Annotated in this window: 52 protein-coding genes and 1 tRNA gene (1 of these 53 running past the window's edge); 28 read left to right on the top strand and 25 right to left on the bottom strand. The window is 63.2% G+C overall.

Translation table 11 applies throughout. The features are described 5' to 3' along the window. Window positions 1–654: the 5' portion of a threonine ammonia-lyase IlvA gene (ilvA, locus tag LB520_RS02675; RefSeq protein ID WP_224543785.1), read on the bottom strand. Its footprint begins 603 nt before the window's first position; 654 of the gene's 1257 nt are visible here — the first part of the coding sequence; its start codon is at window positions 652–654; the stop codon falls past the left edge of the window. Window positions 655–885: 231 nt separating this feature from the next. Here ilvA and LB520_RS02670 point away from each other — a divergent pair, with 231 nt between their 5' ends. Both LB520_RS02670 and LB520_RS02665 read left to right on the top strand, forming a co-directional pair. Beyond that, the gene (locus tag LB520_RS02670; protein ID WP_140840540.1) at window positions 886–1962 is read left to right on the top strand and encodes an alpha/beta hydrolase; all 1077 of its coding nucleotides are present in this window, start codon (window positions 886–888) and stop codon (window positions 1960–1962) included. A 117-nt stretch (window positions 1963–2079) separates the two neighbouring features. Further along, complete coding sequence (locus tag LB520_RS02665; protein WP_224636324.1) at window positions 2080–3228, top strand: alpha/beta hydrolase; 1149 nt, start codon at window positions 2080–2082, stop codon at window positions 3226–3228. Between the two features lie 7 nt (window positions 3229–3235). Here the strand turns inward: LB520_RS02665 and ade are convergent, their stop codons facing one another. Next, a complete protein-coding gene (ade, locus tag LB520_RS02660; RefSeq protein ID WP_224636323.1) occupies window positions 3236–5053 on the bottom strand; it encodes an adenine deaminase in 1818 nt (605 codons plus the stop codon). A gap of 160 nt (window positions 5054–5213) precedes the next feature. On the opposite strand from ade, the gene LB520_RS02655 reads away from it, so the two are divergent. Then, entirely contained in the window at window positions 5214–5870 is a 657-nt protein-coding gene (locus tag LB520_RS02655; RefSeq protein WP_224636322.1) for an outer membrane protein, read from the top strand. Between the two features lie 229 nt (window positions 5871–6099). On the opposite strand, the gene LB520_RS02650 is transcribed toward LB520_RS02655, so the two are convergent. Next, a complete protein-coding gene (locus LB520_RS02650) occupies window positions 6100–6351 on the bottom strand; it encodes a hypothetical protein (protein WP_224601500.1) in 252 nt (83 codons plus the stop codon). Between the two features lie 165 nt (window positions 6352–6516). On the opposite strand from LB520_RS02650, the gene LB520_RS02645 reads away from it, so the two are divergent. Continuing rightward, a tRNA-Leu gene (locus tag LB520_RS02645) sits at window positions 6517–6602 on the top strand. Between the two features lie 82 nt (window positions 6603–6684). Here the strand turns inward: LB520_RS02645 and LB520_RS02640 are convergent. Further along, the gene (locus LB520_RS02640) at window positions 6685–7263 is read right to left on the bottom strand and encodes an NUDIX domain-containing protein (RefSeq protein WP_095765140.1); all 579 of its coding nucleotides are present in this window, start codon (window positions 7261–7263) and stop codon (window positions 6685–6687) included. A 189-nt stretch (window positions 7264–7452) separates the two neighbouring features. Between LB520_RS02640 and LB520_RS02635 the strand changes: the two genes are divergently transcribed. From LB520_RS02635 to LB520_RS02625, 3 genes are all read left to right on the top strand, one after another. After that, window positions 7453–8556, top strand: coding sequence for an NADH:flavin oxidoreductase/NADH oxidase (locus LB520_RS02635; protein WP_224636321.1), 1104 nt, complete (start codon window positions 7453–7455; stop codon window positions 8554–8556). A 165-nt stretch (window positions 8557–8721) separates the two neighbouring features. Beyond that, window positions 8722–9000, top strand: coding sequence for a DUF982 domain-containing protein (locus tag LB520_RS02630; RefSeq protein WP_095765138.1), 279 nt, complete (start codon window positions 8722–8724; stop codon window positions 8998–9000). Between the two features lie 25 nt (window positions 9001–9025). Then, window positions 9026–9265 carry a DUF2188 domain-containing protein gene (locus LB520_RS02625; RefSeq protein WP_095765137.1) on the top strand — a complete coding sequence of 80 codons (240 nt, stop codon included), beginning with the start codon at window positions 9026–9028 and terminating at the stop codon, window positions 9263–9265. 70 nt (window positions 9266–9335) lie between these two features. Here LB520_RS02625 and LB520_RS02620 read toward each other — a convergent pair whose 3' ends face one another. Further along, the gene (locus LB520_RS02620) at window positions 9336–9608 is read right to left on the bottom strand and encodes a hypothetical protein (protein WP_224525477.1); all 273 of its coding nucleotides are present in this window, start codon (window positions 9606–9608) and stop codon (window positions 9336–9338) included. Window positions 9609–9784: 176 nt separating this feature from the next. Next, window positions 9785–10804 (bottom strand): alpha/beta fold hydrolase, encoded by a 1020-nt coding sequence (locus LB520_RS02615; RefSeq protein WP_224636320.1) that lies wholly within the window; start codon window positions 10802–10804, stop codon window positions 9785–9787. A gap of 78 nt (window positions 10805–10882) precedes the next feature. Between LB520_RS02615 and LB520_RS02610 the strand changes: the two genes are divergently transcribed. The 4 genes from LB520_RS02610 (at window position 10883) to LB520_RS02595 (ending at window position 13988) form a co-directional block, all read left to right on the top strand. Beyond that, entirely contained in the window at window positions 10883–11623 is a 741-nt protein-coding gene (locus tag LB520_RS02610) for a competence/damage-inducible protein A (protein ID WP_224636319.1), read from the top strand. Window positions 11624–11703: 80 nt separating this feature from the next. Then, entirely contained in the window at window positions 11704–12537 is an 834-nt protein-coding gene (locus LB520_RS02605; protein ID WP_224525470.1) for a universal stress protein, read from the top strand. A gap of 263 nt (window positions 12538–12800) precedes the next feature. Continuing rightward, window positions 12801–13301, top strand: coding sequence for a xanthine phosphoribosyltransferase (gene gpt / locus LB520_RS02600; RefSeq protein ID WP_095765134.1), 501 nt, complete (start codon window positions 12801–12803; stop codon window positions 13299–13301). 198 nt (window positions 13302–13499) lie between these two features. After that, window positions 13500–13988: an NUDIX hydrolase gene (locus LB520_RS02595; RefSeq protein WP_224525466.1), complete on the top strand. Its 489-nt coding sequence runs from the start codon at window positions 13500–13502 to the stop codon at window positions 13986–13988. A 5-nt stretch (window positions 13989–13993) separates the two neighbouring features. Here LB520_RS02595 and LB520_RS02590 read toward each other — a convergent pair whose 3' ends face one another. From LB520_RS02590 to LB520_RS02570, 5 genes are all read right to left on the bottom strand, one after another. Further along, window positions 13994–15151, bottom strand: a complete 1158-nt coding sequence (locus LB520_RS02590) for a hypothetical protein (RefSeq protein WP_224636317.1) — start codon at window positions 15149–15151, stop codon at window positions 13994–13996. A 309-nt stretch (window positions 15152–15460) separates the two neighbouring features. Further along, entirely contained in the window at window positions 15461–17266 is a 1806-nt protein-coding gene (locus LB520_RS02585) for an ABC transporter ATP-binding protein (RefSeq protein ID WP_224636315.1), read from the bottom strand. Between the two features lie 373 nt (window positions 17267–17639). Beyond that, on the bottom strand, window positions 17640–18047 hold the full coding sequence (locus LB520_RS02580) for a GNAT family N-acetyltransferase (protein WP_224636314.1): 408 nt from the start codon (window positions 18045–18047) through the stop codon (window positions 17640–17642). A 7-nt stretch (window positions 18048–18054) separates the two neighbouring features. Further along, entirely contained in the window at window positions 18055–19734 is a 1680-nt protein-coding gene (locus LB520_RS02575; protein ID WP_224636313.1) for an NAD+ synthase, read from the bottom strand. A gap of 122 nt (window positions 19735–19856) precedes the next feature. Then, on the bottom strand, window positions 19857–20570 hold the full coding sequence (locus LB520_RS02570) for a DNA-3-methyladenine glycosylase I (protein WP_224636312.1): 714 nt from the start codon (window positions 20568–20570) through the stop codon (window positions 19857–19859). Between the two features lie 91 nt (window positions 20571–20661). On the opposite strand from LB520_RS02570, the gene LB520_RS02565 reads away from it, so the two are divergent. Together LB520_RS02565 and LB520_RS02560 are read left to right on the top strand one after the other, a co-directional pair. Further along, window positions 20662–21225, top strand: a complete 564-nt coding sequence (locus tag LB520_RS02565) for a DUF1003 domain-containing protein (protein ID WP_140840289.1) — start codon at window positions 20662–20664, stop codon at window positions 21223–21225. Beyond that, the gene (locus LB520_RS02560) at window positions 21222–21821 is read left to right on the top strand and encodes a DedA family protein (RefSeq protein WP_224636311.1); all 600 of its coding nucleotides are present in this window, start codon (window positions 21222–21224) and stop codon (window positions 21819–21821) included. Before LB520_RS02565 ends, LB520_RS02560 begins: the two co-directional genes overlap by 4 nt. Before the next feature lie 14 nt (window positions 21822–21835). Here LB520_RS02560 and LB520_RS02555 read toward each other — a convergent pair whose 3' ends face one another. The 4 genes from LB520_RS02555 to LB520_RS02540 all read right to left on the bottom strand — a co-directional run bounded on the left by LB520_RS02555 (window position 21836) and on the right by LB520_RS02540 (window position 24336). Then, a complete protein-coding gene (locus tag LB520_RS02555; protein WP_095765126.1) occupies window positions 21836–22195 on the bottom strand; it encodes a diacylglycerol kinase in 360 nt (119 codons plus the stop codon). 78 nt (window positions 22196–22273) lie between these two features. Then, the gene (locus LB520_RS02550; protein WP_224543771.1) at window positions 22274–22693 is read right to left on the bottom strand and encodes a GFA family protein; all 420 of its coding nucleotides are present in this window, start codon (window positions 22691–22693) and stop codon (window positions 22274–22276) included. Between the two features lie 538 nt (window positions 22694–23231). Further along, window positions 23232–23546, bottom strand: a complete 315-nt coding sequence (locus tag LB520_RS02545; RefSeq protein ID WP_224636310.1) for a hypothetical protein — start codon at window positions 23544–23546, stop codon at window positions 23232–23234. Window positions 23547–24060: 514 nt separating this feature from the next. Further along, window positions 24061–24336, bottom strand: coding sequence for a hypothetical protein (locus LB520_RS02540; protein ID WP_224636309.1), 276 nt, complete (start codon window positions 24334–24336; stop codon window positions 24061–24063). Window positions 24337–24633: 297 nt separating this feature from the next. Between LB520_RS02540 and LB520_RS02535 the strand changes: the two genes are divergently transcribed. From LB520_RS02535 to LB520_RS02520, 4 genes are all read left to right on the top strand, one after another. Beyond that, window positions 24634–25296, top strand: a complete 663-nt coding sequence (locus LB520_RS02535) for a hypothetical protein (protein WP_224636308.1) — start codon at window positions 24634–24636, stop codon at window positions 25294–25296. A gap of 342 nt (window positions 25297–25638) precedes the next feature. Beyond that, window positions 25639–26709 (top strand): GGDEF domain-containing protein, encoded by a 1071-nt coding sequence (locus tag LB520_RS02530; protein WP_095765125.1) that lies wholly within the window; start codon window positions 25639–25641, stop codon window positions 26707–26709. 63 nt (window positions 26710–26772) lie between these two features. Next, window positions 26773–27150, top strand: coding sequence for an antitoxin Xre/MbcA/ParS toxin-binding domain-containing protein (locus tag LB520_RS02525; protein ID WP_027166494.1), 378 nt, complete (start codon window positions 26773–26775; stop codon window positions 27148–27150). Beyond that, the gene (locus LB520_RS02520) at window positions 27110–27877 is read left to right on the top strand and encodes an RES family NAD+ phosphorylase (RefSeq protein WP_224631861.1); all 768 of its coding nucleotides are present in this window, start codon (window positions 27110–27112) and stop codon (window positions 27875–27877) included. The genes LB520_RS02525 and LB520_RS02520 overlap by 41 nt, the downstream gene beginning before the upstream one ends. An 88-nt stretch (window positions 27878–27965) precedes the next feature. On the opposite strand, the gene LB520_RS02515 is transcribed toward LB520_RS02520, so the two are convergent. Then, window positions 27966–28670 (bottom strand): hypothetical protein, encoded by a 705-nt coding sequence (locus LB520_RS02515; RefSeq protein WP_140840299.1) that lies wholly within the window; start codon window positions 28668–28670, stop codon window positions 27966–27968. Between the two features lie 213 nt (window positions 28671–28883). On the opposite strand from LB520_RS02515, the gene LB520_RS02510 reads away from it, so the two are divergent. Continuing rightward, entirely contained in the window at window positions 28884–30443 is a 1560-nt protein-coding gene (locus LB520_RS02510; protein WP_224636307.1) for a glycosyltransferase family 39 protein, read from the top strand. An 85-nt stretch (window positions 30444–30528) separates the two neighbouring features. On the opposite strand, the gene LB520_RS02505 is transcribed toward LB520_RS02510, so the two are convergent. The 3 genes from LB520_RS02505 to LB520_RS02495 form a co-directional block, all read right to left on the bottom strand. Next, window positions 30529–31902 (bottom strand): class II 3-deoxy-7-phosphoheptulonate synthase, encoded by a 1374-nt coding sequence (locus tag LB520_RS02505; RefSeq protein ID WP_095765121.1) that lies wholly within the window; start codon window positions 31900–31902, stop codon window positions 30529–30531. A 212-nt stretch (window positions 31903–32114) separates the two neighbouring features. Beyond that, window positions 32115–35612 (bottom strand): transcription-repair coupling factor, encoded by a 3498-nt coding sequence (gene mfd / locus LB520_RS02500; protein WP_224636306.1) that lies wholly within the window; start codon window positions 35610–35612, stop codon window positions 32115–32117. 13 nt (window positions 35613–35625) lie between these two features. Then, window positions 35626–35913: a succinate dehydrogenase assembly factor 2 gene (locus tag LB520_RS02495; RefSeq protein ID WP_140840305.1), complete on the bottom strand. Its 288-nt coding sequence runs from the start codon at window positions 35911–35913 to the stop codon at window positions 35626–35628. Window positions 35914–36006: 93 nt separating this feature from the next. Between LB520_RS02495 and recG the strand changes: the two genes are divergently transcribed. After that, a complete protein-coding gene (recG, locus tag LB520_RS02490; protein WP_224636305.1) occupies window positions 36007–38115 on the top strand; it encodes an ATP-dependent DNA helicase RecG in 2109 nt (702 codons plus the stop codon). On the opposite strand, the gene LB520_RS02485 is transcribed toward recG, so the two are convergent. From LB520_RS02485 to glmU, 3 genes are all read right to left on the bottom strand, one after another. Then, the gene (locus LB520_RS02485) at window positions 38067–38819 is read right to left on the bottom strand and encodes a DUF502 domain-containing protein (RefSeq protein WP_224525452.1); all 753 of its coding nucleotides are present in this window, start codon (window positions 38817–38819) and stop codon (window positions 38067–38069) included. The genes recG and LB520_RS02485 overlap by 49 nt on opposite strands. Window positions 38820–38935: 116 nt before the next feature. Then, window positions 38936–40759: a glutamine--fructose-6-phosphate transaminase (isomerizing) gene (glmS, locus tag LB520_RS02480; RefSeq protein ID WP_224525450.1), complete on the bottom strand. Its 1824-nt coding sequence runs from the start codon at window positions 40757–40759 to the stop codon at window positions 38936–38938. Between the two features lie 356 nt (window positions 40760–41115). Then, window positions 41116–42486, bottom strand: coding sequence for a bifunctional UDP-N-acetylglucosamine diphosphorylase/glucosamine-1-phosphate N-acetyltransferase GlmU (gene glmU, locus LB520_RS02475; protein ID WP_224636304.1), 1371 nt, complete (start codon window positions 42484–42486; stop codon window positions 41116–41118). A 295-nt stretch (window positions 42487–42781) separates the two neighbouring features. Between glmU and LB520_RS02470 the strand changes: the two genes are divergently transcribed. Continuing rightward, the gene (locus tag LB520_RS02470; protein ID WP_224636303.1) at window positions 42782–44605 is read left to right on the top strand and encodes an adenylate/guanylate cyclase domain-containing protein; all 1824 of its coding nucleotides are present in this window, start codon (window positions 42782–42784) and stop codon (window positions 44603–44605) included. Window positions 44606–44782: 177 nt separating this feature from the next. On the opposite strand, the gene LB520_RS02465 is transcribed toward LB520_RS02470, so the two are convergent. Further along, window positions 44783–45529, bottom strand: coding sequence for a cytochrome c biogenesis CcdA family protein (locus tag LB520_RS02465; RefSeq protein ID WP_224543763.1), 747 nt, complete (start codon window positions 45527–45529; stop codon window positions 44783–44785). 164 nt (window positions 45530–45693) lie between these two features. Between LB520_RS02465 and LB520_RS02460 the strand changes: the two genes are divergently transcribed. From LB520_RS02460 to rpmG, 8 genes are all read left to right on the top strand, one after another. Then, window positions 45694–46071: a hypothetical protein gene (locus LB520_RS02460; protein WP_224636302.1), complete on the top strand. Its 378-nt coding sequence runs from the start codon at window positions 45694–45696 to the stop codon at window positions 46069–46071. A 279-nt stretch (window positions 46072–46350) separates the two neighbouring features. Then, the gene (gene topA / locus LB520_RS02455; RefSeq protein ID WP_224636301.1) at window positions 46351–48918 is read left to right on the top strand and encodes a type I DNA topoisomerase; all 2568 of its coding nucleotides are present in this window, start codon (window positions 46351–46353) and stop codon (window positions 48916–48918) included. A gap of 6 nt (window positions 48919–48924) precedes the next feature. Then, window positions 48925–51231, top strand: coding sequence for a ribonuclease R (rnr, locus tag LB520_RS02450; protein ID WP_224636300.1), 2307 nt, complete (start codon window positions 48925–48927; stop codon window positions 51229–51231). After that, complete coding sequence (locus LB520_RS02445; protein WP_224631849.1) at window positions 51231–51674, top strand: DUF983 domain-containing protein; 444 nt, start codon at window positions 51231–51233, stop codon at window positions 51672–51674. Before rnr ends, LB520_RS02445 begins: the two co-directional genes overlap by 1 nt. Window positions 51675–51766: 92 nt before the next feature. After that, window positions 51767–52507, top strand: a complete 741-nt coding sequence (locus LB520_RS02440) for an NUDIX hydrolase (protein ID WP_224636299.1) — start codon at window positions 51767–51769, stop codon at window positions 52505–52507. A 20-nt stretch (window positions 52508–52527) separates the two neighbouring features. Next, a complete protein-coding gene (locus LB520_RS02435; RefSeq protein WP_095765107.1) occupies window positions 52528–53703 on the top strand; it encodes an MFS transporter in 1176 nt (391 codons plus the stop codon). A 238-nt stretch (window positions 53704–53941) separates the two neighbouring features. Further along, complete coding sequence (locus tag LB520_RS02430) at window positions 53942–54400, top strand: hypothetical protein (protein ID WP_224601585.1); 459 nt, start codon at window positions 53942–53944, stop codon at window positions 54398–54400. 155 nt (window positions 54401–54555) lie between these two features. Then, window positions 54556–54723 carry a 50S ribosomal protein L33 gene (gene rpmG, locus LB520_RS02425; RefSeq protein WP_006201775.1) on the top strand — a complete coding sequence of 56 codons (168 nt, stop codon included), beginning with the start codon at window positions 54556–54558 and terminating at the stop codon, window positions 54721–54723. A gap of 440 nt (window positions 54724–55163) precedes the next feature. Here the strand turns inward: rpmG and LB520_RS02420 are convergent, their stop codons facing one another. Together LB520_RS02420 and LB520_RS02415 are read right to left on the bottom strand one after the other, a co-directional pair. Further along, complete coding sequence (locus LB520_RS02420; RefSeq protein ID WP_224636298.1) at window positions 55164–56537, bottom strand: PleD family two-component system response regulator; 1374 nt, start codon at window positions 56535–56537, stop codon at window positions 55164–55166. A gap of 31 nt (window positions 56538–56568) precedes the next feature. Then, entirely contained in the window at window positions 56569–56940 is a 372-nt protein-coding gene (locus tag LB520_RS02415) for a response regulator (protein WP_027166515.1), read from the bottom strand. Between the last annotated feature and the right edge of the window lie 121 nt (window positions 56941–57061).

The raw sequence follows: 57061 nt of genomic DNA, 5'->3' as shown, positions 1-57061 counted from the left end.
GCGCAGGCTCGGCGCGCCCGCCGGCTCGCAGAACACGAAACGCGGATCGCGATGCTGGTCGGCGAAATAGTGGGTCACACCGGCGGCGAGGCCGCCGCCGCCCACCGGCAGCATGACGATGTCGGGCACGCGCCCGCCCGGCATCTGGGCCGCGATCTCGTAGGCAACCGTCGCCTGGCCCTCGATAATGTCCTTGTGGTCAAAGGGCGGCACCATATGCGCGCCGGCGGCTTCGGTGAATTCGAAGGCGGCGCGGTAGCAATCGTCGAAGAAGTCGCCGACCAGCCTGATCTCGACGAAATCGCCGCCGAACAGCCGCGTCTTGTCGATCTTCTGCTGCGGCGTCGTCACCGGCATGAACACGACGCCCTTCTTGCCGAAATGGCGGCAGACGAAGGCAAAGCCTTGGGCGTGATTGCCTGCCGAGGCGCAGACGAACAGCTCGGCATTATTGCCGGCGGCGAGCGCCTTGCGGAAGAAGTTGAACGCGCCCCTGATCTTGTAGGAGCGCACCGGCGTCAGATCCTCACGCTTCAAAAGGATGCGCGCGCCTGTCTTCTTGGACAGATAATCGTTCTCCTGCAGCGGCGTTTCCGGAAAGATTTCGCGGATCGCCTCGGCGGCAGCGGCGACGCGAGAAGAGAAGCTGTTCAATAGAAGTCCCTCATTTGGTCTCGGCGGTACGCCAGGACAGCCATATCCCGCGCCTGCAATCTTCCTGCCGCCGTTTTGGCTTTCGCGCAACAGTGCGATGGCCGTCGCCCGACGCTGAGCCAATTTCCGCTGGACACGACTTACTTTAGCCGCACTTCGGCTGTCCGGGAGATTTCCGCGGAGGTGGACGGCCAATCGTGGCCGGAGTGGAATGCCAGTGAAAGTGTCGACGTGCGGTTGAAGACAATTCTGATCATCGCCTTTGCCCTGCTGATAGCAGGCTGCGCGGGCCAGCAGACGCAGGAAATCCTGGGCAGCGTCGTCGTGCCGACGACGGCGACCGAGATCGCCGGCAACCACTCGATCTTCATCGCCACGACCCGCAAGCGCTCCGACGACCCGAACAAGGTTTTTGACGGCGAACGCTCGGCGACCCTCAACTATGCGCGTGTCAACGTCACCGTTCCCCCCATTCACCAGACCGGCCAGATCGAGCGCCGTTCGCGCGGCAAGTCGAACGACCCGACGAAATATTTCATGGCCTCCGAAGTCGTCGGCTACGACACGCAGCCGAAATTCGCCAGCGCCCTCAACACCGACATCGACGCCCGCGGCGGCCGCGTCATGGTTTTCGTCCACGGCTACAACACCGGCTTCGACGACGCCGTCTACCGGCTGACTCAGATCGTCCACGATTCCGGCTATCCGGGCACGCCGGTGCTGTTTTCCTGGGCCTCCGGCGCCAAGACCACCGACTATGTCTATGACAAGGAAAGCGCCGCCGCCGCCCGCGACCAGCTGGAGGTGACGTTGCGGATGCTGGCGCAGACCGGCGCCCGGCGCATCGACATTGTCGCCCATTCGATGGGAACCTGGGTGACGATGGAGACGCTGCGCCAGCTTGCCATCACCGGCGACCGCGATCTCGGTGGCAAGCTCGGCGACGTTGTGCTCGCCTCGCCCGACATCGATGTCGATGTGTTCAAGAGCCAGATGCGCCGCTACGGCAAGCCGGACAAGCCCTTCATCCTGCTCCTGTCGGACGACGACCGGGCGCTGCGGCTCTCCGGCCTGATCGCCGGCGCGCGGCCACGCGTCGGCGACTATCGGGATGCCGCAGATCTCGCCTCCTATGGCGTCACGGTGGTCGACCTCTCCAAGATCAAGGGCGTCGACAGTTTCAACCACACCAAATTCGCCGACAATCCGATGATGGTGCAGATGATCGGACAGCGGCTGCGCGAGGACGATGGCTTTGCCAGCGATCGTGATGTGACGGACCGCATCCGTCAGCTCGCTGCGCAGTAACCGTATCGGTGCGGGTTCCGCGCCGCAGGGACTTTGAACTGGACCCGGCCGCTCTCTGGCTTTATCGCAGTAGCAAGAGATGTTGCCGCCCTTGGGGGACCCCGGGTGATTGCGCATGTGAAGATCGTTGTCGGCCTTGCCTTCACGCTCGCCCTCGCCGGCTGCGCCGGTCCCACGCATGATCTTCTCAACCGCAAAACAGTTACAGCGCCTGCCTCCGACATCGCCGCCACGCATGAGATCTTCGTCGCCACCACCCGCCAGCAGGCGACCAAGGATCCGCGCCAGGTCTTCGACGGCGACCGTTCGCTGACCACCAGCTACGCCCGCATCGACGTCACCGTGCCGAAGATCCACCAGGTCGGCGCGATCGAGCGCGCCAAGGGCTCGGCAGACTCCAATCCGGCCAAGCAGTTCACCGCCACCGATGTCGTCCACTATGGCGACGCGCGGCAATTCGCCAAGGCGGTCGGCGCCGACATTTCCATGCGCGGCGACCGTGCCCTGGTGTTCGTGCACGGCTTCAACAACGGTTTCGACGACGGTATCTACCGCATCACGCAGATAGCGCATGACACCAAATATCCCGGAACGCCGGTGCTGTTCTCATGGGCATCGAGCGCCAAGGCGACCGGCTACATCTATGACAAGGACAGTTCGACCGCCGCGCGCGACGATCTCGAGGCGACGCTGCGGATGCTTGCCAAGACACGCGTCAAGAGCATCGACATCATCGCCCATTCAATGGGCACCTGGCTGACGATGGAGGCGCTGCGACAGCTCGCCATCACCGGCGACCGCGATCTCGGCGGCAAGCTCGGTTACGTCATCCTCGCCTCGCCCGACATCGACGTCGATGTCTTCAAGAAGCAAATGATCCGCTACGGCAAGCCGGACAAACCCTTCGCCATCCTGCTTTCGGGCGATGACCGGGCGCTGAAGCTGTCGAGCTTCATTTCCGGCGACAAGCCGCGCGTCGGCGACTACGGCAACGCGGCCGATCTTGCCGATTACGGCGTGACGGTCGTCGACCTGACCCACGCCAAGGGCGGCGACGGCCTGAACCACGCCAAATTCGCCGATAACCCGATCCTGGTGCAATTGCTGGGCAACCGGCTGCGCACACCGGCCGGGCTTGCGTCGGACGAGCCCGACCCGACGCAGCTCAACGATATCGGCCAAGGCCTCGGCAAGGCGGTCGGCTCGGTCGCCGAGGTCGTCATCACCACGCCGTTCAGGGTCTTGACCATCGCTACCGGCGGATAGCTGACGCTCAGATAAAAAGATCGACCTTCTGGAACGTCGTCACGTCGACCAGGCCGACGTCCGAGATCCTGAGCTCCGGAATGACCACGAGCGCCAGCAGCGAGTGCTGCATATAGGCGTTGTTGAGCGAGCAGCCGACCTTGCGCATCGCCTCGGTCAGTTGATCGGCCTTGGCCGCGACGATCTCGGCGCGTTCGTCGGACATCAGGCCGGCGATCGGCATCTCGACGAGCGCCAGTTCCTTGCCCTCGGAATAAAGCACGACGCCGCCGCCCACCTCGCTCAGCCGGTTCACGGCCAAGGCCATATCCTCCTTGTTGGTGCCGACGACAATGATGTGGTGCGCGTCATGCGCCACGCTGGACGCCATTGCGCAGTCTTTCACATAGCCGAAACCGGAGACGAAGGCGTTGGTGACGCCGCCCGTGCCGCGATGCCGCTCGACCAGGGCGATCTGGCAGATGTCGTTGCGGCGATCCATGGCGACCAGCCCGTCCTCAACCGCCAGATCGGCTTCCAGAGCCCGCGTCGGCGCCTGGTTCTCGATCACGCCGATCACCCGCGCCCGCACCTCGTTGGCGCCCGCCGGCGCGGAAATGTCAAAATCCTTCGCCGCGAGCTTCTTGCCGAGCTTGACCGTGTTCTTTGCGGATTGCGGATAGTCATAGGCGGGGATGTCGATCTCGAGCTTGCCGGCCTTGGCCACCCGGACGCCGCGGGCATAGACCTCGTCGATGGTCATCCGGGCAAGGTCCGAAACGATCAGCAGATCGGCCAGCCGTCCGGGCGCGATGGAGCCGATCTCGCGCTCCAGCCTGAAATGCTGCGCGGTGTTGAGCGTCGCCATCTGGATCGCCGTCACCGGCTTCAGCCCCTGGCTGATGGCATGCCGCACCACGCGATCCATATGGCCTTCATGCACCAGCGTGCCGGAGTGGCTGTCATCGGTGCACAGGATGAAGTTGCGCGGGTCGATGCCGCCCTCGGTCACCGCCTTGATCTGCGAAGCGACGTCGTACCAGGCCGAGCCCAGCCTCAGCATAGCCTTCATGCCCTGGCGCACCCGCGCGATCGCGTCCTCCGCGCGCGTGCCTTCATGGTCGTCCTCCGCTCCGCCGGCGACATAGCCGTGGAAGGGCAGGCCGAGATCGGGCGATGCATAATGCCCGCCCACCGTCTTGCCCGCCCTGACCGTCTCGGCGATCTCGCCCGACATCACCGGATCGTTGGCAGCGACGCCGGGGAAATTCATCACCTCGCCAAGCCCGATGATATTTTCCCAGGTCATGGCCTCGGCGACGTCGGCGACCGTCAATTCGGCGCCGGCATGCTCCAGCCCCGGCGCCGACGGCACGCAGGACGGCATCTGCACATGCACGTTGATCGGCATCGCGACCGCCTCGTCATGCATCAGGCGCACGCCCGGCAGTCCAAGCACATTAGCGATCTCGTGCGGATCGATGAACATCGAGGTCGTGCCGTGCGGGATGACCGCGCGGCAGAACTCCGTCACCGTCACCATGCCGCTTTCGACATGCATATGCGCGTCGCAAAGGCCGGGCACCAGATAGCGCCCGCCGGCATCGACGACCTTCGTCCCCTGCCCGATGGCATGGCTGGCGTTCGGCCCGCAATAGGCGAAGCGGCCGGCTGCGATCGCGATATCGGTGCCGGGGATGATCTCGCCCGAATGGACGTTCACCCAGCGACCGTTGCGGATGACCAGATCGGCCGGCTTTCGGCCCATCGCGACGTCGACCAGATGTGTCGCCACTTCCGTCCACGGCTTTGGCTTTGCGGCGCTGGTCGGCTTGGCGTTCGTCATGGGCTTGAGTCCTCTGCGTAGGTCACTTTGGCAAATGTCGGCGTCCGGAGCCAGAGCATCAGGTCGTAAACCACTGTTGCAGAGATGCAATTCCGTTTCGCGGCGAATGGGGCTAGTCTGCTTCGAGGAGTCGTTCGAAACCGCCATTTCGGAGCGATCGATGCGTCGCCTGACGCTTGCCAGTGCCGGTTTTCTTGTCCTGCTGTCCGGCTCCGCTTGGGCGGCGGATCTGGGGGCTGATCTGCCGATGACCGCGGCCGGCTTCGATTGGACCGGCTATTACGCCGGCCTGCAGGCCGGCTATGGCTGGGGCCGGTCCGACATCAGCGTCGAGGGCGGTTCGGTGAAGCCCGATATCGATGGCGGTTTCGTCGGCGGCCATGTCGCGGGGCTCTGGCAGTTCGACCAGGCCGTGATCGGCGCCGAAGCCGATCTGAACTACGCCTCGATCAACGGCACCGCCGAGGCCGGCCCGGCAAACACATTCGGCACCGACATCAAATGGTTCGGATCGATCGATGCCAAGGCCGGCTACGCCACGGATCGCGTGCTGATCTACGGCATCGGCGGCGTGGCTTTTGCCGGCATCGAGACCTCGCAGGCAGCAGGCACGGCCTTTGCCCAAACCCACACCAGCACCGGCTGGACGCTCGGCGCCGGTGTCGACTATGCCTTGACCAACAATGTCGTCGTCGGCGCGCAATACCGCTACTACGATTTCGGCAAGGAGCATTTCGATGCGCCGGACACCTTCGCCGACCGCGATCAGGACGTGAAGCTGCAGACGCTAGGCGTGAATTTCAGCTATAAATTCTAGGGTTTGCGGCACCGCGACGACGCGCCCCCCCTCTCGCATGTCTTGAAAATTCAGGGTGGCCGGCGCCCGCAGGGGGCGGGGGAATGGGTAGGGGCCTGATAGACGCCGGCCTCGGCGGATCGATCCGCCACGGCGCAAACATTAGCGCTCCCAGGGCAGGCCGTAATAGCGTGATCGCGCCACTTTCCCACCGCCCTGCCCCGCCTAGCGGACATGCTTGGCTGAACGGTCAAGACCGGTCCGAAGCCCTCTTTCCTTCAGGCATGACCTCGAGGCATTCCTCCAGCCGCCGCAGCCGGGCCTTTTGCCATCGCAACGTGTGCGCAACCTCGTGCAGGTTCCATTTGGCCTTCGAATTGGCGGCCTCGATCAGCCCTCGTTCGAGCCGACCGATCTCCCTGCGCAGCTGCTGCGCCTCCTCCTCCCGCAGTCCCCTGATCCAGCCTGGCCCACGCATGGTTCCACCATCAAAGCCGGCCATAGACTCGCACATAAAGGCTAATGGGATCAGTTCAGAGAAGTTGGCATTTTAAATATCACTAATATTAAATCTGCACTTGAGAACGGGCCGGACGGCGGCACAAAGCGCAGCCGATCCGAAACATGGCTTGACGGCTCATATCTGGCATCTGAAAAGGGCACGCCTGCGGACGTGGCGGAATTGGTAGACGCAAGGGACTTAAAATCCCTCGATCTCTGATCGTACGGGTTCGATTCCCGTCGTCCGCACCACCCTTCGCTCTTCGACGAGTCCTCCGAAGCCTTGGCGAAGGAGGAGCTTCGGATGGCAGGCCACCTCCAACGCGCAATCGGCTCAACCTTTCATCGGGTTGAGCTTCAAATGCTGAATCAGAATAATCGTCTTGGCATCGACGATGCGGCCGTCGGCGATGCCGGCCAGCGCCTCGTCCAAGGGCATTTCCAGAACCTCGATGTCCTCGCCTTCTTCCGGCGCACCGCCCCCGTCGGAAATACGGTCGGCCGGCGAATAGCGCGCGGTGAAGAACCAGAGCCGCTCCGTCACGCTGCCCGGGCTCATGAACGGCGAAAACAGCCGCTCGACATCCTTCAGGTGATAACCCAGTTCCTCCTCCGCTTCCTTGCGGATGGCGGTTTCGGGATCGTTCTCGTCGAGCAAGCCGGCGCAAGCCTCGATCAGCGGCTCGTGGTGGCCTACGGCGTAAGCCGGGAAGCGGAATTGACGCACCAGGAGGACGGTCGAGCGCTGCGGATCGAAGGGCAGGATCACGGCGCCGTCGCCGCGATCGTAGGTCTGGCGGGTCTGCGTCTCCCATCGCCCGTCGCGGCGGCGATAGTCGAGCACCGTCTTCTTCAGCACCGCCCAGTCGTCCGAAAGGACCTCCTGCGAACGGATGCGAATGCGATCTTCCATGACGACCTCCGTATTGGTTGCAAAGGCGTAGCGGTGAAAGGTGTCGCAGGCAATCCAGGAAACCGACTGGCCTGGTATCCGACTGGCCTCGAAACCGATTGGTCCAGCGGGGGAGTCTCACCGGCTCGTGTCTGGCGCGTCGCGTCGCGACTGCCTAGATAGCGGTATCTCTCCAGGAGCCCGTTTCACATGACGTCATCGCTTTTCCAGCCGATCACCCTCGGCGGCCTCACCTTCCCCAACCGCATCGCGGTTGCCCCCATGTGCCAGTATTCGGCCGAGGACGGCTCGGCCAGCGATTGGCATCTCCATCACTGGATGAACTTGGCAATGTCGGGCGCCGGCATGGTGACCGTCGAGATGACCGATGTCGAGCGACGCGGGCGCATCTCGCATGGCTGCCTCGGCCTCTATTCGGACGACAACGAGGCGGCCGCGAAGCGTACGCTCGACGCCGCCAGACGCGTCGCCGCGCCCGCCACGAAATTCGGTGTCCAGCTTGCCCATGCCGGCCGCAAGGCCTCCAACCGCAAACCCTGGGAAGGCGGCGGTCCGCTGCAGCCGGGCGAAGATCCCTGGCAGACGGTTTCTGCCTCGGCCATCGCCTACGACACGGGCTGGAACGTGCCGCATGCGTTGGAGGAGGACGAGATCCTGGAGCTCATTGCACGTTTTGCGCAATCGGCCGTGCGCGCCGAACGGGCCGGCTTCGACTTTGCCGAACTGCACGCCGCGCATGGCTATCTGATCTTCCAGTTCCTCTCGCCGCTCTCCAACCAGCGTACCGACCGTTGGGGCGGGTCGCTGGAAAACCGCATGCGCTTCGCTCTCGAAATCGCCAGGGCGGTGAGAAAGGCCGTCCCGTCCATGATGCTGGGGGCGCGCCTTTCGGTTAAGGAATGGGTCGAAGGCGGTTTCGACATCGAGGACGCAATCGAAGTGGCCAAGGCGCTGAAGGCCGAGGGCATCGCCTATATCTGCTGCTCCAGCGGCGGCAATTCGCCCCTGCAGCAGGTGCCGCCCGGTCCCGGCTACCAGGTGCATCTGGCGGAGGCCGTGCGCAACGGCGCCGGCATTCCGACGCGCGCCGTGGGGCTGATCGACGATCCCAGCCAAGCCGAGGCGATCGTCGCCGACGGCCGTGCCGACATGGTGGCGCTGGCGCGCGCATTCCTCGCCGACCCGCGCTGGGGCTGGCGCGCGGCCGCCGCCTTCGGTGAGGAAATCCATCCTGCGCCGCAGCTGGCACGTTCGGTGACGACGATGCGGCATTGGGTGAAGGCCGCCGGCTAAAGCAATTCCAGGGAAAGTGTGACACGGTCAGCCTCGGCGGCTTCGCCGTGGCTTTCCGTCCGAATTGCGTCAAAACAAAACCGGAAATCGGCCGGGTCCTGAGACGTTTGGGCGCAGGATCCTCGCCACAACTGCAACCAATTTGGCCGCTTTACGTTGGCGGCCATGATGGACAACAAACCCTTTGAAAAGCCGGTGGTGGTCGAGCTCGGCCATGTCGGCAAATACCGCCAGATAAGCAGCACCCGCGAGGCCGCCGAGTGCCTGATGACCGTTTGGCCGCTCAATCGCGGCGATCGCCATCGTTATGCTCTCGACACTTGCCTCAAAGCGCTGGAAGGTTATCGTTCGACAGCGGACGCGCGTCGCGCCCTTGTCGAGGCAGCCAGGGAATCGGAAGTTCTGGTTCCCGAAGACAGGCTGCCCGACGGAAAGCTGCACTGAGCACGCTTCTTAACCGGAGGATTCCATGGCGAAGCTGACTTACAAGATCGTCGAGCATGATGGCGGCTGGGCCTACAAGGTCGGCTCGACATTTTCCGAGACTTTCCGCACGCACCAGGAGGCGCTGCGCGCCGCCGAGATCGCCTCGTCCGAACAGCAGGTTGCCGGTACCACCGACGGCATCCAATATGAGGACGCCGAAGGCACGTGGCACGACGAACTCGCCGACGGCCGCGACCGCCCGCAAACCGAAGTCTCCGACTAAGCGAGTTGGAACCGCCCCGCGACCGGCGAAGCCGGAAGGCCTCGCACCGGCCGCTGGTGGCTATGCGGCACTACTTACCGCAGTAGTTATCGTTGACGTTCTGTTGCGAGTTGGCATCCGGACCGGGTGTGTTGTGGGCGCACGGCCCCATGCCACCGGTATTCCCGTAGGTGGTCAGCCCGGAGCCGCCATTGATGCTGCCAGTGGTATAGGGATCTACCTGCTGCCTCGTGTCGGGACGATGATCGCGGTGCCACCACCACCAGTCATCGGATGACTGCGCCATGGCTGCGCCACCCATGGCCAGCACCAGCGCCGAAGCTGCAATGAGTCTTGTAATCATTGGATTCTCCATTCTCTTGATCGCCAAAAAAACGGGCGCCAAGGCCCTGGCGACACCAACGAAACCCTGGGTTGGGTGCGAAGGTTCCCCTGGAAATTCCGGGTAGGACAGAATGTCCGACACATTTGCGTGACGCCGCGTGAAGAGCCGCGAGCCCCCGCCAAGGTCAATTGCGGTCAATGCGCGAAAGCGCGCGCCGCGATACGCTGGACGAAGGCCACGACCCGTTCAGGGTCCGTAAATTGCGGCATGTGGCCCAGGCCTTCGATCCGCTCAAAGTCGAGGCCGTCGATCTTGTCCAGCATCGGTTGGCCATGGACCGCCTCGCCGATTACCTGGTCGCCGGTGCCGAACAGAATGCCTGCCGGCATCGCAATTTCGCGGTAAGACCGTTCGATTTCGCCAAGATCCCGTTCCACGGCCACGACGTCGGTGGACGTGGCGAAATAGTGGGAGGGACGCAGCCCCAGCCATCCGCCGCCGCCGATCATGTAGTCTGCCGGAACCGCTTGCGGCGCGAAAATGAACTGCAGCGTCGGCTGCGCGTAACGGAGGCTGAGCGGTATCGCCACCGTATAGGCCAGGACGCGGCGCAGCAGCCGTGACGGAACATAGAGCAGGTCAAATCTCTGACGCCCCCTCGCTTCCAGATGCGTCAGTGGCGAGAGCAGCGCAATGCCGGAAATCGCGGTCGGATGCCCGGTCGCCAGCGCAAGCGCAACGGCCCCGCCGAGCGAATGGCCGACGACCAAAGGCCGCTCCAGGCGCAATTCCTCTATGAAGCGCCGCACGATGTCAGCCTGCTCGGGCAGCCGGCCGGTGGCCCCGGTTGCCCGAACTGAATAGCCCGACCCCGGCCGGTCGAGGGCGATCAGCCGGTAGCCAGGACCGAAGCGGCCGAACAGCGTCTGGCGGAAGTGGTGGAGTTGAGCGCCCAGCCCGTGCACAAAGACGATCGGCCTGCCGTCGCCCTCTTCCACATAGTGGATGCGGTTGCCGTCGATCTCGACGAATTTGCCGCAAGCCGGCACCAGTCTTTCGGCCTTTGCCGCAATCCGCCAGGTCGCAACTGTCACGGCCAGCACGGCAAGCGCCGCCGCGATGAGTAAGCCGACGAGCAACCACAGGACAAACGACATCAGCATGTTTTCACCCCAGCCGACCGACCGCACCATATCCGCAACGGCCGCCGCCACAAGCACTGATCCGGCTTTCGCATTGCGGCCGGCCGCGGGCCGCGTTATCTCAGGCGACCTTTGCTGCCGGAGCCCGCCATGCCTGAAATCGTCACCGCCGCCATGCTCGTCATCGGCGACGAAATCCTCTCCGGCCGCACCAAGGACAAGAACATCGGCCATCTCGCCGATATCATGACGGCGATCGGCATCGACCTGAAGGAAGTGCGCATCGTCCCTGACGAGGAAGACGAGATCGTTGCGGCGGTGAACGCCTCGCGTGCCCGCTACACCTACGTCTTTACCACCGGCGGCATCGGCCCGACGCATGACGACATCACCGCCGACTCCATCGCCAAGGCCTTTGGCGTGCCTTGCGAATACGACGCCAAGGCCTATGCGCTGCTCGAAGCAAGCTATGCCGGGCGCGGCATTGAGTTCACCGAAGCGCGCAAGCGCATGGCGCGCATGCCGCGCGGCGCCGACCATATCGACAATCCCGTCTCGGTCGCGCCGGGCTTCCGCATCGGCAACGTCCATGTCATGGCCGGCGTGCCGTCGATCTTCCAGGCCATGCTCGACAATGTGGTGCCGACGCTCAAGGCGGGCACCAAAATGTTGTCGGCCACGGTGCACTGTCCCTTCGGCGAGGGCCTGATCGGCGGGCCGCTGGCCGAGATCCAGAAGGCGCATCCAGGCACCATCATCGGCTCCTATCCCAAATATGGCGACGGCAAGTTCTGGACCGAGCTCGTTGTCCGCGCCCGCAGCGAGGAAGCGCTCGAGGCCGCGCGCAAGGACGTCGAGGCGATGGTGGCGGGCTTGGCCGAGGCAGGCTGATCCGCGGCTGGAACCAGTCAATGCGCTGAGGCGTTCCCTTGCCGCGCAGATGCGCGGGGTAAACAATTGAGGGACCAGCCATGCGCTTCAAGACGATCGTGGCCATTTTGCAGAACGAACAGGACGCCGAGCGCGTTCTCGATTGCGCCCTTCCGCTTGCCGAAAGATTCGAGAGCCATCTCGTCGGCATCCATGCCGAGGCGCTTCCCGTGCCCTACACATCGGCCACGGGCTTTCCCGACACCGAATTCCTGCAGGTCTCGGCCGAGATGAACAAGGAGCGCGCCGACAAATTGCAGGCCTATTTCCTCAAGCGGATCGAGGAATCCGGCCTCTCCTTCGAATGGCGAAGCCTGGAGAGCTTTTCCGGCGACAGCGCGCTGACCGGCATATCGAGCGTGCGCGCCGCCGATCTGATCATCGCCGCGCAGCGTGACACCGGCGGCGATCCGAGCGCCGATGTCGACACGCTGGTCTACGATGCCGGCCGGCCGGTGCTGGTCGTGCCGCATGACGGCCCGCTGGTGACAACCTTCAGGCGTGTGTTGCTGGCCTGGAACGGCAGCAAGGAAGCGGCCCGCGCGGCCTTCGACGCCCTGCCCTTCATTGCCGAGGCCGACAAGACCGACATTCTCGTCATCGATCCGCCCGAGAGCCTGGACGAATCCCCCGAGGCGGCCGGCGCCGAGATCGCGGCCGCCCTGTCGCGCCACGGCGCCAATGTCAGCGTCTCGGTGCAGAAGTCGGATGGCTCGGCAATCGACGATATCATCCAGTCGAGGATGGCCGAATCCGGCACCGACCTGCTCGTGCTCGGCGCCTACAGCCACTCCTGGCTGCGCCAGCTCCTGTTCGGCGGCGTTACCCGCACGGTACTGCGCAGCACGAATGTAGCCGCTTTCCTGTCGCGGTGACGCCGGAGCAACTCCGGGAAAAGCGTGACACGGTTCTCCGTCCGCGATGATATCTCAGTCGCGCTCTCGAAACGGAGGTCCACCGGTCTCCCGCGGAAGATCGTCGGAAATTCAGGTCGAGGGCCGTCCCACCTGCCGTGGTCAAACATCATCCGGGGACGTCCATCCGCTGTCCCTTGCCAAGAGCAAGGCTTTCCAGCTAATTCCGCCTGCATTCCATTGTTTCTGCGCGCTGATGGCGCGCGCTTGCGGAGTGCGCGAACATGTCCCTTCCCGAAAAAGCCTTTCCCGTCTCCTGGGACCAGTTCCACCGCGACGCCCGCGCGCTTTCCTGGCGGCTGTCCGGCGCCAACAAGGGACAATGGAAAGCGATCGTCTGCATCACGCGCGGCGGCCTGGTGCCCGCCGCCATCATCGCGCGCGAACTCGGCATCCGCGTCATCGAGACGGTGTGCGTCGCCTCCTATCATGACTACACCAGCCAGGGTCAGTTGCAGGTCCTGAAAGAGATTTCGCCTCCGCTGCTCGCCGATGACGGAGCCGGCGTGCTGATCATCGACGACCTGACCGACACCGGAAAAACGGCCGGCATAGTGCGCGCGATGATGCCGAAGGCGCATTTCGCGACGGTCTATGCCAAGCCGAAGGGCCGTCCGCTGGTCGACACATTCGTCACTGAGGTCAGTCAGGACACCTGGATCTACTTCCCGTGGGACATGGGCTTCACTTACCAGAAGCCGATCGCGGACGATCACGCCGGCTGAACGGCCATTTTGTTTTCCAGAGAATCTGCCTCAAACTTGGGTCGTGTAGTCGTACCAAGGAGCACGACTACTTTGCAGGATTGACTTTTTCTGGTGAGATTTTCCGACGGAGTGAAGTTTTTTACTTTTAAAGCTCATAATTCGCCGTAAGATTCGTAAGGTGGCAAACGATTCTGGAGGCTGGGGCAGCTTCTTACCATGTTGACGAGGCCGACGACGCACAACCAAATGGCCGAAAGAGTCAGGCGGCTCTTCGGCGTTGCGCCTTGTCGCCTGCAGGTTGCCGCCTTGCCTTGGCGCGAGAGTGAGAACGGCGTCGAGATCATGCTGATCACCAGCCGCGACACCGGTCGCTGGGTGCTGCCCAAGGGTTGGCCGGAGGCCAGGGAACCGCTTTGCGAAGCCGCCGCTCGCGAAGCAGGCGAGGAAGCCGGACTGCGCGGCTCCATATCGCATGTTGAAGCCGGCCGCTATTTCTACGCCAAAGTCCTCGCCTCCGGCGAGGAAGTGCCTTGCGAGGTACTGGTCTTTCCGCTGCATGTCGACCGCGTCGCGGACCGCTGGAAAGAGAAGCGCGCGCGAACGCGTAAATGGGTTGGCCCGAACGAAGCCATCCGGATGGTCAACGAACCCGACCTTTGCCAGATCATTGCCGGCTTCTGCGCCGCGCCGCGCAAGTTCGCCTGACCCGCTCAGGCAAGGCCAAAATCGTCGGAACTGAGCCGGGTCCAACGATCGCCCATCAACCCGCCGATGAAAATGTCGCCGGAGCGGACCGCTTCGATGACCTCGGCGATGCGCGAGCGGACCATCGTGCCCCCGGCATAGCGGAAGAAGACGTCCTTGTGGCCGAAGAGTTGCGGCATGAACCGGTTCTGCGTCTGCCCGGCGATGCCGACGCAGCCCATCTCCCGCGCAGCCGCGATGAGGCCGTCCAGTGTCGCTCCCCAGTGGGATCCGGACGCCTGGATTTGCAATAGGTTCGCGATGCCGCCGGCCTGGCCGTAGAAGGCGTAGCAGCCCAGCATCCTGCCCGTTTCGTCGTAAGTCCCGCCGAAATGAAGTGGCCCGTCGGCCCGCTTCTCGGCCGCCAGCGCGAGCAGCCGCGGCAACTCCTCGCCCTTCCAACTCGGCCGAAGGGAGTAATCGGTCATGAGGGCAGGCAGTTGCTCCGCAAATCGGGCCGCATCGATCGGCTCCCGGTGGATCCGTTGGGATGACGGATGCTGGGCCGATGGCTCGAATCTTCTTCTTGCAAGAGCGTCGAACGCTCTCGCGCAAGGATCGAGCGCCAGGCGAGGCAGCCCGGGCCATTTACGGCGCAGCACGGCAGCGGCCATGGCGCCCGGCCGGAAAATGCAGGTCCACTCCAGGCAATGCACCGGCAGCAGCTGATACTTCATCGGACGCGCGAACGCCAAGGATGTCCGGTTGGCGGAATCGGTCAGGTACAGGTCGAATTCACCCTGATGCAGGGCACGCAGCAATTGCGGGCCGGCCCAACCGTGATCGATGCTGGAGTCGGTCATGAAGGGACCGATGATGGCCGCGCTCAATGCCCTTCCATTGAGCTCATAGCGGGCTTTCAGAACGCCCATGAAGCCACCCAAGCGGCCCTGCGGATTGATCTGGACAAGAGCCTTGCTCTCATCCCCGTCCAGGTAAAGCCCCCTCATATAGTCCGCCGTCTGCGCGATCGCGCGATCGCGCTGGCGGCGACGATGGCGAAACTTCATCAGGAACAGCGCGGCGACCTGCTCGAGATCCTCGGCGGTTAAAGGCCGAACCGAGCCATGCTGGGATTCCAGTGGCGCAACCACCTGTCCCGGACTCGCGGAAACAAGATTCATCGTGATTGCCTATACGAAAGCGCTAAAGGCGGTCGTGCTTCTCAAAGGAAATCTCCGCCTGGTCGGCTTCCTGCGAAAAAATCCTATAGGCCTTCTTCTGCCATGTCTCATTTTCTTTTCTGTAAATACATTAAAATCATTGTCTGAATGTACGTGAGTACCTAAAAACTAAAATAGAATTTCCTAAAAATTTCAATATATATAAAGTAATTTGAAAAACATATTGAACCCCTTTAACCGCATGACGGGAGAGCGGTTGCAACCGCGTTGCGGCTGATGACGCCCGCCAAGCCGGGCGCCATCCTTTCCTCAGGCGACGAGGCCCTTGGTTAGCTCGAGCGCCTGACGCTCGAACAGCCGCCGGTAGATGCCGCCGTTCAGCCGGATCAGCTCGTCATGCGAACCTTCCTCGGCAATACGCCCGCGATCGAAGACCAGCAGCCGGTCGAGCGCGCGCACCGTCGAGAGCCGGTGCGCGATCACCAGGGTCGTGCGCCCAACCATCAACCGCTCCATAGCCTTCTGGATCAGCACCTCCGATTCCGAATCGAGGCTCGATGTCGCCTCGTCCAGGATCAGGATGCGCGCGTCAGCCAGGAAGGCGCGGGCGATCGCCACACGTTGACGCTCGCCGCCCGACAACTTCACGCCACGCTCGCCGACCAGGGTTCCATAGCCCTTGGGCAGACTGGTGATGAAATCATGCGCGCTCGCGAGTTTGGCCGCATGCTCGATCTCGGCCTGGCTGGCGCCGGGCCTGGCATAGGCAATGTTCTCGGCGAGCGACCGGTGGAACAGGATCGGCTCCTGCTGGACGATGGCGATCTGGCTGCGCAACGAAGCCTGCTCGACCTGCGAGATGTCCTGCCCGTCGATCAGAATCCGCCCGGCATTCACATCATAAAGCCGCTGGATCAGCTTGACGAAGGTCGTCTTGCCCGACCCCGAATGCCCGACCAGTCCGATGCGCTCGCCGGCCGCGATATCGACCGAGAAATCGCGGTAGAGCGGCAGAAGGTGGGTGCCGTAGTGGAACGTCACCTTGTCGAAGGCGATGTGCCCGTCGCTGATCCGGATCGGCCGAGCGCCGGGCCGGTCCTCGATGCCGAGCGGCTCGGACTGGAAGTCGACCAGTTCCTCCATGTCGTTGATCGAGCGCTGCAGGTTGCGGATATGCGTGCCGATGTCGCGCAGATAGCCCTGCAGCACGAAAAACGAGGTCAGCACGAAAGCAACGTCGCCGGCGCTCGCCTGGCCCCAGGCCCACAACATCAGGGCAAGACCGATCACCGCCGCCCGCATCAGCAGCAGCAGCACCCCTTGTGTGGTGCCGTTGGCAGTGCCGCGCATCCAGGTGCGGCCGGTGCGCAGGCGCCATTTGGCGACAACGCGCGCCAGCCGCGCTTCCTCGCGTGCCTCCGCGCCGAAGCCCTTGACGACGGCGTTGCAGCTCACCGCGTCTGCCAGCGAGCCGCCCAGCCGCGTGTCCCAGCTGTTGGCGAGCCGTGCGGCAGGCGCGACATAGCCGAGCGACAGCATCGCCGTGACGGCGATGAACAGCACCGAACCGGCGGCCACCACGGCCCCCATCAACGGCCAGAACCAGCCGAGCAGCAGCGTGGAGCCGACGAGCATGACGACCGACGGCAGCAGCGCGATCAGGATCGTGTCGTTGAGCAGGTCCAACGCCCACATGCCGCGCGTTATCTTACGCACCGTCGATCCGGCAAAGCTGTTGGCGTGCCAGTCCGTCGAGAAGCGCTGCACCCGATGGAAGGCATCGGCCGCAATGTCCGACATCATCTTCAGCGTCAACTCGACGATGCACAGGAACGCGACATTGCGCAGCACGACACCGGCCAGCGCCAGCGCGATCAAGGTCGAGAACGCCGTCATCGCCGCATTCCAGGCGACTGCGTCGGTTCCGGCGCCGCTGGCGACGGCATCGACCAGGCGGCCGGAATAGAAGGGTGTCAGCACGTCGGCGAGCGTCGAGAGCAGGAAGGCGCCCATGATGAGCGAAAGCCGCCACGGCTGGTGGCGCCAGTGGCTAAACGTAAAGCCAAGCACGCTGCGAAAGGCGCTTGCGCGCAGGTCGATCTTGAAACGAGCCATGATGTCATACGGGCGCAAACGAGCCCGGTCCCGGTAAAAAATCGAATTGGAAAACCCGCGTCCGCGCCCTGCGGCGTCCCTGAAAGCGGGAGGTTCAATATGGTAGGCCGCCTGCGCTGAGGCGGCGACCGGCAGCGTCAGATGCCTGGTCCACGTCTGGCTCTCCGAGAAACCCTCGGAGCGCCAACGCCGACCTAGGCCTCGCGGCCTCGCACAACGATGTCAAATCCTGCCATACGGTCCTCCCGGAAGGGAATCGCGGAAAGGTTGTTATAGGCAGGCATCAGCCGATCGCCAAGTCGGCCCGTCGCCAAAACGACATCTGGTCCAAGCACTGCGACGAATTTGCAACAACGGCGGGTTGTGGCCGGCCTCAGGCAACGGGTGAGCGATCCAGTCGCATGTAACGCCCTTCCGCCCGGAATCCGAACTTCTGGTAGAGGCCGTGAGCGTCGCTGGTCGTCAGGCTCCAATGAGAAACGGTCTTCATATCGGGATGATCGAGGAGCGCCTGCACAAGCCGCTTGCCGATGCCATGCCCACGACGCTCCGGCCAGACGATGACGTCGGCAAGATAGGCAAAGACCGTGTAATCGGTGATCGCGCGGGCGAAGCCGACCTGCTCGCCGCCATGATAGGCGCCGACGCAAAGCGAGTTGTCGAAGGCGCGGCGGTTGGCCTCGTCGGTGCGGGACGCACCCCAATAGCTTTGCATGAGCAGATCGGAGGTCACGCGGAAATCGATCCGCGACAGGTCGAAACTGATTTCAACGTCGTGCATGCGAAGGCTAGCCGCGGTCCCGGAACCGGTTGGTGATCGGATAGCGACGGTCGCGGCCGAAATTCTTCTTGGTGATCTTCACGCCGGGCGCCGCCTGGCGGCGTTTGTATTCGGCGATGTAGAGCAGGTGCTCGACACGTGTCACCGTGGCGCGGTCGTGGCCGCGCGCGACGATGTCGTCGACGCTCATCTCGTTCTCCACCAGGCATTCCAGGATGTCGTCCAGCACCGGATAGGGCGGCAGCGAATCCTGGTCGGTCTGGTTCTCGCGCAGCTCCGCCGACGGCGCCTTGTCGATGATGTTCTTCGGGATGACCTCCCCCGACGGCCCAAGCGCGCCCGGCGGCACATGCGAATTGCGCCAGCGCGACAGCGCATAGACCTGCATCTTGTAGAGATCCTTGATCGGATTGAAGCCGCCATTCATGTCGCCGTAGAGCGTGGCGTAGCCGACCGACATCTCGCTCTTGTTGCCCGTGGTGACCACCATCGAGCCGAACTTGTTGGAGATTGCCATCAGGATCGTGCCGCGGGCGCGGCTCTGCAGGTTCTCCTCGGTGATACCTTCCTGGGTACCCTCGAAGAGCTGGGTCAGCGCGTGCCTGAAGCCTTCGACTGGCTCGGAGATCGGCACGATGTCATAGCGGCAGCCAAGCGCGCGCGCGCAGTCCTCGGCGTCCTTCAGCGAATCCTTCGACGTATAGCGGTAGGGCATCATGACGGTGCGCAGCCGCTCTTCGCCCAGCGCATCGACGGCCAAAGCGGCGCAGATCGCCGAGTCGATGCCGCCGGAGAGGCCGAGCACCACGTTCTTGAAACCGTTCTTGTTGACGTAGTCGCGCAGACCCAGCATGCAGGCCCGGTAGTCGGCCTCTTCGCGCTCGGGGATCTTCGACATCGGGCCTTCCGAGCAGACCCAATGATCGCCTTTCCGTTTCCAGGTGGTGACGGCGACCGCCTCCTCGAACTGGCTCATCTGGAAGGCCAGCGTCTTGTCGGCCCCGATGGCGAACGAGGCGCCGTCGAAGATCAGCTCGTCCTGGCCGCCGAGCTGGTTGGCATAGATCATCGGCAGGCCGGTCTCGATGACCTGGCGGATGACGACCTGGTGGCGAACGTCGATCTTGGCGCGATAGTAGGGGGAGCCGTTCGGCACCAGCAGGATCTCGGCGCCGCTTTCGGCAAGCGTCTCGCACACGGCGATGTCGCCCCAGATGTCCTCGCAGATCGGAATGCCGATGCGCACGCCGCGGAAGTTGACCGGACCCTGCAGTTCCGGCCCGGCCTGGAAGACGCGCTTCTCATCGAATTCGCCATAATTCGGCAGGTCGAGCTTGTAGCGCTCGGCGATGATCTTGCCGCCGTCGGCGAAGACGATCGAGTTATGCGTGCCGGTCCGGCGCTTCAGCGGCGTGCCGACGATGACGCCCGGCCCGCCATCGGCGGTGTCCTCGGCGAGGTCCTGCGCCGCCTTCTCGCAAGCCTTCAGGAAGGAAGGCTTCAGCACCAGGTCTTCCGGCGGATAGCCGGCGAGGAAGAGCTCGGTGTAGAGCACCAGATCGGCGCCCTGGCGCGCCGCGTCCGCCCTCGCCTCGCGCGCTTTTGCCAGATTGCCGGCGACGTCGCCGACGGTCGGGTTGAGCTGGGCGACGGCAATGCGCAGGATATCGGGAGCGGTCTTGGTCATGCTACGGATTTAGCGTGGCTGAAATCGCCCCGCAATGGCGTTTGGTTGTGCCACTTGGGACATAATCGGCAGAGCCGACTATCTCCCTGATCGATCGACGGACGTCGATCGATCCCAACCACCTAGTCGCCCATATATTCGCGCAGCGCCTCCGCCGAGCGGTTCTCGCCGATCGACATCGCCAGGATGCGCGAGATGTGGCGGCGCGGCAGGCCGGTCTCGGCCGACCATTGGTTGATCTGCGCCTGGATCTTGTCGAGGTCCCGCTTCGAGGTCGGGTTTTCGGCGATGTCGAGGCCGGCATCGCGCAATGCCGCCACCATGTCGGTAGAGACGACAAACGTGTCCCATTCGAGCCAGCGCAGGAAATACTGGCCGGTGTTGCCGCCGAGCCGGCTGCCATGCTTGGCGAGATACGCGGTCAGGCCGACCTGATCGTCCGCGGGCCAGGAGGCGATGAATTTGCCGAAGCTGCCATTCTCCTTCGAGACGCGATCGACGAAGGCGGCGTTGTCGCGCACCGACTTGATCTTCTGCGGGTTGCGCACGATGCGGCTGTCGGATGCAAGCTCGTGCCAGAAGTCGTCCGGCTGGAACAGAAGCCGCTTCGGCTCGAAGCCGAGGAATGCCTCCTCGAAACCCGGCCATTTCTGCTCAATGACGCGCCACACGAAGCCTGCGGCGAAGATGCGCTCGGCCATGGTCGAGAGAATGCGATCATCGGGGACTTTCGCCACCGCCGCATTGTCGGGCTTGGGGCCAAGCAGTGGAGCGAGCACCGCCTCCCCGCCCTTTCGCTTTGCCGCCCGTGCATGGATTTTCTGGAAATCGAGCATCTTTGTCCTCGCCTGTTCGCCGCAATCTAGCACTTCACGTCCGGCCCGGCAGCCTCTACCTCTATCGACGCCCGGCCGAAGGAGAGGACAAATGAACAAGATCGTCGAAGACATGGCGAACCGCCTGCTCAAGCGAAAGCCGGACGGTTTCGGTCCGCTCGAGAGCCGCGTGCTCCAGTCGACGCTCGAGCGCACCACCATCACCCGCGACACCAACAAGGCCGTGGCCTTCCACGAGACCTATGGCGACCGTATTGCCGACACCATCGCCAGGATCGGCGGCTCCTGGTCCTTCATCCTGAGCTTCCTGGCCTTTCTTGTTGTCTGGACTGCCGGCAACGCCTGGCTGCTCACCCGCGACGCCTTCGATCCCTACCCTTTCATCTTCCTCAACCTTGTTCTGTCGATGCTGGCGGCGATCCAGGCGCCGGTGATCATGATGTCGCAGAACCGCCAGACCGAGCGCGACCGCATCGACGCCGCCCATGACTACGAGGTCAATCTGAAGGCCGAGATCGAGATCATGGCCCTGCATGAAAAACTCGACGAGCTTCGCCATAGCGAGATCATCGGCATGCGTGACGAAATCCTGCGCATGGCCGAGCAGATCAGGCGCATTGACGAAAAACTGTCCGCGCGGCCCGCAACGGAATGAGCGAGACCATCCATCGCCTCATCGAGCAATACGGGCTGATCGCGGTCTTCCTGGGTTGCGTGGCCGAAGGCGAAAGCGCGGCGATCCTGGGCGGCTTCTTCGCTCATCAGCATGTTTTCGTGCTCTGGCAGACTTTCTTTGCCGCCTTCCTCGGCGCCTTCGCCGGCGACACGTTCTTCTTCACCATGGGGCGCAGCTTCGCCGAACATCGCTATGTGAGACTGTTGCGCAGGCGTCCGGGCTTCAGCCGCGCCTATCGCCTGCTCAACACCCATCCCAACATTTTCGTGCTGACCAACCGCTATATCTACGGCATGCGCCTGGTCGGCGGCGTCGCCGCCGGCCTATCGACCGTGTCCATGCCGCGTTTCGTCATCCTGAATGCTATCTCGTCCGCGGTCTGGTCGGCCCTGTTCAGCGGCATCGGCTATGTCTTCGGCCTGGGCGCGGAGGAAATCGTGGGCCAGGCGTTTGCTCGCCATCAGCGCCTGCTCATCGCCCTCGGCGTCGGCATCGTTATCGCCGTGGTCGCCTGGTTGGTAGGCCATCACTTCGCGAAGCGCGAACGCGCCAGGGAAGACCAGGCAGGATCTTGATCAATCCGCGAGGATCAGATCGGCGCGCCGACAAGGCGTTCGATGAGGGCGATACCCCAGACGCCGCCGGCGATCACGATCGAAATCAGCACGGCCAGCGAACCGCAGTCCTTGGCAAGTTGGATGTCGATGTGGAATTCGCGCGAGATTGCGTCGCAGGCCGCCTCGATGCCGGTGTTGAGCACTTCGACCATGATCAGGAGCAGCACAGCACCGATCAGCAGGGCATAGCCGCGCCAGGAAACCGAGATGAACCAGCCGGCCGGCAAGGCGAGCGCCAGCAACAGCAATTCCTGCTGGAACGCCTTTTCGTGGGCGGCCAACTTGCGGAAGGCCCGCACTGAATTGATGAAAGCATCGATCAGCCGCTGCATTCCTCTGCCCCTTTGCGAGTCACCGGCAGGGGATATCGCAATGGTGGGATCAAGGGAATAAGGCAGCCGCTGCAAAATTCATCCGCCCGCGACCTTTATCGACGGCGCCGATTTCTCGAACTGCGGCAACCCGTCCTCGATCGAATAATAATCGCCCTTGTCGCCGACGAAGATGTGGCATTCGCCCCGAAGCCCGCTCGGTTCCTCGAATGAACCAGCCATAACCGAAACATATGCATCGCCTTTCGGCTTCCAGAACAGCACCGAGCCGCATGTCTTGCAAAAGCCACGCTTGGCGAAGTCGGATGCCTCATACCAGGTGAGATTTTCCATGCCTTCGATAACGATGTCGGCGTCCGCTACATTGGTTGCGGCGTAGAAATGGCCGCTCTGCTTGCGGCATTGTGAACAATGGCAATAAATCACGCCGCGTAGCGGGCCCTTCGTTCTGAAACGCACCGCCCCGCACAGGCACGATCCGCTATGATTGTCGTCCATTCCGGCCTCCTTCGACGTCGTCTGCACCGTTCATTGCCGGATGTAGAATTTCAGTTTTGAGATGACCGGGCACCGGAAAATGCGACACCGAAGCGACGCGTTTCAGAAGCTGCCCCTGCACCGCTTTGCATCCTGTGGTAGCAAGGACAATGAGGAAATGCAGGCTATTAAGGAAACTTTAGCGTGGAGCCCCTGAGTCGTAAGGGCTCGCGCTCAATAAGTGCCATAGTAAGTCACAGCAAGGTCTAGCAGCGGTTTTTGGCTTGCTCGCGCTCCCGTCCCGCTCCTCTTCCAAGCACCTGCTAATATGAAACCCGATCCGGATTTAATGTTGCGCCGTTCTCATCTGACGAGGGTGAAGAGAAAACACAGCACGGGCGCCAGACAACGATGAAGAGACCATCCGGTTGAAGCGGGAATTGCGGAGACATTGGACTGGCACATTGCCCATGACCCTAAGCGCGATGTCGAAGAATATCTCAGAGCATGGCGGGAGAACTGGGCGAAATCAGATGACGATGATCTGTAGAGCCCTCGGCTACTTCCAAGGACCATTGATCAGCAGCAGCACCGCAAAGGTGCCCCATGCCACGATGTTCACTACCCAAATGCACCACCCAATAAGACGGGTTTTCAGGTACTGGGGAAGTGGGAACTGCATGCTTGTCCCATCCAACTCATCCGCCGACATCCGAAAGCGTTTCTTTGTCGACGCCCCAAAATAAGAACTCGAATAGTCCCCCAATGACCAAAAATGCACGACCAGCTCATGGTTCGGCGCTATGTCCCCGATCAACAGTGGCTTACCTGTTTTGACTTCCAGCAAGTCATGGCTGTCATCAATCTGATACACCCGTATAAATCGTCCACCACCACACTAACGTTTGTTAGCTTCTTTTTACTGGCGTTTCGCAAGCTAAGCGATGTATACGTTTTGATGCTCGCATAGCTCAAAAGCGCACTGCGTTCAGCGTTGTGTTCTTCTTCGTAGCGGAGAGTGTTTCTCACGTAATCGGCCACGATCCTTGAGACAAGTTGACTCGATTTTGCGGCCGAAATCCTCACTTTCGCCTGCAACCGCAAACGAGAATCAAAGACGTACTTCTTTATTAGCGGCGCAATTGCAACTCTCGTCAGCAGGCCTAGGACTGCAAACACTATCTGGATACTGCTCATTCGTGTTGGCCCGTGATGTCAGGCCGATATAAGTCACGAATTTTCCTCATCGAATCAATGAATACCCCCAAAGCGCCAGCACACGACAATATACGAAATGGCGATCATTGCGTAGGCGAATTGAAGGCCTGCCGCCGGATCGATCCGCCCTGCACAAGCTCCCGCCGCGCCCTGCACGACTCTCGCCGCATCTATTGCAGGAAGAAAGAAGCGAGACATACAAACAGTGCAGCCGCACAGTACGCCACGGCTAATGTGGCAGCGACCCATGCGCCGATGACCAGAACCCAAGCGATAAAACCGGCCAGCCGCCATTGAAACATTTCGTCACGAGCCAATGGAAAGTTCCATCCGGGTGGATAGAACAGCTCTTCTTCCTTGGCCTTCTTCGGACGCCTGTTGCCAATGCGTATGTATATGCGAATGGGAAAAAAAGATCGGAGCGGTTTGGTTTTTTCGTCGCTCATCATTCGATCCCACTTTGCCCACAGATCTTCTAGCACAGTTCCGTATGCAAGTGAGGACGACTCTGCTCACCGGCCAGCGAAGGCATAAAGCATACCGTCCAAATTCGTTTTGGCGAGGACTCGACCACATATAGCCGCCAAGATATTCATTGGGCCGCTGAATGCAAAGCGGATCAAGCAAGGAAATCGGTAGGTTCTTTCAGGGGATAATATATTCCAAGGATTGACTTGCGCTCGGCCAAGAAGCAGGGTTACGGTCCTGTCATTTTTTGGGGGTTGAACTATGGGGACAGATACGTGGCAAGCGGCGCGCGAACCAACAAGACCACCGCCGCAGAGCCCAAGACCACCATCACAGCCATCGCCAGCGCCGACCCGGCAATCACCCGGGACTGTGAAGAACAATCCGGCCCCGGCGCCGCATCCGAACCCAAGGCCGACGAAGAGGGGGTAACCCTAAACTGCCTCATGAACGCGCGCTATCACAGCGCGCGCGAGGCATTTCTGGACGCCGTGCATCGGTGGTTCATGTTCGGTGTGATCATCAGCGGCGCCGGAGCGGTCTCCGGGCTTTTTGAGGAAGCAATTCCAAATTTCAATATAATCTGTGGCGTGGTAGCAGCGGTCTTAGGAGCCGCTGACCTAGCGTTCGATCTGTCGAACAGGGCGCGAATGCATGCGCTTATGAAGCGCCGCTATTTCGAACTGCTTTCTGACCTCCGTGACGGCCAGAAAACAATCTCTCAGGCGGAAGCTTGCACGCATCGCTACAGCGCGGATGAGGAACCCGCTTACAACGCCTTGTTGATGGCATCGTGGAACGCTGCTCAGCAAAGTGTTTACGGGGAGCGAGCAGCGTTGCTGGACATTCCTCGTTCGCACCGCTGGTTGCAAAACTTCTGGCGTTATGAAGGGACGGATTACTCCTACCGAGAGAGTCCCAAGCCATCGGACAATTGAACTCCGTCCCCATCACCCTCTGCATCACACTGGAGAGACAGGGCGGCGCGCCCTAGCGATTTTCTCAGTTTGCCTAAGCAGGCTTCAGTGCTGCCGGATCGCAAAACATTAGTGCGGCCAACCAAATTTGCACGCCATTTCAATACTTTGGCTTGTTGCTCTATGTTGCGCGATGTTGCTGGGTGTTCGTCCTTAAGGAAACTTTAGCAGGACTGCATTTATGGTTCCCACAAGCGATGGTCGTGTTGGGGACGCGCCGTCGCAATTCTGATTCAAATCCCCGCGTGAGCGAACGCCGGCGGTGGCAGGTCTCCGGTCGCACTGAAGGGGCAGTGAACAGACATGAAGCCGGCAGCCATTCCGACCGACAGGAATACCGACATCGCCAGCACCGTCGTGACGACGATGCGACAGCTCGGCGTGCTTGGCCTGCCGCGTAACTATGAAATCTTCTACGAGGCGCTCAGCAGCAGCAATCGCGAACTCAGCCTTGCCGTCGTCTCGTTGAGCAACCGCCCAACCCAGGAAGATCTCGACCGCATCGGACGGAGCTTCTTCCCGCAGCACCACGGCCCCGCCATTGTCGAGCACGCCCGTGAAGTGGTCGCCAAGGAGCTCGAGGACATCGCCGCCCTGTTGCGCAGCGAGCGCTCGCATATCGAGAAGTATGGCCGCATCCTCGACGAGACCTCGAGCGGCCTGAGCAATCGCAGCCTGCTTTCGCAAGAACTCCTGCAGAAGATCGCAGGCGCGATGTCGGCCGCCACCAGCTCGACGATCGACCATGGCCGTCAGATCGCCAGCACGCTCAGCGAAAAGACAGCCGAGCTTGAAAGCGTCAAGTCGAAGCTCGAGGAATACAAGCGGCTTGCCGACACCGACCCGCTTACGCAGCTGTGGAACCGCCGCGCCTTCGACAAGGAGATCACCCGGATCTACAACAGCAACCGCGGCATACTGTTCAACGCCTTGATCCTTGCCGATATCGATCATTTCAAGGACATAAACGATCGCTATGGCCACCCGGTCGGCGACAGGATCCTGCAGATCATCGCCGAGATCTTCCAGTCTAGCGTGCGTGCCGACATATTTGTCGCGCGCACTGGCGGCGAGGAGTTCGCGCTTATCGTCGAAGGCGCCAGCGAGGAAGCCACATACGAGATCGCCGAGCGCATCCGCGCGCTCGTCGAGCAGACCCCGTTCACCGGCAGCCAGACCGGCATGAACTACGGCACCGTTACCGTATCGATGGGCATCTGCATGGCCTCGGAGGCGGAAAACCCCGAGGATCTCTACACCAAGGCCGACCAGGCGCTTTACCGCTCCAAGGTCGGCGGCCGCAACCGTGTGACAAAGCACTCGGCCACGGTCAGCCGAGCTGGCAAAAGCTGGCTGCTTTACAAGAAAGACTGACACACCCCTTTCCAGGCGAATTTTTGTGGATTATATTTTCTACAGAAATGAAAGGGTGCGCTTATGCAACGTCCAGTCGCGGCCGCGACGGCGGCCGAAAATGCCGTCATTACCAAGGCCACGCTTCGCGCGGCCGACCTGCTCGATATCACCGCCAGGACGCTTGCCTTGGTCATCGGCGTGTCGGAAGCAACGGTCTCGCGCATGCGCCGGCAGGAATTCCTGCTTGAACGCGGCACCAAGCCGTTCGAATTGGCGGTGCTGTTCGTGCGCCTGTTCCGCTCGCTCGACGCCATCGTCGGCGGCGACGAGACAGTCGCCCGGGCGTGGTTGAAGAATCCCAACACCACGCTCGACGGCACGCCGCTCGAAAAAATCCTGACGATTGCCGGACTTGTCGATGTCATTGCCTACCTGGACTCCCGGCGCGCTCTCGTCTGAGGCCGTCCGGCTCGAAGGCAAGTACTGGCGGATGGTCGAGGCGCAGCACCGCGTCTCGACCCTTAAGCTCATCGACACGCTCGACGAGCAGGCGCTGCTTGAGGATCTCATCGAGGACACCAAGCCGCGGATCCCGCTTGAGTGCCGACATCTCCACTATCTGTTGGCGACGCCTTTTCGCTACGGCTCCGTCTATCCGTACGGCTCCCGCTTCCGCCGCGCCGGCAAGACGAAAGGCGTCTACTACGCTGCCGAGACGGTGCTGACGGCGGTGGCGGAGATGGCCTTCTACCGCTTGCTGTTTTTTGCGGAGTCGCCGGCGACGCAATGGCCGAGCGACGCGGCGGAATACACCGCCTTCGCCGCCGCGATAAAATGCGACCGCGCAGTCGACCTGACACGGCCGCCGCTCGATCGCGACGAGAAGGCCTGGACGCACGCCACCGACTACACCGCCTGCCAGGCGATCGCCGACGTCGCGCGTGAGGCCGAGCTGCAGGCGATCCGCTATCGCTCGGCGCGCGATCCCAAGGGCGTCAATATCGCGCTGTTGACGTGCAAGGGCTTTGCCAAGGCAAAACCGCTGGAGCCGCAGACCTGGCGCATCCGGATCGGCTCTTTCGGCCTTCAGGCGATCTGCGAATTCCCGGACAAGCGGCTGGAATTCTCACGCACCGCCTTTGCCGATCCCCGATTGGCCGGCATGCGCTGGGAGCGGGCCACCTGAAATCGGCGATGAGCTGCGTTGAGATTCAGGTCGGGCCGGGCAGAAAACCGTCATTCGCAGGCCGCCCTCACCCGAATATCGATCCAGTTTAGGCCAGGATGTTCACCGCACGCGCCGCCACCAGCGCGATCGTCAGGAGCGAGATCATCGCTTCGGCCATCATCAGGAGCTTCGCGCGCTGCGTGAGCGGCAAGGTGTCGGTCGGCGAGAACGCCGTGGCATTGGTAAAGGCCAGGAAGACATAGTCGACGAAGCCCGGCAGCCAGCCCTGTATCTCGCGATCTGGTAGCGTCATTTGCGGAAACAGGAAGTCTGCCTGCGCGCGCTTGACCAGCCCGCAGGTCGGCGGGCCTCCCCGGTCAGTGCTCCAGAACCACAGCGCAAAGACAATCACATTGGTGACCCAGATGTTGAGCGCGTCGACGAGCAGCGTCGTGCCGGCCCCGGCATGCCCTTCCAGCAACGCCCGCACCAGGAAGACCAGCGACCCGCAATTCATGATGCTGATGACGCCGGTCATCACCAATGCTGCGCGGCGGATATAGAGGCGCAATCGGCCGATCGCGTACCAATGCTCATGGTCGACGGCGTTGCGCGTCGCCATTTGCGTCCAGGCCGTCGCGATCGACAGGGGCGCCAGCAGCGCCGCCTCCACTGTAGGGGCCAGCCAGCGCGGACCGAAGGACAGGTTGTTGATGACCAGAAGCTGCAGGCAGATGACGACGAGAACCGCGGCGCGCGCCGACCAGAAATCGAGGCCCCGGTGATGGATGACGGCATGCTGATGGCGCATGGAGGAACCTGTATTGCTAAAACCGCGGCGCTACGGACGGGCTCCGGCAATGATCGGCCGGCCGGTCCTGCCCGAAGCGCCGGCGACGGGTTCCATCGCAATCTTGGTTTTACGATGTTGCGGAAGAATACTTTTTCGTAAGCTTTTGCTATCGGACTGTTCAGCAATCCATCGGTATGATTTTAGGCCCGTATGTCGAGAACCAGTGAATCCGTGCATGTCTGGCCCGCCGCGGCTGCGGCGGAAGACGATCTGTCTTCCATCTGTAACGGTCTGGTCCGGCATCCATGGCGGTTACTGGCGCTTTTGTGCCTGATCCAGATCGCCTGCTGGACCGTCATGCCCGCGCTCGTCAACGTTGGGCCGCCGCGCGACGTCGTCGAGGGTTTCATGTGGGGACGCGAATGGGTGCTGCTGACCTACAAGCACCCGCAACTCCCCTGCTGGCTGCTCGAGATCAGCCACCTGCTCACCGGCTCGTTCCGCTGGCCGCAATATATGCTGTCGCAGTTGATGATCTCGACGACTTTCGTCCTGGTCTACCTTCTCGCGCGCGACATCATGGGCCCGACCCGGGCGATCGCCGCCGTGCTCTTGATGCCGTCGATCTATTTCTTCGGCTGGCCGACCCCGCAATTCAACCATGATTACGCGCAAATGCCGTTCTGGGCCGCAATCTCATGGTTGCTGTGGCGCTCGGCGCGCGACGGCCGTCCAGGCTGGTGGCTCGCCCTCGGCCTCGTCTCGGGCATCGGGCTCTACGCAAAGTTCTCGACGGCTCTGCTACTGGTGTTCGGTGGTATCTGGATTTTGTACGACGCCCGCGCTCGAAGCCGGCTTGCCACCCCATGGCCATGGCTCGGTCTTGCGGTTTTTCTGGGCCTCGCGGCGCCGCTGGCAATTGCGCTTTTCCGCCTCGATTTCCTGCCGCTGACCTATGCGGAGCATCGCAACGCCTGGGTGCTCGCTAACCGCGCACGACTCTACTATATCGGCGTTCAGCTTGCAGGGCTTGCCGCTCTTCCCGCCGTTCTTGCTATTTCCGGCCTGCTGCGACGGCGGCCCGACCCGGCACGAGACCCCTTACCGGCCCGCCGTGCCCCCGAGCGGCGCGCGATTGTCTACCTGGCATGGATGGGCCTGGGGCCGGCGCTCCTGATCATGGCCGCCTCGCTGTTTACCGGCACCGGCGAGTCCTGGGGCGCGACGATGTACAATTTGGTCGGCACCCTCGCGGTTGCACTCTTGGGACAGCGCCTGGGCGCGGCCGAGTTGCGCCGACTGACGCTGCTGGCACTGCTATGCGTGGTCGGCGTATCGAGCGCCTATGCGATTACACGCTGGACCGGTTGCAACGTCCTCGGTCGCCTGCAGCCGATGTGCTGGCCGGCACGATCGATCTCGCAGACGGCCGAAGCGATCTGGCATGAGACGGTACCAGGACCACTGGGCATCGTCGGCGGCGAGGACGGCGTGGCTCAGCTTGCCGGGTTGGAAGCGGCGGACCAGCCGTCGATTTTCACGACGCTCGACAGGCGCCTTGCCCCCTGGATCACGGACCAGCGCCTGCGGGATCAGGGCCTGCTGCTGGTATGGCCGACCGGTTGGAGGCTCTCCCCGCAACAGCAGGCCTGGATCGCCGGCCTGCCGGTCAAGACCGTGCCATTCGACTGGTCGCTTAAGGCACCGCCGCTGGAGATCAGCTTTGCCGTCATTCCGCCCGGCAGGACCAGTTTCCCGGGCGATCCGCCCGGACCGCCCGATCCGGAATGACCCGCGATTTGAAGTTTATCAGCCCGACGTCAAAAGGCGACGGCATCGCCGCCAGCGCCTCCGACGATAGGCGTCAAGCCTCTGTTCACGCGTTAGCGGCCTGCTTGTGCTGGACCGGATGGCTCTTCTTGAGCAGGTCCGAGACCAGGAAGGCGAGCTCGATCGCCTGATCGGCGTTGAGGCGCGGGTCGCAATGGGTGTGATAGCGGTCCTGCAGGTCTTCCGCCGTGATGGCGCGGGCGCCGCCCGTGCATTCGGTGACGTTCTTGCCGGTCATCTCTATATGGATTCCGCCCGGATGCGTGCCTTCCGCGCGATGAACTTCGAAGAAGGTCTGCACTTCCTTGAGGATGCGGTCGAACGGCCGCGTCTTGTAGCCGGCCGCCTCGATCGTGTTGCCATGCATCGGATCAGACGACCAGACAACGTTGCGGCCTTCCTTCTTAACTGCCCGCACCAGCTTCGGCAGATGCTCGGCGACCTTGTCGGAGCCGAAGCGCGCGATCAGCGTCAGACGGCCCGGCTCGTTTTCGGGATTGAGCAGGTCGATCAATTCCATCAGGCCGTCCGGCGTCAGCGACGGCCCGCATTTCAGGCCGAGCGGATTCTTGATGCCGCGGCAATATTCGATATGCGCGTGATCTGGCTGGCGGGTGCGATCGCCGATCCAGATCATGTGGCCCGAGGTCGCGTACCAGTCGCCGGAGGTCGAATCGACTCGCGTCAGCGCTTCCTCATAGCCGAGCAGCAGCGCCTCGTGGCTCGTGTAGAAATCCGTCTCGCGCAGCGCGAAATTGGTTTCGGACGTGATGCCCACCGCGCGCATGAAATCCATCGTCTCGGTGATGCGGTTGGCGAGCGATTCGTATTTTTCTCCCTGCGGGCTGTCGGCGACGAAGCCCAGCATCCAGCGATGCACGTTCTCCAGGCTGGCATAGCCGCCCTGCGCAAAGGCGCGCAGAAGATTGAGCGTCGCGGCGGACTGGCGGTACGCCATCTCCTGGCGCGCCGGATCCGGAATGCGCGAGGAGGCATCGAATTCGATGCCGTTGATGATGTCGCCGCGGTAGCTCGGCAGCGTCACGCCGGCCTTGGTCTCGTTGTCGGACGAGCGCGGCTTGGCGAACTGGCCGGCGACGCGGCCGACCTTCACCACCGGCTGCGCGCCGGCGAAGGTAAGCACCACCGACATCTGCAGGAAGACGCGGAAGAAGTCGCGGATGTTGTCGGCGCCATGCTCGGCAAAGCTCTCGGCGCAGTCACCGCCCTGGAGCAGGAAGGCTTCGCCGGCTGCCACGGCCGCCAGCTGCTTCTTCAGCTTGCGCGCCTCGCCGGCAAAGACCAGCGGCGGGTAGGTCGCAAGCCGCGCTTCCGTGGCCTGCAAAGCCCCAAGGTCCGGATAGGCCGGCACCTGCTTGATCGGCTTTGCTCTCCACGAATTCGGCGACCATTTCGTCATCGCTGCACCCAACGCCCTTCCAGAGCAACTCCAGGAAAGTGTAACGGCTTTCCGTCCGGAATTGCGTCAAACAAACCGGCGAGCGTGCTTGCCCGCCATTCCAGCCTCGATACGAGGTCGCGGCTCCTTACACGAAGCCGACTGCCTATTCTAGCCGGGTTTTTCAGTGGTGGCGAATGCGTTGAGCTGCTCGGCTTCCAATGTAGACGCCGTTACGCGGCCTTGTCGACGAGCCGCGCCAGTTGCGTCATCACCACGGCCGAGCCGGCGAGCCGCTTCTCCGCGTTCGGCCAGTCGCGGATGAAAACGACGCTATGGTCGGCCCTGATCTTGGCCAGCGATCCCTGCTCGCCGATGAACTTGACCAGCCCGACCGGATTGGGGAACTCGCGCTTGCGGAAATGAATGACGACGCCCTTCGGGCCTGCATCGAGCTTCTCGACATTGGCCTTGCGACAGAGCGCCTTGATGAAGACGATCTTCAACAGATGCGTCACCTCTTCCGGCAGCGGCCCGAAGCGGTCGATCAGCTCGGCGCCGAAACCGTCGATCTCCTCGGTGGTCTCGAGGTCGCCCAGGCGCCGGTAAAGCGCCATGCGGAGCTGCAGGTCGGGCACGTAGCTCTCCGGGATCATCACGGCGGTGCCGACTGCGATCTGCGGCGACCAGCCGCCGTCCTGCGCCTCGCCGGTATCCTTCACCTCGGCCACCGCCTCTTCCAGCATCTGCTGGTAAAGCTCGAAGCCGACCTCCTTGATATGGCCGGACTGCTCTTCGCCCAGAAGATTGCCGGCGCCACGGATGTCGAGGTCGTGGCTGGCGAGCTGGAACCCTGCGCCGAGCGTGTCGAGCGACTGCAGCACCTTCAGCCTGCGCTCGGCCGCATCGGTGAGCTTGCGGTTCGCCGGCAGCGTGAACAGCGCATAGGCGCGCACCTTCGAACGGCCGACGCGGCCGCGCAACTGGTAGAGCTGCGCGAGGCCGAACATGTCGGCGCGATGGATGATCAGCGTGTTTGCGGTCGGGATATCGAGCCCGGATTCGACGATGGTGGTCGACAGGAGCACGTCATACTGACCGTCGTAGAAGGCGTTCATGATGTCGTCGAGCTCGCCCGGCGGCATCTGGCCATGCGCCACCGCCACTTTCAGCTCCGGCACGGATTCCCTCAGGAAATCATGGATTTCGGCCAGGTCGCTGATACGCGGCACGACATAAAAGGAATGGCCGCCGCGATAGCGCTCGCGAAGCAGTGTCTCGCGTATGACCAGCGGATCGAAGGGCGAGATGAAGGTGCGCACCGCCATGCGGTCGACCGGCGGCGTGGCGATCAGCGAGAGCTCTCGAACGCCGGTCAGCGCCAGTTGCAGCGTGCGCGGGATCGGCGTCGCCGACAGCGTCAGCACATGCACGTCGGACTTGAGATCCTTCAGCCGCTCCTTGTGCTTGACGCCGAAATGTTGCTCCTCGTCGATGATCAGCAGGCCGAGGCGCTTGAACGAGATCGAGCTGCCGAGCAGCGCGTGCGTGCCGACGACGATGTCGACCGTGCCTTCGGCGATGCCCTTCTTGGTCTCCGCCAATTCTTTTGAACCAACCAGGCGCGACGCCTGCGCAATGCGGATCGGCAGGCCCGAAAAGCGCTGCGAGAAGGTTTTGAAGTGCTGCCGCGACAACAACGTCGTCGGCACCACGACCGCGACCTGGAACCCCTCCATGGCCGCTATGAAGGCGGCGCGCAACGCAACTTCCGTCTTGCCGAAACCGACGTCGCCGCAGATCAGCCGGTCCATCGGTTTGCCGGCGCCGAGATCATCCAGGACGGAATCGATCGCCGTCTGCTGGTCGTCGGTCTCCTCATAGGGGAAACGGGCGGCGAACTCGCCATAAAGCCCTTCCGCCGGGATCATGGAGGGCGCTGCACGCATCTGCCGCTCGGCGGCGATGCGGATCAATTGCCCGGCCATATCGAGCAGACGCCGCTTCAGCCGTGCCTTGCGCGCCTGCCAGGCGCCGCCGCCCAGCTTGTCGAGCGTCGCCTCAGCCGAATCCGAGCCATAGCGCGACAGAAGCTCGATGTTTTCCACCGGCAGGAACAGGCGATCGTCGCCGGCGTAGTGGATTTCGAGACAGTCATGCGGCGCGCCGAGCGCTTCGATGGTGCGCAAGCCGATGAAGCGGCCTATGCCATGGTCGGCATGGACGACGATGTCGCCTGCCGACAGCGACGAGGCTTCGGCTATGAAATCGGAGGCCTTCTTCTTGCGCTTGGAACGCCGAATGAGCCTGTCGCCGAGGATGTCCTGCTCGGCGACGACGACCAGATCGTCGGTCTCAAAGCCGGATTCGAGCGGCAGCACGGCAAGGCCCGCCTGCCCCGGCTCTAGCTTTTCGACCTCGGCCAGCGTCGCGACAGCTTTCAGATTACTGAGATGGTGCTCCGCGAGAATTTGTCCGAGCCGGTCGAGCGAGCCTTCGGTCCAGCCGGCGACGACGACGCGGCGACGCGCCGCGCGCTCGTCGGCAATGTGCTTCACGACGACGTCGAAGACGTTGATGTTGGGATCGGCGCGCTCCTCGGCAAAGCTGCGGCCTTGCCGCGAGCCGCCATGGAAGACTTTTTTGCCACCGACGTCGGGGGCATCGAAGACGGTGAAGTCTATGTCCTCGCGCGGTCCGAGCGACGCCTTGAGGTTTTCGGGCGAGAGATACAGCAGATCCGGCGCCACCGGCTTGTAAGGGACGGCATCCTTGAGCGCGCTGTCGGCCTGCTTCCGGCGTGCCTCATAGTGGTCGAGGATCAGCGTGTGGCGCTCGGCCAAGGCCTCATGGGCCAGATGGTCGAACACGACGGGCGCATCCGGCAGATAGTCGAACACGGTCGCCAGCCGCTCATAGAAGAACGGCAGCCAGTGCTCCATGCCGGCGAAGCGGCGGCCTTCGCTGACCGCAGCGTAGAGCGCGTCGTCGCGCGACGGCGCGCCGAAGGCCTCGATATAAGAGCGGCGAAAGCGGCTGATCGTTTCCGGTGTCAGCGCCACCTCGCTCATCGCTTGCAGCGACATCGACTTGCGCTGCCCGGTGGTGCGCTGCGTCGCGACGTCGAAGACGCGGATCGATTCCAGCGTGTCGCCGAAGAAGTCGAGCCTGAGCGCCTCGCTCCAGCCGGGCGCGAAAAGGTCGAGGATGCCGCCGCGCACCGCGAATTCACCGAGCCCGCGAACGGTCGGCACGCGCTCGAAGCCGGATGTCTCCAGCCTCGCGATCAGCGCGTTCATGTCGATCTGGTTTCCCGGCTTGGCGTGGAAAGTCTGAGCTTCGATCAGCTCGGCCGGCGGGATGCGCTGCAGCAACGCATTGGCGGTGGTGAGGATCACCGCGCGATGCGGTTTCTTGGCCAGCGCGATCATGGCCGAAAGCGCGTCGAGCCGACGCGCCGCGGCATCTGCGCCGGGCGAAACGCGGTCGTAAGGCAGGCAGTCCCAGGCCGGCAGCTCCAGCGCCGGTAGGCCGGGCGCGGCAAAGGCGAGCGCCTCGATGATCGCCGGCAGCCGCTGGCCGTCGCGCGCGACGAACAGCAGCGGCTTGTCGGGCGCGATCTCCTGCGCCGTCCGCACCAGGGCGAAGGCTTCGTAGCCGTCGGCGACGCCGTCGACAACGAACTGGCCGGCGCGGCCCTTGGGCAGGCCAATGGAAGGAATGAGGGTCATGGATATGCGTTTTTCAAAATGTCATGGTCCGGCGCGACGCCAGGATCTTCCGCAGAACCGCGCAGTCGATATCGGGCGAAACTGGGCGCTCGCCGGTGACCATCGGGAAAAATTCGGTGTCGGGAATTTCGAGAAGTCTCTCATATTGGTCGATTTCATCGCCGGTCAAGGCGCCGATCTCGGCGTCGGCGAAGGAACCGAGGATCAGGTCCATCTCGCGCATGCCGCGATGCCAGGAGCGGAACAGGAGCTTGCGGCGGCGCGCGTCCAACCCCTCGCTTGATCGCTGTGTTCCGGTCATGGCGCCGCATCCCTGTCCAAAGCGGCGCATATAGCGTGGATAGAGAGCGGTGTCAGCCTTTGCGCTGCCCTCGTCGCGACATAAGCTGACACGATGCGTCCCACCGTCCTCGATCCCTTGTTCGTTCCGATCACTTCGCTTGCCGGCGTCGGCCCGAAGGTCGGATTGCTGATCGAGCGTGTCGTGCCGGCCGACCTCGGCGATCGCGCTGCGCGCGCGGCCGACCTTCTGTTCGTGCTGCCCAACACCGTCATCGACCGCCGCAACCGGCCTGGCATCGCGCTGTCGGCCGAGGGCCAGATCGTCACGCTCGAGGTGCGCGTCGACCGCCATCAGCCGCCGCCGCGCGGCAACAGGTCGGTGCCGTACAGGGTTTACGCCCATGACGACACCGGCGAGGTCGCACTGACCTTCTTCCATGCCCATGCCGCCTATTTGCAGAAAATGCTTCCCGAGGGCGAGCGTGTGGTGATCTCGGGCCGCATGGAGTGGTTCAACGGCCGCCCGACGATGGTCCATCCCGACCACATCGCGCCGATCGACGAGGCCGAGGGCCTACCGTTGGTCGAGCCGGTCTATCCGCTCACCGCCGGCCTCTCGGCAAAGGTGCTGCGCCGCGCCATCGGACAGGCGCTTGGCCGCCTGCCAGAACTGCCGGAGTGGCAGGACGATGCCTTCATGCGCCGCCATACATTCCCGTCCTTCGGCGATGCGCTCGCCCGCATCCATTATCCGAAGGATCCGATCGACGTTGCCGTCGAGGGATCGGCCTGGCGACGCCTTGGCTATGACGAATTGCTCGCCGGCCAGGTTTCGCTGGCGCTGGTGCGAGCGAGAATTCGCCGCCTCTCGGGCCGGCCGCTTACCGGCGACGGCAGCATCGTCGAGAAGCTGCGAGCTGCCCTTCCCTACAAGCTCACCACCAGCCAGGAATTCGCGCTCGGCGAAATCAATGCAGACCTTGCCGATCCCGAACGCATGCTGCGCCTGCTGCAGGGCGATGTCGGCTCAGGCAAGACGGTGGTGGCGCTGCTCGCCATGGCGCGCGCGGTCGAGGCCGGCGGCCAGGCGGCCCTGATGGCGCCGACCGAGATCCTGGCGCGCCAGCATCTGGCGACGATCGCGCCGCTGGCGGAAAAGGTCGGCCTGCGCCTCGCTATCCTGACCGGGCGCGAGAAGGGCCGCGAGCGTGCCGAGACGCTTGCAGGTCTCGCCAGCGGCGAAATCGACATCGTCGTCGGCACGCATGCGCTGTTCCAGGAAAGCGTGACGTTTCACGACTTGGTGCTTGCCGTCGTCGACGAGCAGCACCGCTTCGGCGTCCACCAGCGCCTGGCCATCACCGCCAAGGGCGATGCGCCCGATATGCTGGTGATGACGGCGACCCCCATCCCGCGCACGCTGGTGCTGACCGCCTTCGGCGACATGGACGTCTCGAAACTGACCGAGAAGCCGGCCGGCCGGCAGCCGATCCGCACCGTCACCTTGCCGATGGAACGGCTGGATGAGCTGGTCGGACGCATGCTCGATGCCGTGGCCGATGGCCAAAAGATCTACTGGATCTGCCCGCTGGTCGAGGAATCCGAAGAGATCAAGCTGATGTCGGCGGAGGATCGTTTCGCTTCGCTGAAACCGCTCTTCGGCGACCGGATCGGCCTGGTGCACGGTCGCATGAAGGGTGCGGAGAAAGACGAGGCGATGCGCGCCTTCAAGCAGGGCGAAACGCGCATCCTCATCGCCACCACCGTGATCGAGGTCGGCGTCGACGTGCCCGACGCCACGATCATGGTGATCGAGCATGCCGAACGCTTCGGCCTTGCCCAGTTGCACCAGCTGCGCGGCCGGGTCGGGCGCGGCGACAAGCCCTCCTCCTGCGTCCTGCTCTACAAGGAGCCGCTCGGCGAGACGGCCAAACGCCGGCTCTCGGTGATGCGCGAGACAGAGGACGGCTTCAAGATAGCCGAGGAGGACCTGAAACTGCGCGGCGAAGGTGAGTTGCTGGGCACCCGCCAGTCCGGCACACCAGGCTTCCAGGTGGCGCGCCTCGAGTTCCATGCCGATCTGCTCGAAGCCGCGCGCGACGACGCACGCCTGATCCTGTCGCGCGACCCGGAATTGCAGTCCGAACGCGGCGGGGCGCTGCGGCTGCTGCTTTACCTGTTCGGCCGCGACGAGGCGGTGCGGCTGCTGCGCGCCGGCTGAGCGCCGAGCGGCGGATTGGCGAGCGGTCCTTCGACCGGTTCGCCGTTCAGCGTCACCAGCTTGGCCTTGACCTCCGGCGCTACCATGCCGGCCGAGACGATCAGCTTGGCGCCGTCCTCGATCGACATGTCGAGCGGCACGATCTCGGACTTGTGCACATACATCAGAAAACCAGTGGTTGGATTGGGCGTGCAGGGCATGAACACCGCAATCAGCGGATCACCTTCCTGATCGAGCTTCTGGTTGATCTCGGTTTCCTTGTCGCTGGCGACGAAGACCAGCGACCAGACGCCCTTTCTCGGATATTCGACCAACCCCACCTGGCGGAACATGTCGCCCTTGTTCGACAGCACCGTCTCGAAAATCTGCTTCAGCGAGCCGTAGATGCCACGCACCAGCGGCATGCGGCCAAGCAGCCGCTCGCCGAAATTGACAATGGCGCGGCCAACGATGTTCGCCGTCAGGAAACCGATCAGCGTGATCAGCACCAGCGCCACGATCAGCCCGAAGCCCGGAACCGGGAACGGCAGATAGGTATCGGGATTGTAGCGGGCTGGAATATAGGGTTTTACCCAGGAATCGACCCAGCCGATAAGCGACCAGGCGATATAGACCGTGATCGCCAGCGGCGCGCAGACGATGAAGCCGGTCAGGAAATAATTCCTTAGCCGGGTCATGCCAGAGGTCTTCAGGGCGTCGGACATGGGTTCACCGCGGCGCAGGTTGCAACGCTGAGATTAGTGAACCGCGAGCCGGTTTGGAACTGCGAAGTTTTTAAAGAGCGATCGTCAGGCCGCTGTATCCAGCGGCACGGCGCGACCTACTCCACGGTCACCGATTTCGCCAGATTGCGCGGCTGGTCGACGTCGGTGCCCATGAAGACGGCGGTGAAATAGGCCAGCATCTGGATCGGCAGCGCGTAGATGATCGGCGAGATGATCTCCGGCACTTCGGGCAGGATGATCGTCTCCATCGTCTTGATGCCGGCCTGCGCCGCGCCCTTCTTGTCGGTGATCAGGATGATCTTGCCGCCGCGCGCCGCCACTTCCTGCATGTTCGACACGGTCTTTTCGAAGATACGGTCATGCGGCGCAATCACGATCACCGGCATGTTCTCGTCGATCAGCGCGATCGGACCATGCTTCAGCTCGCCGCCGGCATAGCCTTCGGCGTGGATGTAGGAGATTTCCTTGAGCTTCAGCGCGCCTTCCATGGCCAGCGGAAAATTGGTGTCGCGGCCGAGATAGAGCACGTCCTTGTAGCGCGACAGCTCGCGCGAGATGCGCTCGATCTGCTCGTCGAGCTTCAGCACCCGGGTGGCGTAGCGCGGCGCCTCGGAAAGCTCGCGCACCAGCTGCTTTTCCTCATCGCGCGAGATCGTGCCGCGCGCCACGCCCGCGCGGACCGCGAGCGCAGCCAAGACGGATAGCTGGCAGGTGAAAGCCTTGGTCGAGGCGACGCCGATCTCCGGCCCGGCCAGCGTCGGCAGCACGACGTCGGATTCGCGCGCCATGGTCGATTCCCGCACATTGACGACAGCGCCGATTTTCATGCCGGCCTTGCGGCAATAGCGCAGCGACGCAAGCGTGTCGGCAGTCTCGCCCGACTGCGAGATGAAGAACGCCGCGTCATTGGCCGAAAGCGGCATCTCGCGATAGCGGAACTCGGAGGCGACATCGATGTCGATCGGCAGCCGTGCATAGCGCTCGAACCAGTATTTGCTGATCAGCCCGGCGAGATAGGCGGTGCCGCAGGCCGAAAGCGCCAGGCGGCCGATCTTGGCGAAGTCGAAGGGCAGGTCGAGCGGCTTCGACACCCCCGATGCGAAATCCACGTAGTGCGCCAGCGTGTGCGAGATCACCTCCGGCTGCTCATGGATTTCCTTTTCCATGAAATGGCGGCGGTTTCCCTTGTCGACCATGAAGCTGGTCGACAGTGACTGCTGGCGCTTGCGGTCGACTTGTCTGCCGTCGATGTCGTAGATGGTCACGCTTTCGCGACGCACGACCGCCCAGTCGCCGTCTTCGAGATAGGTGACCGCATTGGTGAAAGGCGCCAGCGCAATGGCGTCGGAGCCCAAAAACATCTCGCCCTCGCCATGGCCGACGGCCAAAGGCGGTCCGTTGCGGGCGCCGACGATCAGGTCCTCGTCGCCCTTGAACATGATTGCCAGGGCAAAGGCGCCGGAAAGCCGCTTCAGCGCCGCATGCGCGGCTTCCACCGGCTTCAGCCCCTTGGCGAGCTCGCGCGCCACCAGATGCGCGACGACCTCGGTGTCGGTCTGCGAAGAGAAAGAGTAGCCGTCGCGGGTGAGTTCGTCGCGTAGCTCGGCGAAATTCTCGATGATGCCGTTGTGGACAATGGCGACGCCCTCGGAAAAATGCGGATGCGCGTTGGTCTCGTTGGGCACGCCATGTGTCGCCCAGCGTGTGTGGCCGATGCCGATCGTGCCGTCCAGCGGCTCGTCCTTCAGCCGGCGTTCGAGATTGACCAGCTTGCCCTCAGCGCGGCGGCGGCCGAGTTCGCCCCTTTCGATGGTGGCGACGCCGGCCGAGTCGTAGCCGCGATATTCAAGCCGCTTCAGCGCATCGACGATGAGCGGCGCGACTTGGCTTCGGCCAACGATTCCAACGATACCGCACATGGCGATTGCCCCCGATTCCCAGCAGAAAACCCAGCGCTATCTATGGATTGCCGGGCCGTGGCGAAAGTCACTTTGCGTTTCGTTCCGTGTCAACCGGAACACTGTTTGAAGACCACCATGGCAGAGGGCCATTGCGATCCAGTTACCGCAATTGCTCGGTTTTTCAGCCGCTTCAGCGCCGAAGCGTGCACGCACATTGCCGTTCGTCTCCGCTGTAAGATGCTACTGCGGTGGCGCAGTATCATTTGCCGCAGCGGTGCGTCATCCTCCAAATGACGATTCACGCTGATCGCGCAAGCCGGCTTTGAGACGCGGCTCGCCCTGCCGCCGTTCTTCCTGATCCTCCGTCCTGCCAGCTATTCCGCCGCAGCCTTCTTCTTCGCCGCGGCGGCGGAAGCGAAGCGCTCGCGCAACTCCTTGCCCTTGCCGGGGATCGTTTTCTGGCGGGCGCGGCCGAAGGCCAGCGCGTCGTCGGGCACGCTTTCGGTGATCACGCTGCCGGAGGCGATATAGCCGCCCTTGCCGATCGAGACCGGCGCCACCAGCGAGGAATTCGAACCGACAAAGGCCCCCTCGCCGATGTCGGTGAAGAATTTCGAGTAGCCGTCATAATTGCAGGTGATGGTGCCGGCGCCGATATTGGCTGCCGCACCCACGCGCGCATCGCCGATATAGGTCAGGTGGTTGACCTTGGCGCCCTCCTCGATCGTCGCCTGCTTGACCTCGCAGAAATTGCCGACCTTTGCCTTGTTTCGAAGATCCGCGCCGGGCCGCAGCCGGGCGAACGGCCCGACATCGCAATTTGAGGCGATCGTTGCGCCCTCGATATGGCTGAAAGCATGAATCTTGGCGCCCGATGCGATCTTGACGCCCGGCCCGAACCAGACATTCGGCTCGACGATCGTATCGGTGCCGATCTCGGTATCGTGCGAGAAATAGACGGTTTCGGGCGCGATCAGCGTGACCCCGGACAGCATCGCCTCGCGCCGCCGGCGCGTCTGCCAGATGGCTTCCGCCTCGGCGAGCTCGGCCCGGTTGTTGATGCCGAGCGCGCTTTCGAAACTCGCTTCCGTCGCCACCACGTCGAGCCCTTCCGCGCCGGCGATCTCGACGATGTCGGTGAGATAAAATTCGCCCTTGGCGTTCTTGTTGCCGACCTTGTCGAGCAGCCGAAGCGCATGCTTGCCCGCCACCGCCATCATGCCGGCATTGCAGAAGCCGATCTTTTTCTCTTCCTCCGAGCAGTCTTTCTCCTCGCGGATGGCGATGAGATGACCGCCCTTTTCGATCAACCGGCCGTAGCCGGTCGGGCTTGGCGGACGGAAGCCTATGACCGCGACGGCGGCATCCTCTGCCAGCTTCTGCCGCGCGGCGGCCAGCGCCTGCGCATCGATTAGCGGCGTATCGCCGAACATCACGAGAATATCTTCATAACCCTTTGATATCGCTTCGCGCGCGGCGAGGACCGCATGGCCGGTGCCGAGCCGCTTCTCCTGCACGAAGGTCTCCGCCTTCGGCGCGAATTTCTGCACCGCCTTGCGCATCTCGTCTGCGCCGTGGCCGATCACCAGCGCCACACCGGTCGCGCCGGCGGCCTCAGCGGCTTTCACGACGTGAGCCACCATCGGCAGGCCGGCAATGGCATGCAGCACCTTGGGCATCGTGCTTTTCATGCGCGTGCCTTCGCCGGCGGCGAGGATCACGGACAGGCAGGTTCTCTGGCTCATGGATGGGCAACCGTATGAAAAGGTTTGAATCAGCGCATCTTAGCAGCGCAGGCCATGCTGCACCAATGCGGTTAAATTCCGGTGAGATGGCAAAGCCAAGTCTCCAAGTGCGAACGTCGGGTGTGATGCCCGATACAAAAGCACCGCCACGGTGGCGTCAGCCGGTTACACAGGTCAGGAAATATCCCCGGCCTGCTGGGGCTGCTGCGTCGCAAGCGGGATGGCGAAATCTCGTGGAGGCAAGGTCGAGCTGCGTTTTCCGTTCCACATCGGCGACGGGCGGAGACTGGGAGAGATGGATACCATGCGCGTGGCGCGTCTGGAAGTTGGCGGGACATGGACGCGGAGCGGCACGCGTGCAGGCGCTTGGCCGAGCGGTGCGATGACCGTGCGGCGCCACCTCGCTGCGATCCTGGCTTGCGACGTGGTCGGTTATTCGCGCCTGATGGAGCGCGACGAGCGCTGCACGCTCGAGCGGCTGAAGATCTACCGCAAGGACCTCCTCGAACCGCTGGTCTCCGAGCATCAGGGTCGGATCGTCAAGCTCACCGGCGACGGCATGCTGTGCGAATTCGCGAGCGTCGTCAACGCGGTGACCTCGGCGATGGCGATCCAGCGGACCTTGGCAGAACGCGAGGCGGAGACCCCCGAGGAAGAGAGGATTCGCTTCCGCATCGGCGTCAATCTCGGCGACGTGGTTTGTGAGGAGGACGGCGACCTCTACGGCGACGGGGTCAACATCGCCGCCCGCCTCGAAAGCGTCGCCGATCCCGGCACCGTTGTCGTCTCGGGCACCGCCTACGACCACCTTCAGGGCAAGCTCGACTGCGGCTTCACGCCGCTCGGCGAGCTGCGCCTCAAGAACATCGAGCGGCCCGTGCGCGCCTACCGCGTCGAGTCCGACGCCAGCGCTGCCCCGCCTCCCCTGCCCGAGAAACCCTCGATCGCGGTTCTGCCTTTCACCAACATGAGCGGCGACCCCGATCAGGAATACTTCGCCGACGGGCTGGTGGAGGACATCATCACGGGATTGAGCCGAGTGAACTCCTTCTTCGTGATCGCCCGCAACTCGTCCTTCACCTACAAGGGCCGGGCGGTGGACCTGCGCCAGGTCGGGCGCGAGCTGGGCGTCCGCTACGTGCTCGAAGGCAGCATCCGCAGGGCAGGATCGCGGGTGCGTATCAGTGGGCAGTTGGTGGACGCGATCAGCGGACACCATGTCTGGGCCGACCGCTTCGAGGGCGATATGTGCGACATCTTCGACCTGCAGGACAAGGTGACCGAGAGCGTCGTCGGCGCTGTCGAGCCGAGCATCCGGCTGGAGGAAATCAAGCAGGCGCGCATGAAGCCGACCGACTACATGAGCGCCTACGACCTCTACCTTCGCGCGCTGCCGCGCTTCTACAGCATGACGCGCGAAGGCTTTGCCGACGTGCGTCGGCTCACCAACGAGGCGCTTAGCATCGACCCCGGCTTCAACTTGGCGAAGGCACTCGGCGCCTATATCCGCAGCATATCCGTGAGCCAGTGCTGGCACGAGCCCGAGGATACCCGGGTCGCCACGCGCATGGCGCGCGAGGTACTGGCGGAAGCGCGCGACGACCCCACGAGCCTGCGCTTCGCCGCGCAGGTGATCGCCTACAGCGCGAAGGACTACGAGATGGCGCTGGCCACGATCGAACGATCCCTGCTGCTCAATCCCAATTCGGCGCAGGGCCATACGAGCTGCGGTTGGGTCAACGCACATTCCGGCCGCCCGCTCGTTGCGATCGAGCACTTTCACAGGGCAATGCGGCTGAGCCCGGTCGACCCCGAGAAGGGCATCGCGCTCTCGGGCATCGGGATGAGCTACCTGATGCTCGAGCGCTACGAGGAAGCGCTGGCATGGGGAGAACGCGCGCTGCAGGAGATGCCGAACTACGGCTCCTCGCACCGGGTGGTGATTATGGCGCTGGTCAAACTCAACCGGCTGGAGGAGGCGCGGGCGGCGGCGCGGCGGCTGATGGAGGCGTTCCCGACCTACACGCTCACCCTGCAGAGACAGATCAACCCATGGCAGGACAAGGTGTTCGGCGAGCGTTACGTCGAGGCGCTGGGCATCTCCGGCGTGCCGGAGTGATCGTCGCGGCGGAAATTCCGGTGAGACGGCGGAGCAGGTGACTCGATGGGTTGTCTGAACATAGTGGTCGCCCCAGGTCTCCATAGCAAATTATGGAACACGAGATAGAGGGCACAGGACCCTTCGATGCTGATCTCTACAACGGGCTCACAGCTCGACTCTCTGCCAGCAACTAAACTACCCCAGCCTTCCCAGCACCGGGAAATTCTCCAAGAGCCAATAGGACGCGCTCTGCACGCCGCCAGTGAGGAAAAACACGCCGGCGACGACCAGCAGCGCGCCGATCGCTTTCTCGACACGGCCGAGATGGACGCGGAATTTGCCGAGGAAGCGCATGAAGGCGCCGGAAAACAGCGCCGCGATCAGGAACGGGATGCCGAGGCCCAGCGAATAGGCGGCAAGCAGCAGCGCGCCCTCGCCAACGGTCTCGCGCCCGCCGGCCAAAGTCAGGATCGGCCCCAGCACCGGGCCGATGCAAGGCGTCCAGCCGAAGGCGAAGGCCAGCCCCATGACATAGGCCGCGATCATGCTGGCCGGCTTGCCCTGCGATTGGAAGCGCGCCTCGCGCGACAAAAGCGGAATGCGCAGGATGCCAAGGAAGTTCAGGCCCATGATGATGATCAGCACGCCCGCCGCCATCGCCAGCGGTTCCTGCCAGACGCGCAGCAGGCGGCCGATGGTCGAGGCGCCGGCCCCAAGCGCCACGAAGACGGTGGAAAAGCCGAGCACGAAGGCCACGGAAGCATAAAGCAGCGCGCCGCGCGCGCCTTCCTTTGCGGTCACGCTTTGATTGCCGCGGAAATCCTCGACCGAAACACCGGCCATGTAGCAGAGATAGGGCGGCACCAGCGGCAGCACGCAAGGCGACAGGAACGAGATCGCCCCTGCCCCGACCGCGCTGACATAGCCGATGTCCAATGCCATCCAGTGAGTCCCGATTATGCTGGCGTCGATATAGCGATGCGGGCACGCCCCTGCCAATCACCATTGTGTGGCACGTCGCCGCTTCGCCGCAGGAAGAAACAGGCATCCCAACGCGTTGACCGAACAGCGCGCGACTGCCGCGCGCTTGTTTCAGGGAGACTATCGTGAAAGCAATCGCACTCGGGTTTGCCGCGCTACTGCTGGGCACCGCCGCATCCCAGGCCGCCGAAGCCTGGAAGGAAGCCGAAGTGAGCGGCACCAAGATTTTTACCGACGCCAAGGGCATGACGCTCTATACCTTCGACAAGGACGAGAAGGGCAAGTCCAATTGCTACGACAAATGCGCCGCCAACTGGCCGCCGTTGAAGGCCGAGGCCGGCGCCAAGGCCGACGATGAATGGACGATCGTCGACCGCACCGACGGCACCAAGATGTGGGCCTATGACGGCAAGCCGGTCTATACCTTCGTCAAGGACAAGAAGGCCGGCGACATGACCGGCGAAGGCGTTGCCGGCGCCTGGCACGTGGTCAAGGCCGACTGAGGCAACGTTGTTGAATGCTCCGGCTGCCGACTCTCTTGATCCGGCAGCCGGTCGTCTTTTACCGGTTGTCCGCCCGGTTCGAGGCGCACATACATCCATCCCCAAAAAATGTGATCTTTGCCATACACTCTAAGAGTGTATCGTCCGCGGCCGCTTCCCAAATTGGCCGCTTCCCCTTGACCGATGGCAAAAGCACGGCCATGTGAGCGACGAAAAGAGTGGGATTTCGTCGTGCGTCGCGGAGTTCTTCCGCCACCTCACAGCTGATTAAGAGACCTCATGGACGTCGTCGTCGTCGAATCGCCGGCCAAGGCGAAGACAATCAACAAATATTTGGGCAAGAACTATAAGGTTCTGGCCTCGTTCGGCCATGTCCGCGATCTGCCGGCCAAGGACGGCTCGGTGCGGCCCGACGAGGACTTCGCCATGTCCTGGTCGGTCGACACCGCATCGGGCAAGCGCCTCGCCGACATCGCCAAGGCGGTGAAGGATGCCGATGGGCTGATCCTCGCCACCGACCCGGATCGCGAGGGCGAGGCGATTTCCTGGCACGTGCTCGAAGTCCTGAAGCAGAAGCGCGCGCTGAAGGACAAGCCGGTCAGCCGCGTCGTCTTCAACGCCATCACCAAGGCCTCGGTGCTGGATGCCATGGCCAATCCGCGCCAGATCGACGCGCCGCTTGTCGACGCCTATCTGGCCCGCCGCGCGCTCGATTATCTCGTCGGCTTCACGCTTTCGCCGGTGCTGTGGCGCAAGCTGCCGGGCGCCCGCTCCGCCGGCCGCGTGCAGTCGGTGGCGTTGCGCCTGGTCTGCGATCGCGAATCCGAGATCGAGCGCTTCATCCGCGAGGAATATTGGCAGATTGCAGCCATCCTCGGCACGCCGCGCAACGACAGTTTCGAGGCGCGGCTGACCGCGTTTGCCGGCAAGAAGCTGCAAAAACTCGACATCGCCAACAAGGCTCAGGCCGACGACATCAAGGCGATGCTCGAAGGCGCCACCTTCAAGGCATTGTCGGTCGAGGCCAAGCCCACCAAGCGCAATCCCGGCCCGCCCTTCACCACCTCGACGCTGCAGCAGGCCGCCTCGTCAGGCCTCGGTTTCTCGGCCACGCGCACCATGCAGGTCGCGCAAAAGCTCTATGAAGGCATGGACATCGGCGGCGAGACCGCCGGCCTCATCACCTATATGCGTACCGACGGCGTGCAGATGGCGCCTGAGGCGATCGAGGCTGCCCGCAGCGCCATAGTCAGCGAGTTTGGCGCGAAATACCTGCCGGAGAAGCCGCGTTTCTACACCACCAAGGCAAAGAACGCCCAGGAAGCGCATGAGGCGATCCGCCCGACCGATTTCAAGCGCACGCCGGCTTCCGTTCGGCAGTATCTCGATGCCGACCAGGCCCGGCTCTACGAGCTGATCTGGAAGCGCGCCATCGCCAGCCAGATGCAGCCGGCCGAGATCGAACGCACCACGGTCGAGATCGAGGCGGTCAACGGCGCTCGTGCTGCCGAGCTTCGCGCCGTCGGTTCGGTTATCCGCTTCGACGGCTTCATCGCCGCCTATACCGACCAGAGGGACGAGGACGCGGAGGACGAGGAGAGCCGCCGCCTGCCAGAGATCCGCTCCGGCGAGCAGCTCGCCCGCCAGGCGATCAACGCCACCCAGCATACCACCGAGCCGCCGCCGCGCTACTCCGAGGCGTCGCTGATCAAGAAGCTGGAAGAGCTCGGCATCGGCCGGCCGTCGACCTACACCGCGATCCTGAAGACGCTCGAGGACCGCGACTACGTCACCATCGACCGTCGCAAGCTCGTGCCGCAGGCCAAGGGCAGGCTGCTCTCGGCCTTCCTCGAAAGCTTCTTCGAACGTTACGTCGAATATGACTTCACCGCCTCGCTCGAGGAGAAGCTCGACGAGATTTCCGACGGCAAGCTCGCCTGGAAGGACGTGCTGCGCGACTTCTGGAAGGATTTCTCCGGCGCCGTCGACGACATCAAGGAACTGCGCGTCGCCGACGTGCTCGATGCGCTCAACGAAGAACTCGCGCCGCTGGTCTTCCCGGAGCGCGAGGACGGTTCCAATCCGCGCATCTGCCCGAAATGCGGCACCGGCAATCTGTCGCTGAAGCTCGGCAAGTTCGGCGCCTTCGTCGGTTGCTCGAACTATCCCGAATGCTCCTACACCCGCCAGCTCGGCGACGCCGCCAATCCCAATGGCGAGAACGGCAATGGCGAGGACGGCGTCAAGCTGCTCGGAAAGGATCCTTACACCGCCGAGGAAATTACCCTGCGCAGTGGCCGTTTCGGCCCCTATATCCAGCGCGGCGAAGGCAAGGAGGCCAAGCGCTCCAGCCTGCCCAAGGGCTGGACGCCCGACTCGATCGACCACGAGAAGGCGCTGGCGCTGCTGGGTCTGCCGCGCGATGTGGGAAAACATCCCGAAACCGGCAAGATGATCTCGGCTGGCCTCGGACGCTACGGCCCGTTCGTGCTGCATGACGGCACCTATGCCAATCTGGAAAGCATCGAGGACGTGTTCTCGATCGGCCTGAACCGCGCCGTTTCGGTGATCGCCGAGAAGCAGCAGAAGGGCAAGGGTGGCCGCAACGGCGCCACGCCGGCGGCGCTCAAGGAATTGGGCGATCATCCCGACGGCGGCGGCAAGATCGTCGTTCGCGACGGCAAATATGGTCCGTACGTCAACTACGGCAAGGTCAATGCGACGCTGCCAAAAGGCAAGGACCCGCAATCGGTGACGATGGAAGAAGCGCTCGCCCTGATTGCCGAGAAGGAAGCCAAGGGCGGAGGCGGCAAAAAGCCCTTCCGCCGGGCAGCGAAGAAGGGGTAGCAGGACGTGGCGCGCAGGATCTCCGGAAGAAGCCACGGCGATCCGCGCAACGCCGACACCAGGGCCAAGGTCAAGGACGACTATCGTCCGTCACGTGACGAGGTTCTGCGCTACATCGCCGAAAATCCCGATCGCTCCGGCAAGCGCGAGATCGCCAAGGCCTTCGCGCTGCGCGGCGAGGACCGCATCTGGCTGAAAGACCTGTTGCGAGACCTGCAGGATGAAGGCCTCCTCAACAAGGAGCGCAAGCGCCTCACCCGCGCGGGCGCCGTGCCTCATGTCGCGGTGCTCGACATTTTTGGCCGCGACGATGACGGCGTGCTTCTGGCGAATCCGAGCGAATATACCGGCGCCGGCTCGCCCCCCGTTATTGCCATCCGAATCTCGCGCGCCGCCGGCGGCCCCGTCCCCGGCATTGGCGACCGCGTGCTTGCCAAGACTTTCCCGACCGACGATCCGTCAGGCCCTGCCTATACCGGGCGGGTGATGAAGATCTTCGAGAAGCGCAGCGAGGCCGTGCTCGGCGTCTTCCGCGTGCTGAAGGATGGAACGTTCCGCATCGAGCCGGTCGAACGGCGCCAACCGGAACTGATCGTCGACAAGGAATTCCACAACGGCGCCAGAAATGGCGATCTGGTGGAGGTGGAGCCGGCGCGGGCATCCCGTTACGGACTGCCCCGGGCAAAGGTGCTGGCGGTGCTGGGCTCGCTGAGCAGCGAGAAGGCGGTCTCGATGATCGCCATCCACGCCCACGACATTCCCCATGTCTTTCCTGCGGACGTGATTGCCGAGGCCGAAGCGGTGAAGCCGGCGACGCTCGATCACCGCGAGGACTGGCGCAGTCTGCCGCTCGTGACCATCGATCCGGCCGATGCCAAGGACCATGACGACGCGGTCTTCGCCACGCCCGACACGGACGAGAAGAATCCCGGCGGCGTTGTCATCACCGTGGCGATCGCCGATGTCGCAACCTATGTTCGCTACGGCACGTCGCTCGACCGTGAAGCCCTGAAGCGCGGCAATTCGGTCTATTTTCCGGACCGCGTCGTGCCGATGCTTCCTGAACGCATCTCCAACGATCTCTGCTCGCTGCGCGAGGGGGAAGACAGGCCGGCAATCGCCGTGCGCATGACCTTCTCCTCGGAAGGCCGCAAACTCAGGCATTCCTTCCACCGCGTCATGATGAAGTCGGCCGCCAAGCTCGCCTACCCGCAGGCGCAGGCCGCGATCGACGGCGCGCCCGACGACAAGACACGGCCGATCCTCGACAGCGCTTTGAAGCCGTTATGGGACGCCTACGCCGTGCTCAGGCGCGGCCGCCAGTCCCGCCAGCCGCTTGAGCTCGACCTGCCCGAGCGCAAGATCCTGCTGAAGCCTGACGGCACGGTCGACCGCGTCGTCGTGCCGGAGCGCCTCGACGCGCATAAGCTCATCGAGGAATTCATGATCCAGGCCAATGTCGCGGCCGCCGAGACATTGGAGGGCAAGAAAGAGCCGCTCGTCTACCGCATCCATGACGCGCCGTCACTCGCCAAGCAGGAATCGCTGCGCGAGTTCCTGGCAACGCTCAGCCTGTCATTGGCGCGCGGCGCGCAGATGCGGCCGAGCCAGTTCAACGGCATTTTGGAGCGGGTGCGCGGCGCCGACAACGAGGCGCTGGTCAACGAAGTGGTGCTGCGCTCGCAGAGCCAGGCGGAGTACTCGCCGAAGAACATCGGCCATTTCGGCCTCAACCTCAGGCGCTACGCCCATTTCACCTCGCCGATCCGCCGCTACGCCGATCTGATCGTGCACCGCGGGCTGATCGCGGCGCTTGGCCTCGGGCCCGGCGGCCTGGCGCAGCAGGAGGCGGACCGGCTGGAAGAGGTCGCCGCGCTGATCTCGGCGACCGAGCGTCGCGCCATGGCGGCCGAGCGCGATACGGTCGACCGGCTGATTGCCGCCTATCTCGCCGAGCGCGTCAACGACACGTTCGACGCGCGCATCTCCGGCGTCACCAAGGCGGGACTCTTTGTCCAATTGCCGCAGTATGGCGCCGACGGCTTTATTCCGGTGTCAACTCTGGGCGGCGACTACTATATCTACGACGAAACCGCCCGATCGCTGTTCGGGGAACGCACCGGCAAGGGCTATCAGCTTGCCGATCGTGTCGAAGTTCGGCTGGTCGAGGTCGCGCCAATGGCCGGTGCGATGCGTTTCGAGATGCTGACCGACCCGAAGCCCCTGCCCGGCTCGAGGCGGTCGTTCCACAAGGCCAAGGGCCGCGCCCGCGCGTCGCAATCGCGTTCGGGACCGCGTGGCAGGAGACGATAATGCCAGGTAACTTTCAAGTGCAAGAACAGGTTTTCGGCGGCGAGCATCATTCGGGCCGCGTCGCGCGTCCCCTGTGGACGGCGATCAAGCGCGGGATACTCGGCCGCTGCCCGCATTGCGGCAAGGGAAAGCTGTTCCGCGCTTTCGTGAAGCCCGTGGACAAGTGCGAGGTCTGCGGCGAGGAGCTGCACCACCATCGCGCGGACGACCTGCCTGCCTATCTGGTCATCGTCATCGTCGGTCACATCGTCGTTGGCGGCTTCATGGCCGTCGAGGCCGCGTCGACGCTGTCGACCTGGCAGCACGCGATGATCTGGGTTCCGCTGACCATTATTCTGGCCGTCGCACTGCTGCAGCCGGTCAAGGGAGCTGTCATCGGCCTGCAATGGGCGCTTTATATGCACGGCTTCGGCGACGAGAAGGATGAATTCGAGAGCCATTAATTAAGTCAGGCCGCACCGCGGTCGGCCCTGGTGCAAAGGCCGCGACGCGCAAGCCACTTTCGCATCAAGGAAGTTTCCGCTAGGTCGAGCGCATGGAAGGAATGACCAAGGCGGATGTCGACAAGCTCGATAAGGGCCTGCCCGTACGCAGCGGCAGGGCGTTGCGTCCGCGTGATGCCGCGACCCTCATTTTGCTCGATCGCCGCGGCAAGGACGTTCTGGTGCTGATGGGCCGGCGCCATGCCGGGCACGCCTTCATGCCCGGAAAATTCGTCTTCCCCGGCGGCCGCACCGATCCCGCCGACAGCCGCGTTCCCGTCGCTGCCCCTCTGGGTGGTGAGGAAGAAGGCAAGCTGGCCGCAGGCCCCGGCCGTGCCAGCGCGGCGCGGGCCCGCGCAATCGCCCTGTCGGCGATTCGCGAGACCTATGAGGAAGCCGGCCTGCTGATCGGCCGCAAGGGCACCTTCTCGACCGCAAAGCGCGACTGGCAGGGTTTCGCCGAACACGGCGTGATCCCCTCGCTGGACGCGCTCCGCTTCGTCGCCCGCGCCATCACTCCGCCCAATCGCGTGCGCCGTTTCGACACGCGTTTTTTCAGCGCCTGGCGCCACGACGTTGCCGTGGAATTGCCCGGCGGCGGTCCGACGAACGAACTCGAAGAACTCGTCTGGCTGCCGCTTGCCGATGCCCGCAATGCCGACATCCCCGACATCACCGGCATGGTTCTGGAAGAACTGGAAAGTCGGCTTGCCGAAGATCCACTGCTGCGGCCGGGGGGCGCCGTGCCGTTCTTCCGGCTCGTCCGCAACCGCTTCGTCCGCGAAGTCCTTTAGAAGCAGAGCATTTTGATCTCATGACGGTCGATACCCAACAACAGGGCGACGAACGCGTACACTGGCTGCCGATGGTCGCGGCGATCTCCTCGATCAGCGTCGTCGGCATCGCCATCGGCCTCGGCATGCCGCTGCTCAGCGTCATTCTGGAAAGCCGCGGCCATTCGGCTTCGATGATCGGCCTCAACACCGCCGTCGCCGGCCTCGCCTCGATCGCCGGCGCGCCTTTGGCCACGCCGCTCGCCATGCGGCTCGGCGTCGCCTGGACCATGCTGTTGATGATTGCCATCGGCGCGCTCGCCTTCGTCGGTTTCCATTTCGCGCCGGATTTCTGGATGTGGTTTCCGCTCCGCGTCGCCCTGCACATATCGCTGACGGTGCTGTTCATCCTTTCGGAATTCTGGATCAGCACCTCGGCCCCGCCGAACCGGCGCGGCCTTGTGCTTGGCATCTACGCCACCGTTTTGTCACTCGGCTTTGCCGCCGGACCCTGGCTGTTCGCCCATCTCGGCAGTTCGGGCTTCCTGCCGTTCGGCGTCACCATAGCGCTGGTGACGCTCGCCGCCATTCCGGTGCTTGCGGCCCGCAACGAGAGCCCGAGCATCGTCGCCGACAGCGAAACCAGCCACTTCCTGCGCTACATCTGGCTGGTGCCGACCGCAACCTTCGCCGTGCTTGTTTTCGGCGCCGTCGAAACCGGCGGTTTCTCGCTCTTCCCCGTCTATGGCAGCCGTATCGGCTATTCGGAAGCCGACGCCGCGCTGCTTCTGACAATGATCGGGCTCGGCAATGTGCTTCTGCAGATCCCGATCGGCATGATCAGCGACCGCGTTTCCGACCGCCGCTACCTGCTGCTGGCCTGCGCCACGGTCGGGCTCATCGGCACGGTCTTCATGCCGTTCTTCGCACAGAACTGGCATCTGATGGCGGCCCTCCTGTTCGTCTGGGGCGGCGTCGTCGCCGCCATGTACACGATCGGCCTTGCCCATCTCGGCTCGCAGCTGTCCGGCCATGAACTGGCATCCGCCAATGCTGCCTTCGTGCTTTGCTATGGCGTCGGCATGGTGCTGGGTCCGCAGGCGATCGGCATCGGCATGGACGCCTTCGGCCCATCCGGCTTCGGCTGGTCGCTGGCCTTCTTCTTCGCCGCCTATATGGCTCTGATCCTGGTCAGGCTGGTGCGCAAGATTCTCTAGGGTGTGTTGAGATTCAGGTCAGGCCAAGCCGAAAATGATGGCTTTCGAGAACCGGAGCGGAGCGGACATTCGGGTCCGTGAGCACCGGAACCGCAGAAAACCATCATTTGCAGGCTGGCATCACCTGAATATCAACACACCCTAGGCAAATGCCGCCGAAGCGTCGGCCATCCTGACATCACCGTGTCAGCAGCACCGCTGCTATAACCTGCCTCCGACGCGAGGTAGGAGAATTGCGATGGTCGACAGCGGCTTTGAAACCAGATCCCTCAGGATGGAACTGCTTCTACTCGTCACATTCCAGGCGCCGGCCGCCGATGTCGAGCGCATCATGGAGGCCGTGGTGGCGATCACGCCGCTGCGCATGGGCAAGTATGACGCCAACGCCTATCAGTCGGCGCAAGGCATCGAGCGCTACCGGCCGCTCGAAGGCGCCGCGGCCGGCGCTGAGACCGAACTGCGCCGGCGACCCGGCACCGTCGAAGTGTCGTTCGAGATCGCCGACGACCAGGCGCTCGCCGCTCGTGTCGTCGAGGCGATATTCCAAGCCCATTCCTATCAGGAGCCCGTCATCCGCATCCAGCCACTGCTCGCCAGCCGTTCCAAGGGTCTTGACGACCGCGCCAATCCGAACCGCTGGTGGAACACCACGGGCGACTGGAAAAAGGCGGGGCAATTGGTCGAGCATAACGCTTGAGACGTGGACACGGGCCATGCCGAAATGAAGCGAAGAAGGCGCTCGGGCTTGACTTTCCGGGCGCGTTCTTTATGTGTCGCGCCAAGTTTCCCGCGTCCGGGTGTTTCCCCGTGCTTCAGCGGCCAAAACTCCACGAACATTAACGGACGAAAATCATGGCCAAAGCCGCAAACATCAAGATCAAACTTCTGTCGACCGCCGACACCGGGTTCTTCTACGTCACCAGCAAGAACAGCCGTACCAAGACGGACAAGCTCTCGTTCCGCAAGTACGATCCGGTCGCCAAGAAGCACGTCGAGTTCAAGGAAACCAAGATCAAGTAATCTGGCTATCCCGAGAAATCGAAACGCCGCCCTCTGGGCGGCGTTTTTGTTTTAGGAAGGACCGGACGACAAAAAGGGGGCCGGTCGGCGGTTGGCAGCGGTACGAGGAGGCCACTATGTGCCAGCGCCGGCCGGCCGACCCCACGGACCCAGGAGATGCGGCGGACCTGAGCATCATGGGGTATTTTTGGATCGAGCCGGCTACTCTACCCTCGCGCCGGCCTCGTCTTCTGTCTATGCGTCGCAGATTTGCGCAAGACCTCATAAAAATCAACCATTTCTTAACCACCGCTCACGAATCGCTTGGGTTAAGGTAAATTCGTAACCCTGTTGCAGCGCTGGAGAATCGTCGCCTTTATGCCGAGCATGTCTCCCGAAAGTGGAAACCGGTTTCAGGATAAAGACAGGCGCGTGCGGGGTCTGAAAGATCGCGACGCGTTTTAGGCAGCCTTCGCGACCACCCTGTTGCGGCCGCCGCTTTTGGCCTCATAGAGCGCCAGGTCGGCGCGCTTCATCAGCGCGGCGACGCTGTCGGTCCCTTTCAGGAGAGACGACACGCCGACGCTGACCGTGACCTCGATCGCCTTGCCGTCGGCACCGATGGCAAAAGCTGCCTGTGCGATCTCGACGCGAATGCGTTCGGCCACCTTCTCGGCGACCGCGCCGTCAGTGTCCGGCATAACCACGACGAACTCCTCGCCGCCGAAGCGGCAGGCGAGATCGATGCCGCGCACATTCTTGCGCAGCCGCCGAGCGAACTCGCGCAGAACGTCGTCACCGCCGTCATGGCCATGGGTATCGTTGATCGACTTGAAGCGATCGAGATCGGTGATCATCACCGACAAGGGCCGCCGCCGCGCCACGGCGCGATCGAACAGTGTCTGCAGATGGCTGTCGAGGTAGCGGCGGTTGTGCAGCCCGGTCAGCCCGTCGATCACCGCCATCTCGATCGTCTGGGCGACGCTGGCGCGCAACTGATCGTTGTAGCGCTTGCGCCGCACCTGTGTGCGCAGGCGCGCCGTCAGCTCATGCTGGTCGATCGGCCGGATCAGGTAGTCATTGATGCCAAGTTCCAGGCCACGCAGGATGCGGCCCTCCTCGCCCTCGTCGGCGAGCAGCATGATCGGCAGGAAGCGGGTACGGTCGAGCGAACGCAGCTGCGAGCAGAGTCTCAGCGCATCGAAGTCGGAGAAGGCGGTCGAGATCAGCACGCATTCATACGCCGTCTCGGCCGCCTGGAAGAACCCCGCATTCGGGTCGGTCGCGACATCGAACTCGGCGGTGTTGCGCAGCATCTTCTGGATGCGTTCGACGGAAGTTTTGCGCTCGTCGATGAGCAGCACCCGCGGCTTTGAGTCTTCGGTCGCGAAATCGCGGCTCAGAAGTTCCTCGATGCCGATATTGCGCGTGGTCGAGGCGCGCAGCCTGAGTTCGTCGGTCAGCGACTTCAGCCTGACCAGGCTCTTGACGCGTGTCATTAACTGCAGGTCGTTGACGGGCTTGGTCAGGAAATCGTCAGCGCCCGCCTCGAGGCCGCGTACCCGGTCCGACACCTGGTCGAGCGCGGTGATCATGACGACAGGGATATGCGAGGTCGCCGGATCGCTCTTCAGGCGCTTGCAGACCTCGAACCCATCCATGTCCGGCATCATCACATCGAGCAGCACGACGTCGACCTTGCCGTTCTCGCAGGTCTCGATCGCATCCGGGCCGTTATTGGCCGTCAGCACCTCGAAATACTCGGCAAGCAGCCGAACCTCCAGCAGCCGCACATTGGCGGGGATATCGTCGACGACGAGGATCCGCGCGGTCATCTCAAAACTCCGGTTCTGCTGGTCTCGGGCATCAGGCGTCGCCCAGATAGGATTTGATCGTCTCGATGAAGCGCGGCACCGAGATCGGCTTGGAAATATAGGCCTCGCAGCCACCCTGACGGATGCGCTCCTCGTCGCCCTTCATGGCGAAGGCGGTGACGGCGATAACGGGGATCGAATGCAATTCGTCGTCTTCCTTCAGCCATTTGGTCACTTCCAGGCCGGACACTTCCGGAAGCTGGATGTCCATCAGGATGAGGTCCGGCCGGTGCTGGCGCGCGAGGTCGAGCGCCTCCAGGCCATTGCGCGTGCGAACCGTTTCGTAACCGCTGGCTTCGATGAGGTCCCGAAAGAGCTTCATGTTAAGCTCATTGTCCTCGACGATCATCACCTTCTTAGCCATCAGTTTCCCGTCCCGACCGCCCTCGAAGCCGAAGGCCGTCGCAATGCGTCCCCTTCGGACCGCACCCAACCCATTTCCACTCTAGCCCAATATGATTGACGAAACGGAAACCGGAGGTTGG

Source organism: Mesorhizobium sp. CA12 (genome assembly GCF_020165255.1).
Classification (GTDB): Bacteria; Pseudomonadota; Alphaproteobacteria; order Rhizobiales; family Rhizobiaceae; genus Mesorhizobium.
This window is presented reverse-complemented; position numbering and strand designations above follow the sequence as displayed.

Excerpts from the sequence above, each read along its gene's own strand:
- ade (WP_224636323.1), bottom strand. The coding sequence starts at position 5,053 with ATGACGAACGCCAAGCCGACCAGCGCCGCAAAGCCAAAGCCGTGGACG.
- LB520_RS02655 (WP_224636322.1), top strand. The coding sequence starts at position 5,214 with ATGCGTCGCCTGACGCTTGCCAGTGCCGGTTTTCTTGTCCTGCTGTCC.
- LB520_RS02650 (WP_224601500.1), bottom strand. The coding sequence starts at position 6,351 with ATGGCCGGCTTTGATGGTGGAACCATGCGTGGGCCAGGCTGGATCAGG.
- LB520_RS02640 (WP_095765140.1), bottom strand. The coding sequence starts at position 7,263 with ATGGAAGATCGCATTCGCATCCGTTCGCAGGAGGTCCTTTCGGACGAC.
- LB520_RS02635 (WP_224636321.1), top strand. The coding sequence starts at position 7,453 with ATGACGTCATCGCTTTTCCAGCCGATCACCCTCGGCGGCCTCACCTTC.
- LB520_RS02630 (WP_095765138.1), top strand. The coding sequence starts at position 8,722 with ATGATGGACAACAAACCCTTTGAAAAGCCGGTGGTGGTCGAGCTCGGC.
- LB520_RS02625 (WP_095765137.1), top strand. The coding sequence starts at position 9,026 with ATGGCGAAGCTGACTTACAAGATCGTCGAGCATGATGGCGGCTGGGCC.
- LB520_RS02620 (WP_224525477.1), bottom strand. The coding sequence starts at position 9,608 with ATGATTACAAGACTCATTGCAGCTTCGGCGCTGGTGCTGGCCATGGGT.
- LB520_RS02610 (WP_224636319.1), top strand. The coding sequence starts at position 10,883 with ATGCCTGAAATCGTCACCGCCGCCATGCTCGTCATCGGCGACGAAATC.
- LB520_RS02605 (WP_224525470.1), top strand. The coding sequence starts at position 11,704 with ATGCGCTTCAAGACGATCGTGGCCATTTTGCAGAACGAACAGGACGCC.
- gpt (WP_095765134.1), top strand. The coding sequence starts at position 12,801 with ATGTCCCTTCCCGAAAAAGCCTTTCCCGTCTCCTGGGACCAGTTCCAC.
- LB520_RS02595 (WP_224525466.1), top strand. The coding sequence starts at position 13,500 with ATGTTGACGAGGCCGACGACGCACAACCAAATGGCCGAAAGAGTCAGG.
- LB520_RS02590 (WP_224636317.1), bottom strand. The coding sequence starts at position 15,151 with ATGAATCTTGTTTCCGCGAGTCCGGGACAGGTGGTTGCGCCACTGGAA.
- LB520_RS02585 (WP_224636315.1), bottom strand. The coding sequence starts at position 17,266 with ATGGCTCGTTTCAAGATCGACCTGCGCGCAAGCGCCTTTCGCAGCGTG.
- LB520_RS02580 (WP_224636314.1), bottom strand. The coding sequence starts at position 18,047 with ATGCACGACGTTGAAATCAGTTTCGACCTGTCGCGGATCGATTTCCGC.
- LB520_RS02575 (WP_224636313.1), bottom strand. The coding sequence starts at position 19,734 with ATGACCAAGACCGCTCCCGATATCCTGCGCATTGCCGTCGCCCAGCTC.
- LB520_RS02570 (WP_224636312.1), bottom strand. The coding sequence starts at position 20,570 with ATGCTCGATTTCCAGAAAATCCATGCACGGGCGGCAAAGCGAAAGGGC.
- LB520_RS02565 (WP_140840289.1), top strand. The coding sequence starts at position 20,662 with ATGAACAAGATCGTCGAAGACATGGCGAACCGCCTGCTCAAGCGAAAG.
- LB520_RS02560 (WP_224636311.1), top strand. The coding sequence starts at position 21,222 with ATGAGCGAGACCATCCATCGCCTCATCGAGCAATACGGGCTGATCGCG.
- LB520_RS02555 (WP_095765126.1), bottom strand. The coding sequence starts at position 22,195 with ATGCAGCGGCTGATCGATGCTTTCATCAATTCAGTGCGGGCCTTCCGC.
- LB520_RS02550 (WP_224543771.1), bottom strand. The coding sequence starts at position 22,693 with ATGGACGACAATCATAGCGGATCGTGCCTGTGCGGGGCGGTGCGTTTC.
- LB520_RS02540 (WP_224636309.1), bottom strand. The coding sequence starts at position 24,336 with ATGAGCGACGAAAAAACCAAACCGCTCCGATCTTTTTTTCCCATTCGC.
- LB520_RS02530 (WP_095765125.1), top strand. The coding sequence starts at position 25,639 with ATGAAGCCGGCAGCCATTCCGACCGACAGGAATACCGACATCGCCAGC.
- LB520_RS02525 (WP_027166494.1), top strand. The coding sequence starts at position 26,773 with ATGCAACGTCCAGTCGCGGCCGCGACGGCGGCCGAAAATGCCGTCATT.
- LB520_RS02520 (WP_224631861.1), top strand. The coding sequence starts at position 27,110 with ATGTCATTGCCTACCTGGACTCCCGGCGCGCTCTCGTCTGAGGCCGTC.
- LB520_RS02515 (WP_140840299.1), bottom strand. The coding sequence starts at position 28,670 with ATGCGCCATCAGCATGCCGTCATCCATCACCGGGGCCTCGATTTCTGG.
- LB520_RS02505 (WP_095765121.1), bottom strand. The coding sequence starts at position 31,902 with ATGACGAAATGGTCGCCGAATTCGTGGAGAGCAAAGCCGATCAAGCAG.
- mfd (WP_224636306.1), bottom strand. The coding sequence starts at position 35,612 with ATGACCCTCATTCCTTCCATTGGCCTGCCCAAGGGCCGCGCCGGCCAG.
- LB520_RS02495 (WP_140840305.1), bottom strand. The coding sequence starts at position 35,913 with ATGACCGGAACACAGCGATCAAGCGAGGGGTTGGACGCGCGCCGCCGC.
- recG (WP_224636305.1), top strand. The coding sequence starts at position 36,007 with ATGCGTCCCACCGTCCTCGATCCCTTGTTCGTTCCGATCACTTCGCTT.
- LB520_RS02485 (WP_224525452.1), bottom strand. The coding sequence starts at position 38,819 with ATGTCCGACGCCCTGAAGACCTCTGGCATGACCCGGCTAAGGAATTAT.
- glmS (WP_224525450.1), bottom strand. The coding sequence starts at position 40,759 with ATGTGCGGTATCGTTGGAATCGTTGGCCGAAGCCAAGTCGCGCCGCTC.
- glmU (WP_224636304.1), bottom strand. The coding sequence starts at position 42,486 with ATGAGCCAGAGAACCTGCCTGTCCGTGATCCTCGCCGCCGGCGAAGGC.
- LB520_RS02470 (WP_224636303.1), top strand. The coding sequence starts at position 42,782 with ATGGATACCATGCGCGTGGCGCGTCTGGAAGTTGGCGGGACATGGACG.
- LB520_RS02465 (WP_224543763.1), bottom strand. The coding sequence starts at position 45,529 with ATGGCATTGGACATCGGCTATGTCAGCGCGGTCGGGGCAGGGGCGATC.
- topA (WP_224636301.1), top strand. The coding sequence starts at position 46,351 with ATGGACGTCGTCGTCGTCGAATCGCCGGCCAAGGCGAAGACAATCAAC.
- LB520_RS02445 (WP_224631849.1), top strand. The coding sequence starts at position 51,231 with ATGCCAGGTAACTTTCAAGTGCAAGAACAGGTTTTCGGCGGCGAGCAT.
- LB520_RS02440 (WP_224636299.1), top strand. The coding sequence starts at position 51,767 with ATGGAAGGAATGACCAAGGCGGATGTCGACAAGCTCGATAAGGGCCTG.
- LB520_RS02435 (WP_095765107.1), top strand. The coding sequence starts at position 52,528 with ATGACGGTCGATACCCAACAACAGGGCGACGAACGCGTACACTGGCTG.
- LB520_RS02430 (WP_224601585.1), top strand. The coding sequence starts at position 53,942 with ATGGTCGACAGCGGCTTTGAAACCAGATCCCTCAGGATGGAACTGCTT.
- rpmG (WP_006201775.1), top strand. The coding sequence starts at position 54,556 with ATGGCCAAAGCCGCAAACATCAAGATCAAACTTCTGTCGACCGCCGAC.
- LB520_RS02420 (WP_224636298.1), bottom strand. The coding sequence starts at position 56,537 with ATGACCGCGCGGATCCTCGTCGTCGACGATATCCCCGCCAATGTGCGG.
- LB520_RS02415 (WP_027166515.1), bottom strand. The coding sequence starts at position 56,940 with ATGGCTAAGAAGGTGATGATCGTCGAGGACAATGAGCTTAACATGAAG.